Origin of the sequence: Streptomyces novaecaesareae (assembly GCF_000716875.1) — a bacterium.
Lineage (GTDB): Bacteria > Actinomycetota > Actinomycetes > Streptomycetales > Streptomycetaceae > Kitasatospora > Kitasatospora novaecaesareae.
Window position 1 is genome coordinate 1 of sequence record NZ_JNWQ01000027.1, and the last position, 56,853, is coordinate 56,853.

At 73.4% G+C, this 56,853-nt stretch carries 49 protein-coding genes (1 of these 49 only partly in view); 37 read left to right on the forward strand and 12 right to left on the reverse strand.

Annotation, left to right across the window (positions count from 1 at the left end; all coding sequences use genetic code 11):
• Positions 1 to 306: 306 nt before the first annotated feature.
• Positions 307 to 996: a dienelactone hydrolase family protein gene (locus OP86_RS12590; RefSeq protein WP_051830019.1), complete on the reverse strand. Its 690-nt coding sequence runs from the start codon at positions 994 to 996 to the stop codon at positions 307 to 309.
• A 324-nt stretch (positions 997 to 1,320) separates the two neighbouring features.
• Positions 1,321 to 2,403, reverse strand: a complete 1,083-nt coding sequence (locus OP86_RS12595; protein WP_078588844.1) for an aminoglycoside phosphotransferase family protein — start codon at positions 2,401 to 2,403, stop codon at positions 1,321 to 1,323.
• Between the two features lie 298 nt (positions 2,404 to 2,701).
• On the opposite strand from OP86_RS12595, the gene OP86_RS12600 reads away from it, so the two are divergent.
• A complete protein-coding gene (locus tag OP86_RS12600) occupies positions 2,702 to 4,204 on the forward strand; it encodes a PQQ-binding-like beta-propeller repeat protein (RefSeq protein ID WP_030055328.1) in 1,503 nt (500 codons plus the stop codon).
• Positions 4,205 to 4,276: 72 nt separating this feature from the next.
• Here the strand turns inward: OP86_RS12600 and OP86_RS12605 are convergent, their stop codons facing one another.
• Positions 4,277 to 4,795 (reverse strand): GNAT family N-acetyltransferase, encoded by a 519-nt coding sequence (locus OP86_RS12605; RefSeq protein ID WP_051830020.1) that lies wholly within the window; start codon positions 4,793 to 4,795, stop codon positions 4,277 to 4,279.
• A 167-nt stretch (positions 4,796 to 4,962) separates the two neighbouring features.
• Here OP86_RS12605 and OP86_RS12610 point away from each other — a divergent pair, with 167 nt between their 5' ends.
• Entirely contained in the window at positions 4,963 to 5,772 is an 810-nt protein-coding gene (locus OP86_RS12610; RefSeq protein WP_030055326.1) for an alpha/beta fold hydrolase, read from the forward strand.
• Between the two features lie 14 nt (positions 5,773 to 5,786).
• On the opposite strand, the gene OP86_RS12615 is transcribed toward OP86_RS12610, so the two are convergent.
• Entirely contained in the window at positions 5,787 to 6,776 is a 990-nt protein-coding gene (locus tag OP86_RS12615; protein ID WP_030055325.1) for an ArsR/SmtB family transcription factor, read from the reverse strand.
• Between the two features lie 232 nt (positions 6,777 to 7,008).
• On the opposite strand from OP86_RS12615, the gene OP86_RS12620 reads away from it, so the two are divergent.
• Entirely contained in the window at positions 7,009 to 8,397 is a 1,389-nt protein-coding gene (locus OP86_RS12620) for an alpha/beta hydrolase (protein ID WP_030055324.1), read from the forward strand.
• Between the two features lie 106 nt (positions 8,398 to 8,503).
• Here the strand turns inward: OP86_RS12620 and OP86_RS33540 are convergent, their stop codons facing one another.
• Together OP86_RS33540 and OP86_RS12630 are read right to left on the reverse strand one after the other, a co-directional pair.
• Positions 8,504 to 9,070: a hypothetical protein gene (locus OP86_RS33540; protein ID WP_157849730.1), complete on the reverse strand. Its 567-nt coding sequence runs from the start codon at positions 9,068 to 9,070 to the stop codon at positions 8,504 to 8,506.
• Positions 9,058 to 10,203, reverse strand: a complete 1,146-nt coding sequence (locus tag OP86_RS12630; RefSeq protein WP_030258007.1) for a serine hydrolase domain-containing protein — start codon at positions 10,201 to 10,203, stop codon at positions 9,058 to 9,060. The genes OP86_RS33540 and OP86_RS12630 overlap by 13 nt, the downstream gene beginning before the upstream one ends.
• 134 nt (positions 10,204 to 10,337) lie before the next feature.
• Here OP86_RS12630 and OP86_RS12635 point away from each other — a divergent pair, with 134 nt between their 5' ends.
• Positions 10,338 to 10,904, forward strand: coding sequence for a DUF3885 domain-containing protein (locus OP86_RS12635; RefSeq protein ID WP_030258010.1), 567 nt, complete (start codon positions 10,338 to 10,340; stop codon positions 10,902 to 10,904).
• Between the two features lie 7 nt (positions 10,905 to 10,911).
• Here the strand turns inward: OP86_RS12635 and OP86_RS12640 are convergent, their stop codons facing one another.
• The 3 genes from OP86_RS12640 to OP86_RS12650 form a co-directional block, all read right to left on the reverse strand.
• A complete protein-coding gene (locus tag OP86_RS12640; protein ID WP_157849731.1) occupies positions 10,912 to 11,397 on the reverse strand; it encodes a hypothetical protein in 486 nt (161 codons plus the stop codon).
• Positions 11,398 to 11,546: 149 nt separating this feature from the next.
• Positions 11,547 to 11,780 carry a DUF397 domain-containing protein gene (locus OP86_RS12645; RefSeq protein ID WP_051830022.1) on the reverse strand — a complete coding sequence of 78 codons (234 nt, stop codon included), beginning with the start codon at positions 11,778 to 11,780 and terminating at the stop codon, positions 11,547 to 11,549.
• Entirely contained in the window at positions 11,777 to 12,637 is an 861-nt protein-coding gene (locus OP86_RS12650; RefSeq protein ID WP_030055319.1) for a helix-turn-helix domain-containing protein, read from the reverse strand. The genes OP86_RS12645 and OP86_RS12650 overlap by 4 nt, the downstream gene beginning before the upstream one ends.
• Positions 12,638 to 12,807: 170 nt before the next feature.
• Between OP86_RS12650 and OP86_RS12655 the strand changes: the two genes are divergently transcribed.
• From OP86_RS12655 to OP86_RS12670, 4 genes are all read left to right on the forward strand, one after another.
• Positions 12,808 to 13,254, forward strand: a complete 447-nt coding sequence (locus tag OP86_RS12655; protein ID WP_051830023.1) for an ATP-binding protein — start codon at positions 12,808 to 12,810, stop codon at positions 13,252 to 13,254.
• Positions 13,251 to 13,445 carry a hypothetical protein gene (locus OP86_RS12660; RefSeq protein ID WP_030055317.1) on the forward strand — a complete coding sequence of 65 codons (195 nt, stop codon included), beginning with the start codon at positions 13,251 to 13,253 and terminating at the stop codon, positions 13,443 to 13,445. The genes OP86_RS12655 and OP86_RS12660 overlap by 4 nt, the downstream gene beginning before the upstream one ends.
• Before the next feature lie 13 nt (positions 13,446 to 13,458).
• Complete coding sequence (locus OP86_RS12665) at positions 13,459 to 14,190, forward strand: hypothetical protein (protein ID WP_030055316.1); 732 nt, start codon at positions 13,459 to 13,461, stop codon at positions 14,188 to 14,190.
• 211 nt (positions 14,191 to 14,401) lie between these two features.
• Positions 14,402 to 15,775: a pyridoxal-phosphate dependent enzyme gene (locus OP86_RS12670; protein WP_030055315.1), complete on the forward strand. Its 1,374-nt coding sequence runs from the start codon at positions 14,402 to 14,404 to the stop codon at positions 15,773 to 15,775.
• A gap of 9 nt (positions 15,776 to 15,784) precedes the next feature.
• On the opposite strand, the gene OP86_RS12675 is transcribed toward OP86_RS12670, so the two are convergent.
• Positions 15,785 to 16,519 (reverse strand): TetR/AcrR family transcriptional regulator, encoded by a 735-nt coding sequence (locus tag OP86_RS12675; RefSeq protein ID WP_051830024.1) that lies wholly within the window; start codon positions 16,517 to 16,519, stop codon positions 15,785 to 15,787.
• Between the two features lie 104 nt (positions 16,520 to 16,623).
• Between OP86_RS12675 and OP86_RS12680 the strand changes: the two genes are divergently transcribed.
• The 6 genes from OP86_RS12680 to OP86_RS12705 all read left to right on the forward strand — a co-directional run bounded on the left by OP86_RS12680 (position 16,624) and on the right by OP86_RS12705 (position 21,737).
• Entirely contained in the window at positions 16,624 to 17,622 is a 999-nt protein-coding gene (locus tag OP86_RS12680) for a daunorubicin resistance protein DrrA family ABC transporter ATP-binding protein (RefSeq protein ID WP_030055313.1), read from the forward strand.
• Positions 17,622 to 18,452 (forward strand): ABC transporter permease, encoded by an 831-nt coding sequence (locus tag OP86_RS12685; protein ID WP_051830025.1) that lies wholly within the window; start codon positions 17,622 to 17,624, stop codon positions 18,450 to 18,452. The genes OP86_RS12680 and OP86_RS12685 overlap by 1 nt, the downstream gene beginning before the upstream one ends.
• A gap of 151 nt (positions 18,453 to 18,603) precedes the next feature.
• Positions 18,604 to 19,590: an aldo/keto reductase gene (locus OP86_RS12690; protein WP_030055311.1), complete on the forward strand. Its 987-nt coding sequence runs from the start codon at positions 18,604 to 18,606 to the stop codon at positions 19,588 to 19,590.
• A gap of 105 nt (positions 19,591 to 19,695) precedes the next feature.
• The gene (locus OP86_RS12695) at positions 19,696 to 20,322 is read left to right on the forward strand and encodes a TetR/AcrR family transcriptional regulator (RefSeq protein WP_030055310.1); all 627 of its coding nucleotides are present in this window, start codon (positions 19,696 to 19,698) and stop codon (positions 20,320 to 20,322) included.
• 84 nt (positions 20,323 to 20,406) lie between these two features.
• Positions 20,407 to 21,012, forward strand: a complete 606-nt coding sequence (locus tag OP86_RS12700) for a DUF4188 domain-containing protein (RefSeq protein WP_418952609.1) — start codon at positions 20,407 to 20,409, stop codon at positions 21,010 to 21,012.
• Between the two features lie 104 nt (positions 21,013 to 21,116).
• The gene (locus tag OP86_RS12705) at positions 21,117 to 21,737 is read left to right on the forward strand and encodes a C39 family peptidase (RefSeq protein WP_030055308.1); all 621 of its coding nucleotides are present in this window, start codon (positions 21,117 to 21,119) and stop codon (positions 21,735 to 21,737) included.
• 64 nt (positions 21,738 to 21,801) lie between these two features.
• Here OP86_RS12705 and OP86_RS12710 read toward each other — a convergent pair whose 3' ends face one another.
• Positions 21,802 to 22,653 (reverse strand): SCO6745 family protein, encoded by an 852-nt coding sequence (locus OP86_RS12710; RefSeq protein ID WP_030055307.1) that lies wholly within the window; start codon positions 22,651 to 22,653, stop codon positions 21,802 to 21,804.
• Between the two features lie 281 nt (positions 22,654 to 22,934).
• On the opposite strand from OP86_RS12710, the gene rpe reads away from it, so the two are divergent.
• From rpe to OP86_RS12810, 20 genes are all read left to right on the forward strand, one after another.
• On the forward strand, positions 22,935 to 23,618 hold the full coding sequence (gene rpe / locus OP86_RS12715) for a ribulose-phosphate 3-epimerase (RefSeq protein WP_030055306.1): 684 nt from the start codon (positions 22,935 to 22,937) through the stop codon (positions 23,616 to 23,618).
• Between the two features lie 159 nt (positions 23,619 to 23,777).
• Positions 23,778 to 24,737: a pirin family protein gene (locus OP86_RS12720; protein WP_030055305.1), complete on the forward strand. Its 960-nt coding sequence runs from the start codon at positions 23,778 to 23,780 to the stop codon at positions 24,735 to 24,737.
• Positions 24,738 to 24,986: 249 nt separating this feature from the next.
• Complete coding sequence (locus tag OP86_RS12725) at positions 24,987 to 25,220, forward strand: hypothetical protein (protein ID WP_030055304.1); 234 nt, start codon at positions 24,987 to 24,989, stop codon at positions 25,218 to 25,220.
• A gap of 186 nt (positions 25,221 to 25,406) precedes the next feature.
• Entirely contained in the window at positions 25,407 to 28,043 is a 2,637-nt protein-coding gene (locus OP86_RS36565) for a tetratricopeptide repeat protein (protein WP_030055303.1), read from the forward strand.
• Positions 28,044 to 28,095: 52 nt separating this feature from the next.
• Positions 28,096 to 29,061 carry a Gfo/Idh/MocA family protein gene (locus OP86_RS12735; protein WP_030055302.1) on the forward strand — a complete coding sequence of 322 codons (966 nt, stop codon included), beginning with the start codon at positions 28,096 to 28,098 and terminating at the stop codon, positions 29,059 to 29,061.
• A 347-nt stretch (positions 29,062 to 29,408) separates the two neighbouring features.
• Positions 29,409 to 29,687 carry a hypothetical protein gene (locus OP86_RS12740; protein WP_030055301.1) on the forward strand — a complete coding sequence of 93 codons (279 nt, stop codon included), beginning with the start codon at positions 29,409 to 29,411 and terminating at the stop codon, positions 29,685 to 29,687.
• The gene (locus OP86_RS12745; RefSeq protein WP_030055300.1) at positions 29,684 to 29,884 is read left to right on the forward strand and encodes a hypothetical protein; all 201 of its coding nucleotides are present in this window, start codon (positions 29,684 to 29,686) and stop codon (positions 29,882 to 29,884) included. Before OP86_RS12740 ends, OP86_RS12745 begins: the two co-directional genes overlap by 4 nt.
• Before the next feature lie 675 nt (positions 29,885 to 30,559).
• Entirely contained in the window at positions 30,560 to 31,327 is a 768-nt protein-coding gene (locus OP86_RS12750; RefSeq protein ID WP_030055299.1) for a TauD/TfdA dioxygenase family protein, read from the forward strand.
• A 13-nt stretch (positions 31,328 to 31,340) separates the two neighbouring features.
• A complete protein-coding gene (locus OP86_RS12755) occupies positions 31,341 to 32,720 on the forward strand; it encodes an asparagine synthase C-terminal domain-containing protein (protein WP_030258024.1) in 1,380 nt (459 codons plus the stop codon).
• A 17-nt stretch (positions 32,721 to 32,737) separates the two neighbouring features.
• The gene (locus tag OP86_RS12760) at positions 32,738 to 33,520 is read left to right on the forward strand and encodes an enoyl-CoA hydratase/isomerase family protein (protein ID WP_157849732.1); all 783 of its coding nucleotides are present in this window, start codon (positions 32,738 to 32,740) and stop codon (positions 33,518 to 33,520) included.
• Positions 33,517 to 35,013, forward strand: coding sequence for a class I adenylate-forming enzyme family protein (locus OP86_RS12765; RefSeq protein ID WP_030258028.1), 1,497 nt, complete (start codon positions 33,517 to 33,519; stop codon positions 35,011 to 35,013). The genes OP86_RS12760 and OP86_RS12765 overlap by 4 nt, the downstream gene beginning before the upstream one ends.
• Positions 35,010 to 38,102, forward strand: a complete 3,093-nt coding sequence (locus OP86_RS12770; RefSeq protein WP_030258031.1) for an AMP-binding protein — start codon at positions 35,010 to 35,012, stop codon at positions 38,100 to 38,102. The genes OP86_RS12765 and OP86_RS12770 overlap by 4 nt, the downstream gene beginning before the upstream one ends.
• Positions 38,095 to 41,925: a non-ribosomal peptide synthetase gene (locus tag OP86_RS12775; protein WP_030258033.1), complete on the forward strand. Its 3,831-nt coding sequence runs from the start codon at positions 38,095 to 38,097 to the stop codon at positions 41,923 to 41,925. The genes OP86_RS12770 and OP86_RS12775 overlap by 8 nt, the downstream gene beginning before the upstream one ends.
• A complete protein-coding gene (locus OP86_RS12780; RefSeq protein ID WP_078588855.1) occupies positions 41,916 to 42,230 on the forward strand; it encodes an acyl carrier protein in 315 nt (104 codons plus the stop codon). Before OP86_RS12775 ends, OP86_RS12780 begins: the two co-directional genes overlap by 10 nt.
• Positions 42,227 to 43,381, forward strand: a complete 1,155-nt coding sequence (locus OP86_RS12785) for an acyl-CoA dehydrogenase family protein (protein WP_199815192.1) — start codon at positions 42,227 to 42,229, stop codon at positions 43,379 to 43,381. Before OP86_RS12780 ends, OP86_RS12785 begins: the two co-directional genes overlap by 4 nt.
• 88 nt (positions 43,382 to 43,469) lie before the next feature.
• Positions 43,470 to 44,246, forward strand: a complete 777-nt coding sequence (locus OP86_RS12790) for a TauD/TfdA dioxygenase family protein (RefSeq protein ID WP_030055286.1) — start codon at positions 43,470 to 43,472, stop codon at positions 44,244 to 44,246.
• 36 nt (positions 44,247 to 44,282) lie between these two features.
• Complete coding sequence (locus OP86_RS12795) at positions 44,283 to 45,800, forward strand: MFS transporter (protein WP_063832361.1); 1,518 nt, start codon at positions 44,283 to 44,285, stop codon at positions 45,798 to 45,800.
• Complete coding sequence (locus OP86_RS12800) at positions 45,793 to 47,013, forward strand: cytochrome P450 family protein (protein WP_030258039.1); 1,221 nt, start codon at positions 45,793 to 45,795, stop codon at positions 47,011 to 47,013. The genes OP86_RS12795 and OP86_RS12800 overlap by 8 nt, the downstream gene beginning before the upstream one ends.
• 70 nt (positions 47,014 to 47,083) lie before the next feature.
• Complete coding sequence (gene ccrA / locus OP86_RS12805) at positions 47,084 to 48,412, forward strand: crotonyl-CoA carboxylase/reductase (RefSeq protein WP_030258041.1); 1,329 nt, start codon at positions 47,084 to 47,086, stop codon at positions 48,410 to 48,412.
• Positions 48,413 to 48,516: 104 nt separating this feature from the next.
• Positions 48,517 to 50,571 (forward strand): transglycosylase domain-containing protein, encoded by a 2,055-nt coding sequence (locus tag OP86_RS12810; RefSeq protein WP_030055282.1) that lies wholly within the window; start codon positions 48,517 to 48,519, stop codon positions 50,569 to 50,571.
• A 27-nt stretch (positions 50,572 to 50,598) separates the two neighbouring features.
• Here the strand turns inward: OP86_RS12810 and OP86_RS12815 are convergent, their stop codons facing one another.
• Positions 50,599 to 50,985, reverse strand: a complete 387-nt coding sequence (locus OP86_RS12815; RefSeq protein WP_030055281.1) for a RidA family protein — start codon at positions 50,983 to 50,985, stop codon at positions 50,599 to 50,601.
• Between the two features lie 295 nt (positions 50,986 to 51,280).
• On the opposite strand from OP86_RS12815, the gene OP86_RS12820 reads away from it, so the two are divergent.
• From OP86_RS12820 to OP86_RS12830, 3 genes are all read left to right on the forward strand, one after another.
• Complete coding sequence (locus tag OP86_RS12820) at positions 51,281 to 52,288, forward strand: helix-turn-helix domain-containing protein (RefSeq protein WP_030055280.1); 1,008 nt, start codon at positions 51,281 to 51,283, stop codon at positions 52,286 to 52,288.
• A gap of 91 nt (positions 52,289 to 52,379) precedes the next feature.
• Entirely contained in the window at positions 52,380 to 55,430 is a 3,051-nt protein-coding gene (locus OP86_RS38770) for a helix-turn-helix transcriptional regulator (RefSeq protein WP_030258044.1), read from the forward strand.
• 147 nt (positions 55,431 to 55,577) lie between these two features.
• On the forward strand, positions 55,578 to 56,853 hold the 5' portion of the coding sequence (locus OP86_RS12830; RefSeq protein WP_051830028.1) for an MFS transporter. Its footprint extends 32 nt past the window's final position; 1,276 of the gene's 1,308 nt are visible here — the first part of the coding sequence; the start codon lies at positions 55,578 to 55,580; the stop codon falls past the right edge of the window.

A 56,853-nucleotide genomic window follows, 5' to 3' on the forward strand; every position in this document is an offset into this window, starting at 1 on the left:
ACTAGATCGCTCGTCGGCAGCGTCAGATGTGTATAAGAGACAGGGTTTGGTCCGGTCGGCCGGGTGGAGGGACGGGCGGCCAGGAGCCGGTGCTTCGGCCGGTGGTGGGTGGGCTTGCGAGCGGTGAGGGGGGTGGGCGTCATGGTGGGGCCTCCTTCTTCGGCGGCCCGGGTGGCTGCCGTTCGGTGGTCCCAAGGGTGGTGCTTCGGGGCCCGGTCGCACATGTGCCGATCGGCAGGAAATCCTGCGGAAATGCGGCGGGCCTCCCCTGCCGATCGGCAGGGGAGGCCCGTGAGCCGGCGTCCGCTACGCGCGGACCGGGAGCCGGGTGCAGACCGCGCCCGTCGCGAGCGGGGCGGGTTCGGCGCCCAGGGCGGCGAGGGTGAAGGCGGTGGTGAGCGCGCTGATGTCGCGGGCCTCGCGGAGCAGGTAGTGGTTGGCGCCCGGGGCCTCGTAGCGTGCGAGGTCCGGGACGACCTCGCGGGCGCGCAGCGCGTACTCCAGGGACTGGGTGGCGTTGGCCGCGCTGTGGTCGCCGGTGCCGTGGACGATCAGGACCCGCCGCCCGGCCAGCTGGTCGACCGCGTCGCCGCTGGGCAGCCAGGGGGCGATCCCGGCGACGCCGACGACGGACGGGTGCCCGGCGCACCAGAAGGCGGCGCGCCCGCCGAGCGAGTTGCCGATCAGGACCACCGGTGCGCCTTCGTACCGGCGGGCGAGTTCGTCGAGCGCCCAGCGGGTGTCGACGGCGGTGTCGGCGTCCGCGCCGTTCCAGCCGCTGTAGCGGTAGCGCAGCAGGTGCACGGCGATGTTGTGCGGCCGGCCGCGGTCGGTGAGTTCGACGGACAGGTCCCGCAGGCCCCGTTCGGCGACCTTCAGCGGTCCGCTTCGACTTCGGATGAACCCGCCCGGCAGCAGCAGGGCGACGCCGTTGACCGGCCCGTCCCCCGGTCGAGGGGTCAACTCTGCGGTGCGCGGACGCTGCGCTCGGAACACGCGAAATCCTCCCTGATGTGTACGGGCGGATTCTACGGTTCCGCTGGCGGGTCGCGGTGCGCCGGCAGGGACCCGGCCGATCACGGCCACGGGAGCCCCGGCGAGGCATGGTGTGCGGGTGGTGGCGGAGACGTGAGGAGCGGCGGACCCATGCACTGCAGAACGAGCCGGCCCGGTGTGTGCGTACTGTCGGGCGGGGAGGCTCACCCGGTCGGGTGAGCCGGGGGCGGTGAGCTGTCGGGCGCTGTCAGGCGGTGTCGGGGCAAGGGGTGTTCCGTTGCCAATTCGACGGTGTGGCGCGGTGGTTAGGGTGCGCGAGCGGGGTCAGGAGGCGGCCAGGACGCGCTCCAGCGCGGCCCGGCCGGCCGGGCCCCAGGTGGGCTGCCCGCCGGGCAGGCCGCGCTCCGCGGCCAGGCCGACCGAGATCAGCGAGAGGGCCCACAGCAGCGCCCGGCCGCGGGCCCGGCGGCCGGTCGGCCGGTCGACGGGGCCGTACGCGTCGAAGAGGTGGGCCGCCGAACCGGCCGGCAGGAGGAGCCAGGCGGCGGCCAGGTCGGTGGCCGGGTCGCCGGTGGAGAGGTCGCCGAAGTCGAGCACCCCGGAGAGGGTGCCGTCGGTGACGACGACGTTCGCGGGGTGGAGGTCGCCGTGCAGCCAGAGCGGCGGGCCCTGGTAGTGGGGGGCGGTGCTCGCGTCCGCCCAGATCGCCCGGACCGACGGTGTGTTGGCGGCGAGGCCGGTCGGTTCGAGGATCCGGATCCGGCGCTCGAACTGCTCCTGGAGTTCGGCGAGCGGTTCGCCGCGGGTGCCGGCGGGCGCGTCGGCCGGGGCGGGGCGGTGCAGGGACCGGAGGAAGCCGGCCAGGACGCCCGCGGCGTGCGCCGGGCGGGTGATGGCGGCGCGGTCGCTCGGCTCGCCCGGGACCCAGGCGGTGACGGACCACGGGCGCGGGAAGCGGTCGGACGGCGCACCCGCCCGGAGGGGGCGCGAGACCGGCAGCGGGAGCCCCGGGGCGAGCCGGGGGAGCCACTGCAACTCCTTGCGCAGCAGCTCCGACGCGCGCTCGGTGCACGGCACGCGGACGGCGAACTCGTCGCCGAGCCGCCAGAGTTGGTTGTCCCAGCCGCCGGCGACCGGGCGCAGCGGGAGGGCGGCGAGGTCCGGGTGCTGCTCCTGGAGGAGGGCGCGGACGGTCGGGGCGTCGAGGGTGGTCCGGGTGGGGGCGGGCTCCGGCTCGGCGTCGGGAGAAGCCTCGGGAGAAGCCTCGGGAGGAACCTCGGGAGGAACCTCGGGAGCTGCCTCGGGAGCTGCCTCGGGAGCTGCCTCGGGAGGGGCGTCGGGCGCGTCGGGTGCGGCGGTGTCGGTGGGGCGGGGTGCGCCGGCGTCGTGGTGGGCAGGGCGGCTCATCGCTGACTCCCCTCGGCTGCGGAGCGCGACAGTCTAGCCGTGGGCGGGGTGTGAAGGTGATGTCGGCCCGAAGGAGGGTGAGGGGCCAAGATTGGCCCGTGCTGCCCCGAGGAGCAAGCTCCGGCGCCGGGCCTGCCCGAGTGGGGATTCGTGCCGATCACCCCGTCATGGGCCTCTCATGTGCAGGTGATGGCCGGGGTTTTCCCTGCTCTTTGTTTCGGATCATGGCAGGCTCTGCAACGATCCGAAGATCGTCGCCTCGTTGCGGTGGGCGGCGCGTCGCAGGGGAGAGACGGGCATGGCCGGTGGGCCCGAGGACGGTGTCGTCCGGGCGGGGTGGAGGGCCAGGTTCGCCTGGGACAAGGAGACCTGGATGGTGGTCTCCGGCGGGGTGCTGGGGGCCATGTTCGTCAGCATGGGGCTGGCGGTGCTGTTCGGGCCGGCGAACGGGTTCGGCGGGGACAGCCTCGCGTTCATGGGCATCATCAGCATCCTCGGGCTGATGCCGTGCGGCGCGGGCTTCGTCTGGGCGCTGATCCACCCCCGCGTCGGCTTTCCGTCGGCCGCCGTGGGGGCGCTGCTCGGGCTGGGGATCTTCGTCTGCTTCGCCGGGGACGGCGTCAACAACACCTGGACGGCGCCGCTGGACCGGCCGTCCACGACCCGGGCACTGGGCAGCTGGACGTCCGGGGGCCTGGTCGTCAGGGTCCGGCCCGACCTGGTGGTGGCCTACCGGAGCGCCACCGGCGCCGTCGTGTGGCGGTGGACGCCGCCCGGGGAGGACTCGGTGTGCGCGATGAGCCGGGGGACCGGGCAGGGCGACACCGGCGGCCTCGGGCTGATCGGCCACTCGCCGCACGACAAGCCGTGCGCGGCGGTGACCGCACTCGGCCTCAGCGACGGCAGGGAGGGCTGGACCGCGGCCGTCGACGCGCCGGCCCGCGACGGGGACTCGGCGGCGCCGGACGTGGTCGCCGTCGCCGGGCCGCAGGCCGTCCTGCAGGAGAAGGGCGGCTGGCGGGCGGTTCGCCTGACGGACGGCGTGGACGTGTGGCGCGGCACGGCCGACCCCGGCTGCGCCCCGCTGCAGGTCACGGGCGGGGCGCAGGACGTGGTGACGGTCGCGCAGTGCGGCGCGGCGGCGCCCGTGCTGCGGTCGCTGGCGGCCGTCGACGGGCGGGAGCGGTCGCGGATCGTCCTGCCCGCGGCCGGCGGGCTGAAGAACCTCGCGGTGGTGTCGGTCGACCCGCTCGCCGTGTGGGTCGACGCCCAGAGCGAGCGCGGGACGCACGCGGTGCTCAGCTACGACCGGGACGGGCGGCAGCGGGCGTCGATCCCGGTCTCCGGGGACGAGTACGACCTGGACGTGATGCTGGGCGGGCTGCACGCCTTCGACGAGTTCGACGCCCGGCCGCTGTTCGGCGGGGTGATCGTCGGCGACCTGTTCATCGTGCCGGGCGAGAAGCCCGGCGACGTCACCATCAGCGGCGGCAAGCACCCGGGCCGCAGCGCGACCGGCCGCCTCGTGGCGTACTCGCTCGCCGACGGCGGGCAGCGGTGGACGGCGGGGCTGGACGACCAGGTGACCGGCCTGGTGGTGGACGGCACCTCGGTGTGGGCGATGACGCGCGGCCGGATCGCCCGGGTGGACGCGGCGACCGGGCGGCGCAGTGCGGAGCTGGACGTGAACGGCACGTCCTCGCTGTATCCGGTGGACCTGTCGGTCGCGGGGCCGGAGCGGTTCACGGTGGTCGCGGAGGACGGGACGCGGGACGAGCCGCCGGTGCGCGGGATGGGCTGAGGGCCCCTCGGGGGGGCCCTCAGCGGGTCGTCGCCAGGCTCCTCCGTGGGCCCTCGACACGGTGGGTGCCGGTCAGGCCCGGAAGTCCGGGTAGCCCAGGATGAGGACCTTCTCGGCCGGTTTCCGGACGTACGGGATCACCTTCCCGGTGTCCTCGAAGCCCAGCCGCCGGTAGAAGGCCAGCGCCCGCCCGTTGCTCTCGTTGACGCCGAGGGTCAGCCACCGTGCGTCGGTGTGGTCCCGCGCGTGGCGGATGGTCGCGTGCACGAGGTCCGCGGCGGGGCCGGCGGCGCCGCGGTGGGCCGGGGCGACGTAGACGGAGCGCACGCACACGGTGTCGGGCACGTCGGGGACGGGTTCGACGCCGGCCATCCCCACCCAGTTCCCGGCCTCGTCACGGACCGTGAGGGTGGCGCAGCCTCCGGCGGTGGCCTCGGCGGCGGCCTGCTGCTGCCAGTAGCCGTCGGGGCGGGCGGCCGTGTCGGCGTAGGAGAGGTTGAAGGCGCCGGGGGAGTCCCGCAGCGCCTCCAGGGTGATATCGCGGAGTTCCCGCCATTCCTCGGCGGCGATCCGGCGTACGACGTAGTGCATGCGCCGAGCCTGGCACGGCCGTGGCGCGGCGGGATCACGCGTGGGGATGATCTTCGTCCCGGGCCTCCCCGGTACGGGGGAGGAGTGCTCCCACCGGCGGGATCTGAGCCTTCCGGGCGGTTGTGTCAGGCTGGTGGGGGAGCACCGCCGAGATCGGGAGGCTCGTGATGGCCGAGATCAGCGTGAACGGGGTGGCGCTGCACTACGAGGCCCGCGGGGAGGGCCCCGGTGTCGTCCTGGTGCACGGTTCGTGGAGCGACGGGGACTCCTGGGCACGGGTGATGCCGGGCCTGGCGGAGTCCGCCACCGTCGTCGCCTACGACCGCCGGGGACACAGCCGCAGCGAGGACCCGCTCACCCAGGGTTCGGTGTACGAGGACGCGGCCGACCTGGCCGGGCTGATCCACGAGCTCGGCCTCGGGCCGGCCTTCGTCTACGGCGACTCCTACGGCGCGCTGGTCACGCTCCGGCTCGCCGCCGCCCGCCCGGACCTGCTCCGGGGCATCGCCGTGCACGAGCCGCCGGGCACCGGCATCCTGCTCGCCGACCCGGACCTGCGCCCGATCGGCACCGCCTTCGCCGACCGGATCGCCGCCGTCCGCGAGCTGCTGGAGCAGGCCGAATCGGCCGCGGCCGCCGAACTGTACGTGGACAGCCTCGCCTTCGGGCCCGGCGCGTGGGAGCAGCTGCCCGCGCCGATCCGGCACACCTTCATCCGCAACGCGCCGACCTACCTCGACGAGCTGCGCGACCCGGACGCGCTCGACCTCGACCTCACCGGACTGGCCCGCTTCACCGAACCGGCCCTGCTGACGCAGAGTGACGACAGTGCGCCGATGTTCGGCGAGGTGCTCGACCTCATCGACCTCACCCTGCCGAAGGCGGAGCGGCACCTGTACGTCGGCGCCGGGCACGCCCCGCACCTGTCGCAGCCGGAGGAGTGGGTGCAGGTGGTCCTCCCGCGCGCGCTGGCCTGAGACCTGTTGAGGCGCTACCGGGTCGCCAGCAGCTCCTCCCCGCGCGGCGTCCGCCGGTACAGCACCTCCCGCCCGCTGCGCATCCGGCTGACCAGGCCCGAGCGGTGCAGCACGCCCAGGTGGTACGAGACCGTGCCCGCGCTCAGGAAGTGCCGGGCGGCCAGGTCGACGGTGGTCGTCGGGTCGACCAGCGCGGCGAGCAGGTCGGCCCTGGTCGGCCCGAGCAGCTGGGCCAGTGCCGGGGTGGGGGTCCGCGGGACGGTCGGCGGCTTGGCGACCGGGTACATCAGGGTCGGCGCCCGGTGGCAGCCGTCGACCGGGTCCAGGATGACGTGGATCGTCCGGCTCACCAGCGTCGGCATCAGCAGGACCATCCGGGCCGGCATCGCCACCTCGAAGCGGCTCTCCAGGCGGATCAGCCCGTCCGCCCAGGAGAGTTGCGGGGAGAGGGAGTTGAACAGCGAGCCGGTGCCGTACCGGGCCAGGAAGCGGCCCCGCTGGTCGATCTCGGCGTCCAGCACCGCCCGGGCGTCCGGCCAGTACGGCGCGAGCGCCGACTCCCAGTACCGGCCCAGCTCGTCGGCGATCCGCTCGGCGAAGTAGCGCGGGCCGCGGTCCATCGTGCGCAGCACCGTGTCCGGCACCTGACGGCCGACCAGGTTGGCCGCGGGCAGGCCGTGTCGGACGGTCTCCAGCTCCGCCCGCACCCGCTCCGGGTCGGTCCGGCGGACGGCCTCCAACTGTTCCGCCACCGTCGGGTCCGGCCCGGACGGGTGCGGGGAGAGGAAGTCCGGAATGTAGCCGCCCGGCTGCTCCAGCGCCAGGCCTGACAGCAGCTCCAGCTTCTCCCGGCGCAGCACCCGGCGGGTGCGGCCCACCCAGGCGTACGGGCCGGTGCGGGAGTTGAGCGAGAAGGCCATCAGGGTGTTGACCGCCTCATGCAGGGGTGAGACCACGAAGCGGGTGCGGGCGAGCCCGGTCGAGTCGATGCTGAGCCGGATCACGCCGTCCCCTCGCTGTCGGAGTATCGAACTGTCGGTCCGTCAGGTCATTGGATCGCCCGGACGGTTGGACTGAAGGGCCCGTCGGAAATCACCGGGTTCGGTCGTCTTCCGGCCCCCGAGGTTTCGACCCTGGTCGAATCCTGACACGAATGCTCGCGTTCGAGGTCACCCCGGATCAAGCTGATTCCCGTGACCGCGTCAGCACGGACGCGGCGCGACCGGAAGGACGAACATGACGAGCACGCGCAGCCGCCTCGCCGCCCTGCTGGGCGCCGTCGCGGTGGTCGCCGGCACCACCCTGGCCGCCCCCGCCGTCGCGGCGCCGGCCGAACCGGCCCGGCACGGCGGCGGAATCACCGGGCAGGCGCCCTGCCAGGGCGCGCCCGAATTCACCTGCGGGACCATCACCGTGCCGCTCGACCACAGCGGCGCCACCCCCGGCACCCTCCAGCTCGACGTGGCGATGACCGGGAACGCCGACGCCCCCAAGGGCGACCTGCTGTTCCTCACCGGCGGCCCCGGCCAGCCCGGCGTGCCGCTGATCCAGCGGATCGCGAGCAAGCTCACGCCCGTCCTCAAGGACTACCGCCTGGTCATGTTCGACCAGCGCGGCACCGGCGAGCGCGCTCTGCAGTGCCCCGGACTGCAGGAGGACATGGGCTCCTCCGACCTCGCCCCGCCCCGCAAGCAGTCCATCGCCGACTGCGCCGCCACCCTCGGCCCGAACGCCCGCTTCTACAGCACCGCGGACACCGTCGGCGACATGGACCTCCTGCGCCAGGCCCTCGGCGACCGCCGGCTCAGCATCGACGGCGTCTCCTACGGCACCTACGTCGCCGAGCGCTACGCCCTCGCCCACCCGGCGCACGTGGCCCGGCTGGTGCTCGACTCGGTGGTGCCGCAACAGGGCTTCGACCCGCTCGACCTGGGCGCGCTGCCCGCCACCGCCCGCGTCCTGCACACCGCCTGCCAGGCCACCGGCTGCACCACGGACCCGGCCGCCGACCTCGCCAGCACCGTCCGGACGTACGGCAACGGGGTGCAGATCCTGGACGCGCTCACCAGCTACGAGTTCGCCGACCCCAACTACGGCGGGGTGCCGGAGGCCCTGCACGAGGCCGCCGCCGGGCAGCCGGCCAAGCTCCAGGCGTTCATCGACGAGGTGCACAAGAACGACGCCGTACCGGCCGAATGGCTCAGCCAGGGCCTGCACGCCGCCACCCTGTGCGCCGACTCGCACTTCCCCTGGGGCACCACCGACACCCCGGTCGCGGGTCGGGCGGCGGCGCTGGAGCGCACCAGGCAGCGGCTGACCGCCGAGCAGACCTGGCCGTACGACGCGGCGACCGCGACCGGGATCGGCAGCCTGCTGGTCTGCCTGGACTGGCCGCGCGAGCAGGTGCCGCCGACGCCGCCTGTGCACCGCAAGCTGCCGAACGTGCCGGTGCTGCTGATCGGCGGCGACCGGGACCTGTCCACGCCGTACGAATGGCTGTACCAGGAGGCCGCGTTCGCGCACGATCCGCAGATCGTGATCGTCCCCGGGGCGGCGCACTCGGTGCAGACCCGGGCGGCGAACCCGGCCGGGCGGCAGGCGGTCTACGACTTCCTGTCGAAGTAGGCCGGCTGAAGCAGGCCGGCTGAAGCAGGCCGGTTCCTCCTGAAGTAGGCCGGGCCGGGCGGTGGGCCGTTCCCCACGGGGGTGGGAACGGCCCGCCGCCGTCTGCTCAGCCCTCGGCCGCGCCCCAGCCGTCGTCGGGGAGGGTGCGGTCCGGCTCGGGACAGTCGGGGTGGTCGTAGCCCCAGAGGCCGGTCTTGTGCAACAGCCAGTCGTCCAGGGGCGGTTCGTCGTGGCTGATCCGGTCGACGAGGACGAAGGCGACCCGCAGCTGCTCGGCCGGCGCCACCTCCAGGGTGCGCTGGCCGGGGATGTTCTCGTACGTCACCGTCTCCCAGGTGCAGCCGGCCGCGGTGAGCGCGGCGATCAGGGCGGACTCGGTGACGTGGGTGTCCAGCGTGTCCAGCTCCCCGTAGGGTTGCGGGAGTTCGAGCTCGCCGTGCCAGGTGGGCAGGGAGAACGACCGGAGCCGGCGGCAGCGGCAGAACACCGTGTGGGCGTCGCCCCAGCCGAAGGCGTGGGGCCAGCGCGACTCCTTGTGGACGCGGCCGCCGTCCCACGGATCGCCGTAGCGGGCCGCGAGTTCGGGCAGCGAGGCGTCGTAGCGCAGATCGCCGAAGCCGCCGGTGACGGCGAGCGCGGTCAGCTGGCCGAGGAAGTCCATCAGGACAGGCATGCGCGCACCGCGTCGATCAGGCGGTTGGCCCGGGCGTCGCCGTGGCCGATCATCCGGTTGGCGACGTAGGCGAAGCCGACGCCGAACTCGTCGTCACCGAAGGCGAACTGGCCGCCCGCGCCGTCGTTGCCGAAGCTGCGCCCGCCGAGCAGCCGGCGGAAGGCGGGGGAGTCGAGCAGCACGCCGGAGCCCCAGCGGGCACCCATGTCGAAGCCCAGGAAGCCCGCACCGGCGGAGACTTCGCGCACCGCGTCGGTCACCGTGTCGTGCGAGAGCAGGCGGGGCGAGCCGTCCAGGCCGGTGACCGCCGCCGCGTACAGGCCGGCCAGCCCGGTGGCGGAGGCGACGGCGCCCGCACCGGGCAGCTCGATCGCGTGCAGGGCCGGGTCGTTCCAGCCGTACGGCACGTCCAGGCCGGGGAAGACCAGCGCGCCGTTCATCGTCACGATCCGGGTCAGCAGGTGCTCCGGGCCCGGCATTTGGCGGCGCCCATCGGCCTCCACCAGCCGCGCCACGCACGGGAGTTCGCTCTCCGGCAGGCCGATCCAGACCGGCAGGCCGCCGAGCGGCTCGGCGATCTCCTTGCGCAGGAACGCGCCCGGGGTGAGGCCGGTGATCCGGCGGATCACCTCGCCGACCGCGAAGCCGAGCACATGGCCGTGGTACTCGTAGCTGGTGCCCGGCTCCCAGAGCGGCTGCTGGGCCTCGATCGCCCGGACCACCGGGGTCCAGGCGGCGATCTCCTCGAAGGAGAGCTCCGCGTCCAGGGCCGGGATGCCCGCGCGGTGGCCGAGGATCATCCGGGTGGTGATCTCCTGCTTGCCGTGGCGCGCGAACTCGGGCCAGTAGCGGGCGATCGGGGCGTCCAGGTCGAGCCGGCCCTGCTGGGCGAGCAGGTGGGCGGAGATGCTCACCGGGCCCTTGGCGCAGGAGAACACCGGGACGAGGGTGTCCTGCGTCCAGGCCCGGCCGGTGCGCTCGTCGGCGGTGCCGCCCCACAGCTCGACCACCTTGCGGCCGCCGGCGTAGACGGTGACGGCGGCGCCCAGTTCGGGGAACTCGGCGAAGTTGCGCGCGAAGACGTCGGCGACGGCGCCGAAGCGTTCGTCGGCCCAGCCCTGGTACTGCTGCATGGTGTGGTGCCCCGTTCTGGCCTCAAGATCGACCGAACCACGCTACGGGAGCGGGGCGGCCGTGACGAGCGGATTTCGCCACGTCGGGGCTGGTGGGGCAGGTGTGACAGACTCTGCGGCGATCGGGAGGGGGGATGACGGTGGACATGGCGGCGTTGACCGCGCTCTGGGAGCGGCGGTGGCCGGGCAGTGCGCCCGTCGGGCACGAGATCGACGCGCGCGGGGGTGACCGCTGGGTGCGCTTCCACAGCCTGCCGGAGTCCAAGCGCTACCCGGACGACGAGCACGAGTACGCGATCGTGCTGGAGCGGTACAACACCGTCCTGGACGAGCTGTTCGCCGGTCGGGAGGTGTACGTGATCACGCCGAGGTGGACGGACAGGGCGAGCGCCCCCCGCATGCGCCGCGACGCGAAGCACTGGCGTAGTTGGCTTGAGGAGGACGACCCCGAGGTGGGGTTCCGCAGCTACTGCCACGTCTTCGTGGAACGGCGGCAGTGGCGGCCGGGCTGCCTGGACCGGCTGCTGCGCCGGATCGCCGACGACGCGGAGTGCGGGGTGATCATCACCGACACCGGCATGCGGCGGCTCCACCACCCGTACGACGGCGGCGCGGACGTCTGCCTGACCACGACGGAGGAACGCGACCGGCTGAAGGAGCGGCACGCGGACTGGCTCTCGCGGTATCCGGGCGGGTGGTGACCAGCCGTCAACTCTTGGCCGGGGTGCGGTGCGACCATGCGGCGATGCCCAGCGCCGTCCCGATGCCGACGAAGGCAGCCGCTCCGACCGGGGCCACCCAGCCGGTGAGCGGGCCGCCGTCGGGGCTGCTGTCGAACGGGGCCACGATGGCGGTGAGCAGCCCGTACGGGATCAGCAGGGTGCCGGCCCAGGCGGGGGCGAGCAGCAGGCGCCGGGGCAGGCGTCGGGCCGGCGGGCGTCGGGCCAGGGTGAGGGCGAGCGCGAGGCCGATCAGCGCGAGGACGGCGGTGAAGTCGAGGCCGTGGCGCTCCAGCCAGACCAGGGCGGTGGGCGCGCCGTTGCGCGCGAACTCGTCCGCCATGTCGAAGCCGTCGGCCACGCCTGCCTGGCCACCCGCCGCCCAGTACGTCTTCAGCGCGATGTAGGGGAGCGCGAGGGCGGCCGCCAGGGGGACGGCGCTGCGGACGGTCTTCGGTGCCAACTGGGGTGTCATGCCTGCCCACTTCGGTGTCGTCGGTGTCTTCGACTCCACTCTGCGGGAGCGGGGAGGGTGCGGGCGTCCTGCGTGGGGACCGAGCGGCTCCCCCTCGCGGGGGAGCGGGAAGTCGGCAGGTCCGACTTCCCACTCCTCGCGGGGGGCTGTTATGCGGTGAAGCGGGGGTCGCGGGCTTCGATGGCCTGGACGAAGGCGGTCCATTCGGCCTGGTCGAAGGCGAGGTGGGGGCGGCCGGGGTCCTTGTCGTCGCCGACCCAGACGTCACCGTTGGGGAAGCGGGCGACGATCACACAGCTGCCGTTGTCGTCGGCAGAGAACGGGGACTTGGCCCACTCAGCGTCGGCGGGGTTGTGGTCATAGGGGTTGTGCTGGTTGCTCACGTTAGCTCTTCCAACTTGCGTTCAAGGGCAGCGATGGTGTCCTCGGGCGACAGCGCGTAGCGTTCAACGCGGGCGATGGCCCGCTCGGCTCGTCGTACGTCGCGGCCCGTTCTACGCGGGAGCATACCGCCGACCGCTTCGATGAAGACGAAGCCTCCTTCTGGCTCTCCAGGGAAGCGCATCAGCACCACACCTGACGCCAGAATTCCAGGCCGTCCGGCACTGAGTGGCACCATGCGAACGCTGACATTGGGGTACTGAGCGACCTTGATGACATGCCGGATTTGGTCGGCCAGAACTTGCCGATCCCCGGCCACCAGCAGGGCGACCTCTCCGAAGTACGCCTCGAAGTTGACCGGGTGGCTGTCGGTAAGTCTGCGCTGTCGACGAATCCGGACCTCTGTCGCCGCCTCAATCTGCTCGTCATTGGGCGCGCTGAGGCTGGCCGCGATCATCTCGGTTGCATAGCCCTCGGTCTGAAGCAAACCAGGGAACGCTGCAGGGAAGTACTCAGAGATGTGTGAGGCATCGGCTTCGAGGTCGAGGTACTCCGCGAAGGCTGCGGTGATGCTGTCAGCAAAGTCCAGTCCACGCCACCAACGCTTGGTAGGACGATCATTGAGCAGGACCTCGAAGTCCTCGCGCTCTTGCCCTTCGAGGCCGTAGTGATCCAGCAGCGTCTTCAAGTCAGCCGCACTGATCTGCTGGTGGGCGCGCTCGATTCTGCTGAGGCGGGCGGGGTTCCAACCCTTCAGGCTCGCTGTGGCATCGGCGAGGGTCTTGTTGTTGTCGAGCCTCCAGTTTCGCAGCTCGTCGCCGAGGCGGATCTGCCTGATCGCTGACAGGTCCTTGCTCAAGTGGCGCCCCTCCCTCTGAGTGTGGGTTCAGTCTCGCCATGATGCGCAGGTGACTCAACTCCTTTCAAGATCCACGGATTTGTTGTTCCATTCGGGTTGCAGGTTCGAATTGAGGTGAGTCACACTCAGCGTGACCGACCAAACACGCCACTGAAGGTGTGGGGTGACCCATGTCCACCATGCGTAACCCGGTTCTCCAGACCTGGGAGACCGTCCTCACCGAGCACTCGACCTCGGTCCGTACCGCCCGCCGCCTGATCCGCGACCAGCTGACCTCCTGGGGCTGGACCGGTGACCCCGTGGACGACCTCGTCCTCATCGCCTCCGAGCTCGTCACCAACGCCGTCGTCCACGCCTGCCAGGGCCACGGCGAGGTCCGCCTCTACCTCCAGGAGTTCGACGGCGACTGTCGCCTCGAAGTCTGGGATCCGCGCGGCGACCTCGAACTCCGCCGGCCCCGGCCGCGCCGCTTCACCGAGGGTGGCCGTGGCGTCGAGCTCGTCCGTCAGCTCGCCTTCGACTTCGGCGTCATCGCCCGTCGTGGCGCGGGCAAGCGGGTGTGGGCACGTGTCCTGCGCGACGGCCCGATCGACGGCCTGCCCCTGCCCGGGAGTTGAACCCCATCAAGCTCGCCCCCACGGCCGCGATCACCGCTGCCAGCCTCGCCCTCGCCTGCTTCGCCTCGGGGCTCGTCCCCGCGCGCGAGCCGGCCACCGCCGACGTCGTCTGGTGGACCACCCTGGCCGCCGCCCTGATGACCGGCATCACCCGCAACAACGGCAACGACCCCACCGACGACGACGATTGACCGAGGACGACCCATGGCCTCCCTGCACCCCGCCGCGATCGCCTTCCGTGACCCCGCCGCCCTCCTGGACCGCTGCGAGACCGGCGGCGTCCGACGCCTCTACTTCGAGCCCGGCTACGAGACCGGTGCCGTGCTGCCCGCCGACGACTGGTCCCCGCTCCCCGAGGACCACCCCGAGCGGTACGCGCCGAGCATCTTCACCAAGGACAGCGGCCTGATCGAGTTCTTCCGCCTCCCCGACACCGTCACCGATCGCCACTCCCTCGCCGCCCTGGTCGGCGAACTCGGCGACCCGCACCCCATCTCCCTCGGTGAGACCGACGACCCGCCCGGCGAGCCCGTCACCCACCGCCTCCCCGAGTCCGGGCTGCGCCCCGGCCTGCACATCGACAACCACGAGAACCTGCCGTACCCCGAACGCGAAACCTCCCGCCGGCGCCTCTGCGTCAACCTCGGCCCCGGCACCCGGTACCTGCTCCTCTCGACCAGCAACATCCTGTCGATCTGCCGTACCGTGCGCGACCGTTACGAGACCCACCACCCGCACACCTACGACCTCCAGAAGTTCCTCGACCTGCGAAAGCCGGTCAGCCTGCTGCGCATCCGCATCGAGCCCCGCGAGGGCTGGTTCGTGCCGACCGCCGTGCTCCCCTACGACGAGTCCACGGAGGGTGAGGAGTTGCCGTCCGCCACGGCCTCCTGGCTCGGGCACTGGGAGCGCGGCGTCTTCGGTCCGTTGATCTGACGATCGGTCACTCTCCGCACACGCCCGGTCGGCGGGGCGGGCGCGGGTCGCAGCGTTGCACACCTTGGAGCGCGGCTGAGTTGTGGGGCGTGCACGGGCAGCCGCGCGCCCCACGGGGCGTGTGATCTCAGCCCGTTTCGGCGGCGTCGGCGGCTATCGACGCCCGGGCCTGGGCAGGCTGGGGCGGACGACTAGCGAAGGGGGCCGCCAGATGGCCGCAGTTCACCAATCCGTTCTCGATGCGATCGGCGGGACGCCCCTGTTCCGCCTCGCCCGGCTCGGCGCGGACATTGCCGCGCCGATCTATGCCAAGGCGGAGTTCCTCAACATCGGCGGCAGCGTCAAGGACCGCGCCGCGCTCTCCATGGTGCTGGCCGCTGAGCGGGACGGGCTGCTGAAGCCCGGCGGGACGATCATCGAGGCGACCTCCGGGAACACCGGCATCGGGCTGACCATCGTCGGGCGGCAGCGCGGGTACCGGGTGATCGTCGGGGTGTCCGACAAGTCGTCGGCGGAGAAGTCCGACATCCTGCGGGCGTACGGCGCGGAGGTGGTGCTCGCGACGACCTCCGTGGCGCGGGAGGATCCGAGGCACCTGTTCAACGTGGTCACGCGGCTCACCGAGGAGATCCCGGGCGCCTGGCTGGCCAACCAGTACGACAACCTTGCCAACCCGGATGCCCATGTGCGGACCACCGGCCCCGAGATCTGGGCGCAGACCGGCGGGAAGATCACCCACTTCGTCGCGGGCGTCGGCACCGGCGGCACCGTCACCGGCACCGGTGGGTACCTGAAGGAGGCCTCCGGCGGCTCGGTGACCGTCATTGGCGCCGACCCCGAGTCCTCGATGTACGGGGGCGGCGACGGCAGCCCGTGGTTCGTCGAGAGCATCGGGCACTTCCTGCACCCCGAGACGGTGGAGGACCGCTGGCCGCAGGCCTACCGGTCGGAGGTGGTCGACGTCTTCGAGCGGATCCCGGACCGCGAGTCGTTGCTGGCCGCGCGCTGGTTGGCGCGGGAGGAGGGCATCCTGGCGGGCCCGTCCTCGGGTACGGCGGTGGCGGCGGCACTGCGGGTGGCGCGTGAGCTCGGGCCGGACGACCTGGTCGTGGTGCTGCTGCCGGACTCGGGGCGCTCCTACCTGTCCAAGGTGCACAGCGACGCGTGGATGCGGCAGTGGGGGTTTCTGGAGGAGGGGGACGGCCTGCGGGAACTGCTCGACGGCGCCGCTCCGCTGGTGGCAGTTGACGCCGGTGCGACCGTCGGCGAGGCGCTGGAGGCGCTGCGTACCGCGCCGGGCGGGGTGGCTCCGGTGGCGCTCGCCCGGGCGGCGCGGCCGTTCGGGGTGACGGCGACGGAGGTGGTCGGCTCGGTGGAGCGGGAGGTGCTGGCGGCGGCGCTCGCGGACGGATTCGCCAAGCCGGGCGACCCGCTGGGCGCGCTGCTCGGGCCGGCGCTGCCGACGGTGGGTGTCGGGCAGTCGCCGGCCGAGGCGCGGGCGGCGCTGGGGGAGGCGCGGCCCGGGGTGTCGGTGCTGGTGGACGGGCGCGTCGCCGGGGTGCTGCCGCGGGCGGCTCTGGTCTAGTCCTCGGCTCTAGTCCTCCGTCGCCGGTGCCAGGACGGCGGCGATGACCCGGTCCAGGGTGCGGTCGAAGGCCTTCGCGGGGTCGGCGGGTGGGCCCGAGGCGGCGAATGCCTGGGCCAGGTGCGGGTATTCGCCGCTCATCGCGGCTTGGGCGAGGTAACCGACCAGCTCGGCCTGCCACTTGGCGCCGGCCGCCGCCGTCTGCTCGTACTGGGCGTACTGGCAGAGGAAGCCGTTGAACATGGCCATCGCCTCCATCCGCGCGCCGCCGCCGAGGCCGGTGGGGGCGGTGATGGCGAGGAAGTGGTCGGTGTAGCGCAGGGCGTTGGGGCCGATGCCGGGCCGGGCCAGCACCAGGGCGGGCAGCCAGGGGTGGCGGCGGAAGATCGCGAGCTGCTGGTGGGCGAGGTCGGCGAGGTCGGCGCGGACGTCGCCGGTGGGCGCGGCCGGCAGCACGTACTCGGCGGCGGTCGCGTCGAGCATCAGGTCGAGCAGGTGCTCCTTCTTCGGCACGTAGTTGTAGAGCGACATGGTGCCCGCGCCGAGCGCCGCCGCGACCCGGCGCATGGAGGCGGCGTCCAGGCCCTCGGCGTCGGCGATCGCGATCGCGGCGGCCGCGATCGATTCGCGGCTGTGGGCCGGGCGCGGGCCGCGGCCGGTGCGCTCGGGGCGCAGCCAGATCAGTTCGGGCGCGTCGGGGGTGGACGGGCGCTCGCTGCTGCGGGGGGTCTTGCTGGACGGCACTGGAAGATCACCTCGGTTTCCCATCTTAGATACGTACGGCGTACGTAGTAGGATGCGCTTGCGCGTGCTTCTACGTACGCTGTACCTAGAGAGAGGGGTCAGCCATGTCCGACGCCAGTCGACCCGCCATCGAGATGACGGGTGTGGAGAAACGGTTCGGCGCCACCGAGGCCCTGCGCGGCCTCGACCTCGCCGTGCCGGCCGGCACCGTCTGCGGCCTCCTCGGCCCCAACGGTGCCGGCAAGACCACCGCCGTTCGCGTTCTCGCGACCCTCGTCGCCCCCGACCGGGGCACCGTCCGGGTCGCCGGGCACGACGCCGTCCGCAACGCCGAGGAGGTCCGGCGGGCGATCGGCCTCGCCGGGCAGCACGCCGCCCTGGACGAGGGCATCACCGGCCGCGACAACCTCCACCTCTTCGGCCGGCTGCACCGCCTCGGCGCCCGCCGGGCCCGGGAGCGCGCCGACGAACTGCTCACCCGCTTCGGCCTCGCCGAGGCCGGCGACCGGCTCGTCCGCACCTACTCCGGCGGCATGCGCCGACGCCTCGACCTCATCGCCAGCCTCGTCACCAGCCCGCCCGTGCTGTTCCTGGACGAGCCCACCACCGGGCTCGACCCGCGCAGCCGGCTGGAGATCTGGGACACCGTCAAGGAGTTGGCCGACGGCGGCACCACCGTGCTGCTCACCACCCAGTACCTGGAGGAGGCCGACCGGCTCGCCGACGACATCGTGGTCGTCGACCACGGCGCCGCCATCGCCACCGGCCCGCCCGACCGGCTCAAGGAGGCGATCGGCAGCCAGGTCTCCGTCACCCTGGCCAACCCGGAGCAACTCGCCGCCACCGCTGTGGTGTTGTCCGCGCTGACCGGCGGCGACGCGCAGGTGGACGTCGCTGAGCGGACCGTCACGGTGCTGACGGTGCCCGGGGTGTCCGTCCTGCTGCCCTCGCTGGTGCGGGAGTTGGACGGCGCCGGGGTCCTCGCGGAGGACGTCGCGGTGCGGGCGCCCTCGTTGGACGACGTGTTCCTCGCGCTCACCGGAGCGGCCCGGGAGTCCGCTGCCGGATCCCAGGAGTCCGCCGACCTCGGGAGGGCCGCCTGATGGCCGCCGCCGTGCACACCGCCGCGGGCCCCTCGCGTCCCTCGGCCGGAGGCCGGCTGGCCTCCGACACCTGGACGTCGATGCTCCGCATTCTGCTCAACTACCGCCACTCGCCGGGCCTGTTGGCCGCCTCGCTGGGCGTCCCGGTGGTCATGGTGGTGGTCTTCGGGTACGTCTTCGGCAGCGCCATGCGGGTGCCGGGCGGCGGTGACTACCGGGAGTTCCTGATGCCCGGGCTGTTCGCCATGGTCGCCACCAACGGCGTCATGCCCACCATGGTCGGCGCCGCCCGGGACGTCGGGCGCGGGGTCACCGACCGGCTGCGCTCCATGCCGGTCTCCCGCACCGGGCTGCTGCTCGGGCAGACCCTCGCCGACCTGCTGGTCAGCGTGGTCGTCCTGGCCCTGCTCGCCCTGGTCGGACTCGCCGCCGGGTGGCGCGCCCGGCACGGACTCGCCGACGCGCTGGGGGCGTTCGCGCTGCTGCTGCTCTTCCGGTTCGTGATGACCTGGCTCGGCACGCTGCTCGGCCTGGCCGTCGGCAAGGAGGAGGCGGCCGGCCAACTCTCCGTCGTGGTCTTCCCGTTGGCGATGATCACCAACGCCTACGTGCCCACCGGCGGCATGCCCGGCTGGCTGCGGACGGTCGCCGACTGGAACCCGATCAGCTCCGTCGTCGAGGCCGCCCGCGGGCTCTTCGGAAACCCCTCCGCACCCGGCTCCGCCTGGCCGATGCAGCACGCCGTGCTGGCCACGCTGCTCTGGAGCGCCCTCCTGCTCGCGGTCTGCGGGCCGCTGGCCGTACGGAAGTTCGCCACCCACGGGCGGTGATCCGCCTCGTCCGGCTCATCCAGCACATCGCGCATCCGGCTCGCCCGGCCTGTCCGGCTCATCGGGCGCATCCGGCCCGTCCGGCTCGCCGGGCTCGTCCGGACGGGAAATGTGCTGGACACCGGGGCCGGTGCGGCCGAAGGTGGGCGCCATGGAGTACACCCACCTCGGCCGTACCGGCCTGACCGTCTCCCGCCTCTGCCTCGGCACCATGAACTTCGGCCCGCACACCGAAGAGGCCGACGCCCACCGCCTCATGGACACCGCCCACGAGCGCGGCATCAACTTCTTCGACACCGCCAACTCCTACGGCCGCGACAGCGAGGGCAACCTCCAGGGCCGTACCGAGGAGATCATCGGCCGTTGGTTCGCCCAGGGCGGCGGCCGCCGCGAGCGCACCGTCCTCGCCACCAAGGCCTACGCCACCATGAGCGACTGGCCGAACGACGGCAAGCTCTCCGCGCTCGCCATCCGCCGGGCCGTCGAGGCCAGCCTGCGCCGGCTGCAGACCGACCACATCGACCTGTACCAGATGCACCACATCGACCGGGCCACGCCCTGGGAGGAGATCTGGCAGGCGATGGAGGTCCTGGTCGCCCAGGGCAAGATCATCTACGTCGGCTCCAGCAACTTCGCCGGCTGGCACATCGCCCAGGCCCAGGAGGCCGCCCGCTCCCGGCACTTCCTCGGCCTGGTCAGCGAGCAGTCCCTCTACAACCTGCTCGACCGCGCGATCGAGCTGGAGGTCATCCCCGCCCTCCAGCACTACGGCCTCGGGCTCATCCCGTGGTCCCCGCTGCGCAGCGGCCTGCTCGGCGGCGTGCTGCGCAAGGAGCGCGAGGGTACCCGCGGCCGTAGCGCCATGGGCTACGCGAGCGAACTCCTCGCCAAGCACCGCGACCGGCTCCAGGCCTACGAGGACTTCGCCGACGAACTCGGCGTCGACCCGGCCGACCTCGCGCTCGCCTGGATCCTCTCCCGCCCCGCCGTGACCGCCCCGATCATCGGCCCCCGCACCCCGGCTCACCTCGACGCCGCCCTGGTGGCGCTCGACCTGAAGCTCGACCAGAAGACCCTCGACCGCCTCGACGAACTCTTCCCGGGCCACCGCCCCGCCCCGGAGGACTACGCCTGGTAGGCCCTTCTGGCAGGCCCTTCGTTTCTCGCGCCCGGCCCCGGCCCCGGCCCCGGCACCGCCTTCGGCAAGAAGGCGGTGCCGACCGGTTGTGGTAGCAAGACAGACATGAGGGAGATCAGGGAAGCTGCCGGAGAGCGGGGTGCCTACCACCACGGGGCGTTGCCGGAGGCGCTGGTGGCGGCGGCGTTCGAGGTGCTGGACGAGCAGGGGCAGGAGAAGGTGAGCGTCCGGGAGGTGGCGCGGCGGGCGGGGGTGTCGGCGGGGGCGCCGTTCCGTCACTTCGCCGACCGGAAGGCGCTGTTGACCGCGCTGGCGGACCGGGTGCTGGCGGACTTCACGCGCTGGCAGGAGGCGCAGGTGGCGGCGGCCGGCCCGGACGGCCGGTCGGTGATGCGGGCGATCGGGATGGGGTTCGTCCGGTACGCGGTGCGCCATCCGCGGCGGTTCGAGCTGGTGCGCTCGCGGGTGTTCACGGCCTCGCGGGACCCGGAGCTGCGGGAGCAACTGGACGGGATCGACCGGGCGTTCACGGACCTGATCGTCGCGGACCAGGAGGCGGGCCGGCTGCGCCCCGGGGATCCGGCGCTGGTCGCGCTGGCCGGGCAGGCGCTGGTGTACGGGCTGGCGCAGATGATCGTGGACGGCTACCTGCCGGCCGAGAAGGCGGAGGAGCTGGCCGCGCAGGTGCTCGACAGCTTCGGTCAGGGTGTCGCCAACAGGCCTGTCCCGTAGCCGAATTGTGCCCGTGGCGTGCCTTGACCGGGGTATCGCGCGCTGATGTAATCACCGATTACATCAGGTACGGGGAGGCACAGAATGCCGTTGTTCGTCAAGCCGCTGCCGGGCTACACCACCGCCGCCGCGACCGGCGACACCGTGGTGCTGCTCATCGGCATGCGGGTCAACCGGTTCTGGGCAGTGCACCACTGGGGCCCGGTGATGTTCGCGATGCTCCGGATGCTGTACGAGCTGCGCCGCAGCCCCGAACGCGGGCTCCTCGGCCGCATCCTGCTCACCGCCTCGCCGCGCACCTACTACGTCGTCCAGTACTGGGAGTCCAAGGAGAAGCTGTACGGCTACGCGACCGCGCCGGACGGCTTCCACCACAGGGCGTGGGGCATCGCCAACCGCAAGCTGGCGGAGGGCAAGGCCCGCGGGCACGTCGGCCTCTGGCACGAGACGTACATCGTGCCGGAGGGCGGGTACGAGTCGATCTACTTCGACATGCCGGCGTTCGGCCTGGCCGGCGCCACCGGTGCGATCCCGGTGGAGCAGCGCGGACGGCGCGCGGCGCAGCGCCTGGCCTACCGGTCGGGCGAGCCCGGCGCGGCGGGGGAGCCGGTCGGTGCGGGGGAGCCGGTCGCCGCCGGGCAGCAGGTCGGCGAGCCCGTGGGGGATGCGGGCACCCAGGGAGTGTCGTGAGTCGTTCGGCCGCCGCCGCGTGAGAGCGTCGGGGGATGGTGGATCAGGGCAGCGTGCGGGCGGGCCGGCCGGAGTGGCCGGCCCGAACCGCACAGGGGGCGCGAGTGGTGCACGAGGTGCCGTACCACGCGCAGTGGGAGTCCGCGGAACTCGTACGGGAGATCGTGGACGGGCGCCTGGACGCGGCGGCGGACCCGCGCTGGGGGCAGTCGGGGGCGGGCACCCCGGAGGAGTACGCGTGGTGGTCGTGGCGGCTGTGCGGGGTGGCCTGCCTGCGGATGGCGCTGGAGCACTGGTGGGGCGTGACGCCGACGGCGATGGCGCTCGCGGGCGAGTGCGTGGCGGCCGGCGCGTACGTGCGGGACGGCGACGGCCTGCGCGGACTGATCCACGCGCCGTTCGCCGGGTACGTCCGCCGCCGGTGGGGACTGGCGGCGCAGGAAAGGGAGTTGACGCCCGAGGCGGTGGCGGCCGAGGTGGCCGGCGGGCGGCTGGTGATGGTGTCGGTGCACCCCTCGATCCGGGAGCCGGGCGGGCCGGAGCCGGTGCGGCGCGGCGGGCACCTGGTGCTGGCGGTCGGCGCCACGGACACGGCGCTGCTGATCCACAACCCGTCCGGGTTCCCGGGGGAGTCGCAGGCCTTCGCGCGCGTGCCGTGGCGGTCGTTCGGGCAGTTCTACGCCGGGCGGGGGATCGTGCTCGGCCCGCCCGGCGGCGGCCGGTAGCAGAGGCCTGGGCGTTCGGTCACAAGCCGTCCGGTCACATGCCGTCCGGTCACACGCCGTCCGGTCACACCTTGTCCGGCAGCCCCGCCGGGTTGACCGGCAGCGCGCCGCGACAGAGTGCCGATATCGGCTTCAACGCGGCGGCCAGCTGGTCGAGTTCGGCCCGCGGGTAGTCCTCCCACACCCGGGCGGCGGCGAGGTCGGTGGCCGCCTCCAGGCTCTGGTGGCGGATCCGGCCGAGCTCGGTGACCGCGCCCTGCGCCGTCAGCCAGCCGCGCTCGACCAGGCGCTCGGTGGCGGCCTCCCACTCGGTGTCCGTCCACCCGCGCAGCGGCTGCAGCATCTCGCGCCGCATGTCCATCGCGCACCGGACCACCAGCGCCTCGCAGCCGTCCAGCCCGGCCGTCACCAGCGCGGCGACGTGGCCGTCCCCGCGGTGCTCCCGCATCACGGTGGCGGCCTGCCAGAGGCGCTCGTACAGGCCGGTCGGCCGGGGGAGCGCGGCGTTGGCGGCGGCCAGCACCCGGCCCACGCAGTCCAGCCGTTCCGCGGCCTGCTCCAGCGTCTGCGTGACCAGCTCGACCTGCTCCTGGTCCACGTGCTCCAGCAGCCGGGCCAGCGTCGCCGCCGCGCCCTTCAGCCGGGCGGCCAGCACCTCCTCCGGGCCGGCGTGCGTCCACGCCTCCGGCAGCACGCGCTCGACCAGCGACGGGGCGAAGTTGAAGAACGCGGCGATCACCGGCGGAGCGTCCACCGCGCCCAGCGGCGCCGACCGTCCGGCGAAGTAGCCGCGCCAGGCGCCGCGCAGCCCGGCCGCCTCGTAGGCCTCGCGGGTCTCGGGCTGGAAGCCGGAGACGGCGTGCACCGGCTCGAAGAGCCACCACAGGGCGCGGGCGGGGTGGACGAGATCGGTCATCGGGAGACCTTCCTCGGACGGAGCTCCCGGACGGAGCGGGAGCTCGGCTGGACGGGCGCGGCCGGACGGGCGCCGGGGCGGTCGGGGTTCGGGCCGTCCGGGCGGGTGCGAGGACCGCTCAAGTGCTGATGGCCACGGCGGGGGCCCCGGTAACCCCGGACGGGGTGTGATGACGGTCACGCGTGGGCCGGGCCGGGCGGTCGGCGCTCGCGCGGCGCGAGATGATGGGGCGAGGTGCCCGATCCCGGGGCGCCCCAGCCCTCGTGTGAAGGTAGTCGGTCATGGCCCAGATCAACCCCAGCATCCTGTCCGCGGACTTCGCCCGGCTCGCCGACGAGGCCGAGGCCGTCCGGGGTTCCGACTGGCTGCACGTGGACGTCATGGACAACCACTTCGTGCCCAACCTGACCCTGGGCGTCCCGGTGGTCGAGGCGCTGGCCCGCGCCACCGACACCCCGCTCGACTGCCACCTGATGATCGAGGACCCGGACCGCTGGGCCCCCCAGTACGTCGAGGCCGGCGCCGGCTCCGTCACCTTCCACGTCGAGGCCGCCGCCGCGCCCGTCCGGCTCGCCCGCGAGATCCGCGCCAAGGGCGCCCGGGCGTCCATGGCGCTCAAGCCGGGCACGCCGATCGAGCCGTACGAGGACCTGCTGCCCGAGCTCGACATGGTGCTGATCATGACCGTCGAACCCGGCTTCGGCGGCCAGGCGTTCCTGGACATCATGCTGCCGAAGATCCGCCGCACCCGGGAGCTGATCGCCAGGCACGACCTGGAGCTGTGGCTCCAGGTGGACGGCGGAGTCGCCGCCAGCACCATCGAGCGCTGCGCCGAGGCGGGCGCGGACGTGTTCGTGGCCGGCTCGGCGGTGTACGGGGCGCAGGACCCGGCGGAGGCGGTCCGCAACCTGCGGGACCTCGCCGACAAGGCGTCCGCGGACGCCTGGTGGGCCTGCCGGCACTGAGGACCGCGACGCGGGGCCCTGGGGCGTGTCCGGGGCAGGACCGCCGGATGGCCGGGCGCGGGTGGAGGAACCGTCGATCGTGACGGATGATCGGTGGCGAACCGATCGGCGACGACCTCCCTCGGCGCCCGGCCCTCCTCGTACGGTGGTGGAACCGCGATGAGCAACCTCGACCTCAAGCCCGCCCCGACCGTCTGCGGCCGCGAGGCCGGCGGCGGTCCGGCGAAGGATCTGCTGACGCCGCGTCAAGTCCGGCTCGGCGAAAGCACGGTGGTCCGCCGACTGCTCCCCAACCTCGGCCGCCGGATGGTCGGCGCCTGGTGCTTCGTCGACCACTACGGCCCGGACGACATCGCCGACGAGCCCGGCATGCAGGTCCCGCCGCACCCGCACATGGGCCTGCAGACGGTCAGCTGGCTGCACGAGGGCGAGGTGCTGCACCGCGACAGCCTCGGTAGCCTGCAGACCGTCCGGCCGTACGAACTGGGCCTGATGACCTCCGGCCGGGCGATCTCCCACTCCGAGGAGTCCCCACGCCCGCACGCCCGCTACCTGCACGGCGCCCAGCTCTGGGTCGCCCTCCCGGACGCCCACCGGCACACCGCCCCCGCCTTCGAGCACCACCCCGACCTGCCCGTGGTCACCGCCCCGGGCCTGCGCGCCACCGTCATCCTCGGCACCCTCGACACCGCCACGTCGCCCGGCACCACCCACACCCCGATCGTCGGCGCCGACCTCGCCCTCGCCGAGGGCACGGACCTCCGGCTCCCGCTCGTCCCCGACTTCGAGTACGCCGTCCTCGCCATGTCCGGCCGCGTCGACGTCGACGGCGTCCCCGTCGAGCCCGGCTCCATGCTCTACCTCGGCTGCGGCCGCCCCCACCTCCCCCTCCACGCCCACAGCGACGCGGCCGTCCTGCTGCTCGGCGGCGAGCCGTTCGACGAGAAGATCCTCATGTGGTGGAACTTCATCGGCCGTTCGACCGAGGAGATCGCGCAGGCGCGCGCCGACTGGATGACCGGCGCGCGCTTCGGCGAGGTGCACGGCTACGCGGGCGACCGGCTGGCGGCACCGGAGTTGCCCGACCTCCCGCTCAAGCCGCGCGGGCGAGAGCGCTGACCTGCGGAGACATTGCCGACGGGCGTAACGCCTGAGGTGGAGGCTGCTTTGCCCGCCGTTTGCCCTTCTGAGGGCGATGGTTCAGAGCGCCGGCTCGCCGACGGCGAAGACGGCCACCTGACACCCGCGCACTCCCCGTGAAACCAGCGCTACGGGGGGTGCGTAGGTGTGCTGACGGTGGCGGCTTGTACGGTCGTCATGCCGCAGAGGGAGAAGCCCCTTTGTTGCATGGGGAGGAGTGGCACACGCGTGGGTGGTAGCCCGCACTTCACCACGGGGCCCGACGGCGCGGCGATCGGCGCGCCACTCGCCGGGGCCGTCATCGACCACTCCGCACCGGCCTGGGGCTTCGCGGTCACCGGCCTGGTCGGGGCCTCCCTGTTGGCCGTCACGATCGCCTACCAGCACGTCGCCGCGCCGAAGCCCGCCGAGAAGTCCACCGAGAAGTCCACCGACCAGGCCGACGCCCCGGCGACGGCCTGATCCTTCCTCCCCCGGGACGAGGCCGCACCTGCCCCCGCAGGTGCGGCCTCGTCACGCCCGTTCGGACATGATCGACGGGGCGGGTCCTTGTGGCGCCGCACCGGAAGCTGACAGGATTTCAGGTCAAATGCTCCTCGCGAGATGCGAACCGGACACCTGCCCTGGCGGTGCGGAGAAGGAGGCGGGATGGCACGGGTGAACCTTCGGGCCGCGTTCATGAGCGGGCTGTCGTCCACCGTCACGGCGCAACAGGTCTTCACCAACCGGGTCGACGAAGTCGCCGCCTTCAACGGGTCGGTGGAGTGCCTGCGCCGGACGCTGGACGAAGCCGAGTCCTCGCCGGTGGTGGACCGGGCGCAGGGGCGCCGCAACGTCCTGACGCTCTACGGGGTCGGCGGCATAGGCAAGACGACGCTCTCGTACGAGCTGGAGCGCCGACTGCTCGCCGACGCGGCGGCCGAGGGCCGCGACGACGTCGTGGCCGTACGGGTCGACCTAGCCGAGGACGGCGCCTGTGACATCGAGGGCCTGCTGCTGCGCCTGCGGGCCGGCCTGGGCCAGTTGGGCAGCCGGTGGCAGGCATTCGACCTGGCGCTCGCCTCCTACTGGGCCCGCGCGCACCCGGGGGAGGCCCTACAGGACTTCCTGGACAGCTCGCCGGCCCTGCGCCGGGCCTCCCGGAGCGTCGGCCTCGGCGAGCAGATCGCGGAGACCGTGCGGGACGTCGACCCCGCCGGGCTCGGCGGTCTGACCGGGCTGGCGCACCGTGCGGCTCTGGCCACCTATCGCGCCGTTCGGGACCGGGTGCGGGAGGGGCGCCTGCTGGCCGACTGCGAGCTGTTCGCCGAACTGGTCGAGGCCGACGCCGACTACGAGACGCTCTCCTACTTCCCGTACCTGCTGGCCTGGGATCTCGACCGGCTGCCGCACCGGGGCCGGCCAGCCCGACGGCCCACGGTGTGCGTGTTCCTGGACACCTTCGAGGTGGTCAACGGTCGTGCCGACCGCACGGTGGAGCGTCTGATCCAACGGTGCGCCTACCTGATGCCCAACGTGCTCTTCGTGATCACCGGCCGCAACCGGGTCGACTGGGCCGACGCCGGTGCGGGCGGCGAGCTGGACTTCACCGGCCCGCAGTGCTGGCCCAACCTGCACTTCAGTAACGACACCGCCGAACCCCGCCAGCACCTCGTCGGCTACCTGTCGGACTCCGACGCCGACAGCTACCTCAGCGAGGCGCTCACCCGGGACGGCGAACCCGTCATGCCCGCCGAGGTCCGTCGGCGCATCATCGCCGGCGGCCAGGGGCTGCCCCTGTACCTGGACCTGTCGGTGTCACACTTCGCCGCACTCCTCGCCCGTGGCGGGCAGCCGTCGCCGGCGGACTTCGGCGGCTCGTTCACGGCGGTGGCCACCCGGTCGATCCGCGACCTGCCCCGGGACGAGCGGGATCTGGTCCGGACCGCGGCCCTCACCGACCGGGTCGGTGCCGATCTGCTGCGGGCCGGGCAGCCCGGCGTCTCCGACGGCAGCGTGGCCCGGTTCCTGCGGCGGCCGTTCCTGACCCACGACGACGCCTACGCGCTGCCGTACGCCTTGCACGCGGCGCTCCGCCACGCCATCGGCGAGGCGGACCGGACCCTCCCCGACGGCTGGTCCGACCGTGACCGCAGCGAGGTCGCGGCCCGGCTGCTCGCCTGGCTGGGCGGGCGCGTGGGGCCCTCCGCCGGACGGGTCGCCGTCGCCCAGGCCCTGGAGTCGGGGCTCAAGCTCTCGGCGGCGTACGGGGTCTTCGAGGACTGGATGGCCCGCGCCGCGCAGCGCCTGGTCGAGGCCGGGCAGTGGTCGGAGCTGGGCAGCGGGCTCGCCGCCGAACAGGCCGGGTCGCCGGAGTGCCGGGCCCTTCTCGCCGCGGTACGGGGCGTTCAGCTGCGTCGTACGGGCCGTGCTGCACAGGCGGTCGAACTGCTGGGCGGCGCGGGGGAGGGCGTACCCCAGGGCAGCCCCACGGCACAGCTGGTGCAGGTCCACCTCGCCCACGCGCTGCGCAACCACGGCGACTACACCGGGGCGGCGAAGATCTACCGCGCCCTGGTGGGCGGCGAGTTCGACGCGGTGGCCCGGTACTGGCTGTGCGACTTCGACTACCTCAACGGACGGTTCGGTACGGCCTTGGGTTCGCTGCGGGAGCAGCGCAGCCGCGGTCCGGAGGACGAGGGCGAGCGGCTCCGGCTGATCGGGCACATCTGGCGGGTGAACGCCCGCTTCGACGAGGCGAGCGCCGCGTACGACCGGGCGATCGTCCTGGCCCGGCGTGAGGGCCTGGCCGCCGCGGAGGCGAAGGCGTTGGCCAACCTGGCGCAGACGGTGTGCTGGGCGGGCGACACGGACGCGGTGTCGGACGCGGCGACCCGTGCGCGGGATCTGCTCGATCTGGTGCCGAACCCGGTCGAGCTGGTCAAGATCCGGTCCGCCGAGGCGGTCGCCCATGCGGTGGCCGGCGACGCCGGGGCCGCAACGGAGGCGGTCCGAGGCACCCGGAGGCTGGCGGACGACATCGGCTACCGGGGCGGCCACAACCTGGCCGACGTGGCCCAGATCCTGCTCGGGGTCCTCGGCGGCGACCACGACGGTGCCCGCCGTACCCGCGCAGAGCTCGACGCGCGCACCCGCAGGTCGGGTGGCAACACGTACTGGGTTCCGATCGCGACCAGCTGGATCGACGGTGTCCCGACGGCGGTGGAGCACGACCCGGGGGTCGAGTGGGTCGACGGCCCGGCCGTGTCGTTGGGCCGGTGGGCCGAGGTGGCCGCGCGACGATGAGAGCCCGGAGCCCCGGGATGCGGGGCCGCAGCGGACGAGGGGAACAGATCGGATGACCGACCCGGTACGCGTCGAGCCGGTCCGTGTCGGCCTGGTGGGGGTCGGCATCATCGCCGAGACCCACCTCGCCGTCCTGGCTGAACGGGACGATGTGGCCCTGGAGTTCACGGTGGACTCGAGACCAGTCGGGCCGGTCGAATTCCGGGGCGCCACGCGGCCCCACTACGGCGAACTGGCCAGGGCGCTCGACGCGCACCGGCCGGACCTGGTGGTCGTGGCCACCCCGACGGAGACGCACGCCGAGCTGACGGTCCAGGCCCTGCTCCACTCCGAGGCCACGGTCTTGGTGGAGAAGCCTCTCGTCCACGATCTCGCCTCGCTCGCGGAATTGCGCAACTTGGATGGAAAAGCTGACGTGCGGGGCAGGCTGTTCACCGCCCACCACTTCGCGTTCTCGCCCGAGGTCGACTGGGCGGCAGGGCTGATTGCCGCGAATCCGGACTGGGGGCCGGTCACGGCCATCACCTCGGCCTTCTACGACCCTTACGTCCTGCGGGGAGAGGCGGCCTTCGCCTCGTACGTCTCCAGCTGGACGGACTCGGGGGTGAACCAGCTGAGCATACTCACCCGCTTCGTCGACCTCACCGGGCTCACCTCACTCCGGCAGACGGACGGCGGTGCGAGCGCGTGGTGCGCCGTGGGCTTCCGCTCCCGGGGGGAGGCGGGCACGGCCCGGTTGCGCAGTAGCTGGCTGACCGGCTCCAGCAGCAAGGAGAGCAACCTGGTGCTCGGCCACTCCGGAGTGGAGGTTTGGATCGACCACACCGCCATGACCGGATTCGCCGCCCGGGCGGGCGAGTTGCTGGCATCCTTCGGCAACGACGGCCGGACCGATCGGAAGGTCGCCCACTACCGTCCGCTCTATGCCAGCCTCCTCTCCGGCCGGCCGGACCCGGTGCTCGGCTTCGATGCCGCGGCGACGGTCACCGCGATCCACCACTCGGTGCCTGAGGTGTGAATTCTCTGCGAATCCGTGGATCCACCCAGGTCAGCGACGTGAACATTTGCTAAACCGGATTAGTTGTTGACCCGGGTGTCGAGTTCATGTCGGGATCGGTCGAATTTTGGGGGAATGAGGCCGGGCGGCGCGACCGATTGGAATCCTCGTCGGAATATGCGGCCGGAATCCGGCAGGAGAATCCGATCCGAGGGGGCGAAGCATGAACGACGCGCACGACACCCTGGAACGCATCTGGCTCTCCGTCCGCATCCCGAGGAGACCTCCGCGACGGCGGACGCCCCGGAGATCGTGGTCGGGCGGCGGTTCGACCGGATCGCCGCCCTGGTCGCGGACCGCCGCGGCCGGTGAACGCCGCGAGGTCGGCTGAGGCCTTCGCCCACACCGAGATCACCGACTACCTCCTCGGCTGCATCCGGGACGACTGGCACTGCATCGTCTTCGTGGACGACCACCACCTCCGCGGGTGCGACGACCCGTTCGTCCGGGAGGTGCTGCTGTTCGGCCATGACGGCACCGAACGCGTCTTCCGCGCACTGGCCTTCGGCAAGCGGAAGGTCTTCGGCCGGGTGCGGATGGGCTGCGACGACCTCGCCAGACCTTCGCCCGCGCCCGTACCGAGATGACGCCGCCGAACCCGGCCGCGCACATCGCCTTCCCGATCCAGCTGCTGCGCCCCCGGGCGGCCCGGTACGTGCTCCGGATGAAGGCGCTGCAGTTCCTGCACGCGGACAGCCCCGGTGTTCCTCAACGCCGCGGCAGGCCGGGGACGGCGAACGGCGGGGCCCTGGAGGCGGTCTGTGCCGTGGCCGGGCGGCTGTGACTCGGCCGGCTTCTTGGGCTTCCTCAAGTGCGCTGTTGTGTACGTCACTTCGACCGATTCGGGTCGAATTGACGGTACGTCATGTCGTCCGTGAGTTCCTTGACGGTATGCGATCGGGGCGCTTACGGTGGTGATCGATCCGGCGGGCTCCGTCGCCCGGCGGGAGAGAGCACCCCAGTACGAAGGGTCGGGCCAACGCCCCGACTGCGGCGGGGCGTTACCGCCCCCCAGGGGATGTTTCGATGGATCCGTGAGGAGAGGCCGAGGGGAAGTCACGGATTCTGGTTGACGGTTCATCATCAATGACCATGGGGGGATCATGAGGCGAGCGTCGGTGCTGTGTCCGGGCGTGCGGTTCCGGCAGCCGTCCGAGAGAGCTTCCGCAGCCGACTAGCTGCCGCCTCCGCCGAGCCGCCTCCGCCGTGCCGCTCCCGTGGGCCGAGCCCCGGGTGCGCCCTCCGGCCTGCCCGGCCGCAGTGCGGTCGCACGCCGCCGGTGGGGCGCGAACTCCGGCGCGGATCAGCCACGTTGCCGATTTCTGCCGGCAGCACTGCCGGTTCGTTCGTTTCGTTTCGTTCACTCGCGCACTCGCTCACGGATCGCCGCTCCGGTGCCAGGGACATCCACCGGGTCGGCGCGCCGCGCATGCGTCGCATCGGATCGCTAGGAGTGGAAATGGCCAACGCGCTCGACATGCGGGACATCGCCCGCAGCGCGCTCTGTCCCGCCGGACAGCACCAGGACTTCCGCAAGAAGCTGGACGAGTACGGGTTCGTCGTCCTCCAGCCGGGCGGAGCCGACGACCGCAGCCTCGACGACATCATGTCCGAGCTGGGCGAACCCGTGGAGTACGGCTTCGGCCCCAAGCTCGACCTGCAGCCGAAGGAGGGTTCCGACAACCTGCAGTTCACCACCCGGGCGATGCCGCTGCACACCGACGGCAACTTCAACGCCGGGCCGGCCGTCCGGTACATCGGCATGCACTGCGTGACGGCGCCCGAAGTCGGCGGCGAGACGCTGATCGCGAGCAACGCCGCGTTCTTCGCCCAGGCGCCGGCCGATCTGCTCGACGCCATGCAGGGCATCACCATCGAGTACCGCAACCGGATCTCCGGCTACTACCGCGACCGGGCCGAGGGGGACCACCCCACGGTGGCCCCGATCCAGGACGACCCGGTCACCGGCCGGAAGCGGCTCGTCATCGGCCTCACCGACCCCGACGACCCGATGCGCACCCATGACGCGACGATCGTGGGCCACTCGGCCGAGGAGAGCGCCGAACTGCTGGAGCGGATCAAGGCCGTCCTGCACCAGCCGAGCGTGCTCTACGCGCACAAGTGGCAGGTCGGGGAGGTGATCGTCCAGGACAACCTGCAGGTCGTCCACGGTCGTGCCGCCTTCCCGGACCAGCCGCGCAAGCTGGTCCGGCTGTCGGTCGCCTGAGAGCGGCGGCCCGATGAACACCTATCCCTCGCTCCTCCTGGACGTCCGCGACCGGCGCACCGGCCTCGCGGTACAGCTCGACAGCGCGGCACAACCCGACGGCGCCGGCGAGCCCGGCGACACCGGGCGGCTCGTCGTGGAGGAATTCGGCCGCGGGCGGCCGCTGCCCTCCGGCGGCCTGAACGACTGCAACACCGTCGAGTGGACCGGTGAGCGCGTCACCGTCCGCACCAGCCGGCAGAACCCCACGATCCTGCGCTACTGGCGGCAGCCGGGCACGGGCCGCGTCCTGATCGGAACCGACCTGGCCGAGCTCACCGCGCGGGCCATCGCCTGCGTGGGCGCCGAATCCGACCGCGTCGCGCAGATCCGCGCCGTCCGCGCCTCGATCCGCGCGATCGGCGGCGGCCGCACCGTCGTCTTCTCCCGCTCCGCGGACGGCGGCGCGACGGAGGTCACCGAGACGGTGTCGCAGAGCTGGCAGGCCTCCCCGATCACCGGCGAGACCGCCGTCGAGGCCGGGGCCCGGCAGATCGAGGCGCTGCGCCGGGAGATCCTCTCCTCCGGCACGCCCGGCCCGGTGACCGCCGTCGTCTCCGGCGGCGTGGACTCCGGGCTCGTCGCCGCGCTGGCGAAGCAGGCCGGAATCCTCGACCACCTCGCCAGCCTGGGCACCCCGTGGGGCGACGAGTACGCCGCCGCCGACGAGCTCGGCACCCACCTGGGCATGCCCGTCCGCCACCTCGCGCTCTCCGAGGAGGACATCCTCCGGGCGATCCCGGAGACCGTCCGGATGCTCGGCGTCCCCAACCGGGAGATGGTCGCCGGCGGGGTCAACCTCGTCGCGGTCTACCGGCAGGGCGACATCCCGGCCGGCACCGTCCTGACCGGCGTCGGCGCCGACTTCATCAACTCCGGGCTGCGGACCGAGGCCGGTACCGTGCCCGACCTGCAGCGCGCCGTCGCCCAGTGCCTGGCCGACGCGGCCGCGGCCGGCGAACTGTCCGGCGTGGCGGCCGCGGCGTACGGCTACACCCTGCGCCACATGTACTGGAACACGCCCGTCATCCAGGCCGCCCTGGACACGGACCCCGAGGTCATGCGCCACCGCGACCGCGAGAAGGGCCACATGCGGGCCGCGGCGGAGGCGCTGCTGCCGCCGCAGATCGCCTGGCGGCCCAAGCAGGCGCTGCACCACGGCAGCGGCGTCCAGCGCAACCTGGACGGCGCGGTGGCCCGGCTGATCGGCCCGGCCGCCGTCGACGTGGAGCGCTTCTACGAACTCATCGCCACCGAACTGGCCGACGCGCTGGTCGATGCACCGCACGAGCCGATCGACTCGGACAAGTGCCTGGAGGCGGCGGTGGCCGCCTACGTCCGCGAGAACCACTGAGAACGGGGGAGAACGTCGTGGGATTGATCGACATCGAGGACGTCGAGGGAGTCCGGGTCCTGACCCTGGCGCACGAGAAGCCGACGAATCCGTTCGGCAAGGAGATGGCCGAGACCTTCATGGCCGCCGTCCGCGAGGCGGACGGCGACGACACCGTGGGGGCGATCGTCGTCCACGGCGGCCACGACCGGAGCTTCAGCGCGGGCGGGAACTTCAACGAGGCCCTGCAACTGGGCACGGACGACGCCGTCAACGAGACCATCGACTGGTGCACCGACCTCTACCTGTCGGTCCTGGACACCCGCAAGCCGACGGTCGCGGCGATCGACCGCTACGCCGTCGGCCTGGGCTTCCAACTGGCCATGATGTTCGACTGGAAGATCATGTCCACCCGGGCGAACCTGCTCATGCCGGAGCTGGAGCACGGCATCGGGGCCTCCATGGCGGCCACCATCCTCTCCACCACCACCGGCTACGACGTCGCCCGGCACGTCATCATGGGCTGCCGCCCGATCGCCGCCGACAGCGCGCTGCGCTGGGGCATGGCGGACGAGACCTGCGAGCCCGAGTTCCTGGTCGACCGGGCCCTGCAGCGGGCCCAGCGGATGGCCCGCTACCCCGGGGTCGCGTTCTCGGCCACCAAGCACGTCCTCACCGGCCGGATGCGGGCGGCCCTGGAGCAGACCCGGGAGGACTCGAAGGCCGTGCACCGACAGACCTTCGCGGCGAAGGCGATGCACCAGCACTTCCACAACGTGCTGGGCACGGACGGCAAGAACGGGGCGAGTGCCGTCTCATGACGCTGTATCAGGAACTGCTCGGCGTCGCCCGGCGCCGGCCCGAGGCGACGGCCGTGGTGTCCTACGACGGCACCGCGGTCTCCTACGGCCGGCTCGTCGAGACCGCCGACGCGATCGCCGACACGATCGCCGACGCCATCGCCGATCAGCTCGGTGCCGAGCAGCTCGACGGCGGCCGGCTCGGCTCCGTGCTCGGCCTGGCGCTGGACGATCCCGTCACCTTCGTCGCCGCCTACTTCGCCGCCGCCAAGGTGCGGTCGGTCATCGTGCTGCTGGACGGCAGGGCGACACCCGAGGAGACGGCGCGCCTCGCGGCCAAGTTCGACCTGGACGCGGTGCTGCGCGACGGCCCCGGCGGCATCGGCTCCGTCCTGGCGGAGCCGACCGTACGAGGCCGCGCCACGGCGCCCGCCGCGAGGCCGCCCCACGCGTACCTGCCCACCGACTTCGTCGTGCACTGCACCTCGGGCTCGACCGGTGAGCCCAAGGGGATCGTGATGAGCCAGGCGGCCGTCCTGGAGCGGGTCGACTCCTGGGCGGGCAAGGGCGGCCTGGGGCCCTCGGACGTGGTGCTGTGCGCGCTGCCGCTCTGGCACGGCCACGGCATCGACGTGCTGACGCTGCCCAGCCTGCTGCGCGGGGCCACGGTCGTCTTCACCCGCGGCTCGCACCTGACCGGCCGCGGCCTGGCCCGCGCCGTCGCCGACCACGCGGTGACCGTCGTCAGCGGCCTGCCGGTGATGTACCAGATGCTCGTCGCGGCCGACGGGGTCGACCCGTCGATGCTGCGCTCCCTGCGGCTCGCCCTCACCGGCAGCGCCCCCATCGCCGCCGACACCCAGGCGCGCTTCGGCGAACGGTTCGGCCTGCCGCTGCGCCAGGGCTACGGGCTGGGCGAGATCGGCACCATCACCTACGACGCCGACGACGCGGGACCGGGCACGATCGGGCTGCCGCTGCCGGGGATCGAGTGGCAGCTGGAGCCGGTGGACGCCTTCGACGCGCCCGACGGCGAGGAGCAGGTCTGCGAACTCCTGGTGCGCGGACCGGCGATGGCCCGCGGGTACTACCGGGACCCGGAGGCGGAGTCGGCGATGTTCGTGGACGGCTGGCTGCGCACCCACGACCTCGTCGTGGCGCGGCCGGAGGGCTGGTACATCCGCGGGCGCAAGTCCACCTTCATCAACGTCACCGGCAACAAGGTCGCGCCGATCGAGGTCGAGACGGCGCTGCGCAGGTGCGAGGGCGTCATCGACTGCGGGGTCGTCGGGCTGCCCGACGGGGAGGGCGGCGAACTCGTCGCCGCGCTGGTCGTGGCCGAGCCGTGGTGCGATCCGGAGTCGGTCCGCCGGCAGGCGGGCGCGCACCTGCTCCCGTACCAGCTGCCCCAGCGGTACGGGTTCGCCGCCGCGCTGCCGCGCACCCCGGTCGGGAAGATCGACTACGAGGCGGTCAAGCGCGCCCTCCAAGGCGAGGGGGTGCTCGCGGTATGACGACCGTGGAAGCCGCCGGCCTTCGACGTCCGGCCACCGGGAGCGAACGGGCCGCGCGGGTCGCCGTCGAGTGGTGCGGCCGGTCGATGACGTACGCGCAGCTGGAGGCCGCCGTCGCCGCCCTGGCCGAACGGCTCGCCGCGGCCGGCGTGGCCGGGGCGAGCGTCCTGGTGATGGGCCCGCTGTCGCCCGCCTACCTGGTCGGGCTGCAGGCCGCCTGGCGGGCCGGCGCGGTGCCCGTACCGGTGGACGCCGGACTGACCGCGCAGCAGTACGGCTGGCTCGAAGAGCGCAGCTGCCCCGCCGCGGTGGTCAGCCACGACGCCACCCCGGCCGACCAGTACCGGGGGGCGAGCGCGGGAGTGACCGAGATCGTCCTCGACTCCGCCACCGGCGCGGTCCTCCTCGAATCCGCCCCGCACACCGCAGGGCGGGCCCGGCGGTTCCAGGACCCGGACGCCGGCTATGTGATCCCCACCTCCGGCTCGACCGGGGAACCGAAGGCCATCGTCGGCAGCCGCCGCGGCCTGGACCTCTTCCTCCACTGGTTCCGCGAGGAGTTCGGGCTCACCGAGGCGGACCGGTGCGCCGCCGTCACCCGGGTGAACTTCGACCCCTCGCTGCGGGAACTGCTCGGCGTGCTCGGCGCTGGCGGCGTGCTGTCGCTGCCGCCCGTCGACGCGCAGCTCGACCTGCCGGCCCTGGCCGACCACCTCGCCGACAGCGACCCGACGGTGGCCTTCCTCGTCCCGTCCATCGCGACCCGGCTGGCCGAGGAACCGCGGCTCGGGACGGGCGCACTGCCCCGCCTGCGGCTGATCTTCTTCGCCGGCGAGGTCCTCGGCCGGCGGGTGGTGGAGCAGTGGACCGCCATCGCGCCCGGCGCCGAGACCGTCAACCTGTACGGCCAGACCGAGGCGACGCTCGCGCAGCTCTACCGGCGCGACGTCCAGCAACTCGACCACGACGACTCGCAGTCGATACCCGTCGGGGTGCCGCGCCCCGGCATCGAGGTCGCCCTGCGCGACCCCGACGACACCGGGGTCGGCGAGGTGCTCGTCACCTCGCCGGCGCCCGCGCTCGGCCTGCTGGACGCCGGCACCGGCGACCGGCACCGCACGACCGCGTTCCCCGTCCCGCTGCCGACCGGCGACCTCGGCCGCCGCACCGAGGACGGCGCCCTGGTGATCGTCGGCCGGAGCGGCAACGACCTCAAGTTCGGCGGCCGGAGGGTCTCCTTCCAGCCCCTGATCGACGACGTCGAGGCGCTGCCCGGGGTCCGGCAGTGCGTGGTCGTCGACCACGGGGGCCCGCAGCTCTTCGTCACCACCGTGCCGGGCGCGGCTCCCGCCGAGGACCTGCTGCGCGCCACCGTCCACGGGCTCGGCCGCGGCCGGCGGCTGCCGCGGTTCACCCTGCAGCTGCGGGCGGACCTGCCGATGCTGCGCAGCGGCAAGGTGGACCGGCGGGCCCTGCTGGCCTCCCTGGACCGGCTCGCCGCCGCGCCGGCCGACGAACCCGCCGACGCCGCCGGGCACGAGGTCGAGCGGCACCTGCACGCCCTGCTGGGCACCGACGAGGGCACCGCCGGCCTGGTCGACGCCGGGGTCTCCTCGCTGGACATGCTCGCCGCCGTGTCGAGCGTCAACCGCGTCTACGGGGTGCGCCTGACCGTCGCGGAGTCCTTCGGCCTGCGCGACGTCCCCGCCCTGGCCCGCGAGATCGAGCGCAGGCGCCGTCCGACCGGCCCCGGCGTCGATGCCGCCGCGGCCGCGGCCCCTCGCCGGGCTACGACGACGGCGCCCGACCGCTACCCGCTGTCCTCCCGTCAACTGGCCTACATGTGGGTCTGCATGGCGGGCGGCAACGCGAACTGGTGCAACATCTCCCGGGAGATCCCCGTCGCCCGCCGGCTCGCCGGGGCGGAGCTCGGCGAGGCGCTCGGGCGGCTGCTCGCCCGGCACGACGCGCTGGGGCTGGCGCTCGCCCCGGACTGGCAGGAACAGACCTGGACGGCTCCGGAGGAACTGTCCTGCGCCGTCCGCGAGGTGGACACCGACGCCGGGACGGACACCCCGGCCTTCCGCGAATGCGTGCAGGCCACCCGGACCGAGCTGGTCGCCGAGCCGATCGACCCCGAGGCCGCGCCGGCGATCCGGGTCGCGCTCGTCCGGGGGAGCACCGGCAGTTCGGTCGTCCTGGTGGCGCACCACCTGTTCGTGGACGGGCTGGGTCTGGACGTGCTGGCCGGCGAGCTGCGGGCCGCGCTGTCCGGCGGCCCGGACCCGGACGACGGCCGGGACACCGGCGAGGACCGGGACCGCGGCGACGGCCGGGACACCGGCGGCTACCGGGCGTTCTGCCTGGCGACGGCCCGGGAGGAGGAGCCGGGCCCGGCCGCCGCGTACTGGCGCAGCCTGCTGGACGGCGCCACCCAGGTCGAACTGCCCGAGGCCACCGGGCCCGGCGGGGAACAGGGCGAACTGCTCTCCCTCCCGCTCGGCGCCGTGTGCACCCGCCGGATCCACACGATCGCGCAGGAGTCGGGCGTCTCCGCGTTCACCGTCGTCCTGGCGGCCTTCGAGCGGGCCGTCGCCGACACCTTCGGCCTCGACCGCCCCTCCGTCATCGTGGTGAGCCAGAACCGCGGCGAGAGCGATGCCGCCGTCGTCGGGAACTTCACCACCAGCCTGATCGTGCGCGGACCGGGCGCACCCTCGCTGCGGGAGAACATCGACGCCATGGCGAGCCAGCTCGCCGACGGGACGCGGTACGGCGACTGGGAGTTCGACCAGCGCATCGCCGACCTGGGGCTGGGCGGGACGAACCGCTTCCCGCTGTCCACGGTCCTGTTCAACCAGCGGCCGATGCCGCGGGACCTGCGGGCCCGCGACCTGGGGGCCTGGAGCCCGCGGGCACTCGGCCGTGCACTGCGCTACCAGCTGCAGGGGGAACTCCAGATGTCCGGGCCCGAGATGGTCATGACGTACTACTACCGCAGGGGAATCTCCGGCGCCGACGAGATCGGACGGGTGCACCGCGGACTGCTGCGGGCGATCCGCGCCGGCCAGGAGGCGAGCCGTGACTGAACACGTCGGGACCACCGCCGGGACGACCGCCGAGACGGCGGCGGCGTCGGACCACGGGCTCGGACCGCTCCAGCGCGCCTACCTGGTCGGCGACCAGGACGGGCTCGAACTGCGCGGCCCGGCCCGCTACTACCTCGCCTGCGAGCTGCCGGTGTCCGCCGTGGACTCCCTCCAGCAGCGCCTGGACCGGCTGGTGCGGGAGGCCCCGATCCTGCGCACCCGCGTCGGGGCCGACCTGACCCGGACACCGGTCGCCGGGGACCCCGTCGTCCCGGTCACCGTGCTGGACGCGACGGAGGCCGCCTTCGACACCGTCGACGGCGGCGTCCGGGACGAATTCCGCTCGGACACCCTGGAGTTCGACGCCTGGCCCCAGCTGCGGGTCACCGTGGTGCGTTCGGACCGGCGGGCCCGGATCCACCTCGTCTACGCGCTCTGGCTGATGGACGCCGCCTCCCTCGCCCGGTTCCTGCGGGCGCTGGCCGGCGACACCGACGGCGAGCCGGCCGCCCCCGTGCCCGCCCCGCCGACCGGCCGACGGCGGGAGCGGGACGAACGCTACTGGCGCAAGGTGGCGCCGACGCTGCCGGAGACCGTCGAGGCACCGCTGCGCCCCGACTGGCGGCACGCGGGCCGGGCCGTGACGCACCGGATGCTGCACCTCGACCGCCCCACCGCGGAGGCGGTCACCCGGCAGGCCAAGGAGCACGGCCTGACCGTCCCGATGGTCCTCCTCACCGTGTACGGGGCGCTCCTCGGCGCCGTCGGCGGCGGCCGGCCGCACACCGTCACCCTGGTGCGCTCCCAGCAGGACCCGGACGCGGGCGACGGGCAGCTCGGCAACCACGGGACCCCGCTCCCGGTGGCGGTGCCGGCGGCCGAGGGGCGCGACTTCGTCTCGCTCGCACGGGAGGTGCAGGGCCGCGTCCTGGAACAGTCGCTGCACTCCTCGCTCAGCGGCCCCGAGATCGCCCGCCTGGCCGACCCGGCCGGCGACCGCCGCCGGCTGCTGTACCCGTTCGCGTTCACCGCGACCGAACTGGACACGCCGCGGGAGGCGGAGCTCGGCCTGCTGCGGGACTGGGACACCCTGCACCTGCGGGTCCCGCAGGTCCTGTTGGACCACCAGGTCGGCGTGGACCGCGACGGCACCATCCGCCTCGGCTTCGACTGGCGCACCGACGCGTTCGACGAGGGCTTCCTCGACGACTTCGTCGAGCAGTACGCCCGGGCGGTCGACCGGCTGGCGGCCGAGGGCGCCGACTGGACCGACCCGGCGCTCACGCAGGCGCCCGCGCCCCCGGCGGCCGAGCCCGCCCGCCCCGCGCAGCACCGCGGCGCGACGCTGCAGCAACGCGTGCTGGAGACCGTCGACCGGATGCCCGAGGCTCCGGCGGTCCGGGACGGCGACGGGGTGCTGACCTACGCCGAACTGGCCGACGCCGCCGCCGAGGTCGCGCGGCGGCTGACGACCGCGGGCGCCACCGTCGGCGACCACGTCGCGATCCACCTGCCGCGCGGCCGCGGCCAGGTCGTGGCGATCCTCGGCGCGCTGCTCGCCGGCTGCGTGTACATCCCGCTGGACTGGAGCCTGCCCCCGGGCCGGCTCGACCGGATCACCCGCCAGGCCCGGCTGCGCTTCGCGGTGACCGCGGACGAAGGGTCCGTCGCGGACGGCTGGCAGCAGCGTGGAGTACGGACGATCGCCGTGCCCACGGCGGCTGCCACGGCGGCCCCGACGGCGGCCCCGGCGGCGCCAGGGGAGCGCCGACTGCCGGACCGCGGCGCGCCGGACGTCGCCTACGTCATCTTCACCTCCGGGTCCACCGGGGAGCCGAAGGGCGTGGTCATCCGCCACCACGCCGTGCTCAACACCGTCGACGCGGTCAACGACCTGATCAAGCTCGGGCCGTCCGACAGCGTGCTCTCGGTGTCCTCGATCGGCTTCGACCTGTCGGTGTACGACATCTTCGGCCCGCTGCTCGTCGGCGCCGCGGTGGTCATGCTGCCGGAGGACACCGCGCGTACCCCGTCGGCCTGGACGAGGACCGTCACGGAGCACGCGGTGACGGTCTGGAACTCGGCCCCGGCGCTGGCCGCGCTGCTCGCGGAGGAGGGCGGCGCCCTGCCGTCGATCCGCTCCTACCTGCTGAGCGGGGACTGGATCCCGCTGAACCTCCCCGCCGGGCTGGAGCGGCTGTCCGCCGGGGCGGAGGTGATCAGCCTGGGCGGCGCGACCGAGGGCTCGATCTGGTCGATCCACCACCGGATCGCGCCGGCCGACCGCACCGGCCGGTCGATCCCCTACGGGAAGCCGCTGGCCGGCCAGGACATCCTGGTGCTGGACGCCCGGCGAGGGGTGTGCCAGGACTGGCACATCGGCGAGATCCACATCGCGGGCGACGGCGTCGCCGACGGGTACCTGAACGACCCGCAGCGCACCGCGGAGGCGTTCGTCGACGACCCGCGGCACGGCTGGATCTACCGCACCGGCGACCGCGGCCGCCGCGGCCCGGACGGCGTGGTGGAGTTCCTCGGCCGGGCCGACACCCAGGTCAAGGTCAACGGCTACCGGGTCGAGCTGGGCGAGATCGAGGCACAGCTCAACGCCATGGACCACGTGGGCCGCAGCGCCGCGTGCGTCCCGCAGGACGGCGGCGGCGTCCTCGCCTACGTCACCCTCGCCGCCGACGCCCCCGCCGACTGGCGCGAGCGCAGCATCGCCGCGCTGCGCGACCAACTGCCGTCCTACATGGTCCCGTTCGCGCTCGTCGACCTGGACGAGATCCCGCTGACCGCCAACGGCAAGGTCGACCACCGCCGGCTGCGCACGGCGGCGCCGCCGCCCGGGGCACCGGCCGCGGCCGCCGCGCCGCTCGACCGGGGGCCGCACACCCAGGAGGTGGCGGCCTGCTGGACGGAGCTGCTGGGCCGGCCGCCCGGAACGGAGGGGTTCTTCGAGTCCGGCGGCTCCTCCCTCGACGCGATCCGGCTGCTGTCGATGCTGCGCGGCAGGTTCGGCTACGACATCGCGTTCGGACGCTTCCTCGCGGACCCGACGGTGACCGGCCTGGCCCGGCTGTGCCGGACCGGACACGGCTCTTCGAGCGAGGCGGTGTGGAGCTTCACCCCGCGCCCGGTGGCCCGGCCGCGCGGCCGGGTGATCGTCTTCCCGCCGGTCGGCGGGGGCGTCGCCTGCTACGCCGGGCTGGTCCGGAGCCTGCCGGGCGACCTCGACGTCCACCTGCTCGGATTCGACCGGCCCTTCGACGCGGCCGCGGCCCCGACGCTGGCGGCAGCCGCGGAGCTCTGCCTGCGCCACCTGGAGGCACGGATCGACGACCCGGGCGTCCCGTGCGTCTTGGTCGGCTGGTCGTTCGGCGGTGCGCTCGCCGTCGAGGCCGCGCGGGCGTCCTCGTTCCCGGTCAGCCGGGTCGTCGTGCTCGACACCCCGGTGTCGGCGGCGGCGCGCCACTGCGCGGACTCCGACGGGGCGATGGTGTCCGCGTTCGTCGAGGACATCCGTCGGGCGGGCGGAGTGGTGGCGTCGGAGCGGGACGTGGACACCGACCCGGCCCTGCACCGGAGGTTCGAGGTGTACCGGCAGAACATGCTGCTGCTGCGCGACTGGCAGCCGGGCCGGGTGCCGGCCCCGCTGGTCCAGTTCCGGGCCGGCGAACGGCCCGCCGAGCCGGACCCGCAGGCCTGGCGGGAGTGGGCGCCGACGGTGCGCACCGTCGCGCTGACGGGCGGGCACTTCGACGTGTTCGAGCCGGAGAACGTACGGCGGGTCCAGGACGAGATCGAGGGCGGATGGCAGTGAACGAACCGAACGTGATCAGCACGATCATCGGTCAACTGGCGGGACAGGGCTACGGGATAGGTCCCGAGGAGTATGAGGCGGACCTCGTCGGCGCCGGGGTCAACTCCGTGAACCTGGTCCGGCTGCTGTCCGTCCTGGAGGAGCAGTTCGACGTCGAGTTCGCCGTGGCCGAGCTCTTCCGCGAGCCGGTGACCGTCGCCCGCCTCGCCGCGGAGATCAACGCGCAGATCAACGCGCAGATCAACGCGCAGATCAACGCGCAGATCGACTCGCAGGTCGACGCACAGCGGGCGGTGGGCAGGTGAGCGCCGCCGTGCCGCCGGCCCGGCCGCTGCCGCTGGTCGAACAGGCGGGGGACATCGCCGAGTTGGCGGGCCGCCGGGCCGAGAAGGCCGAGGCCGCCCGCACTCCGGACCTCGACGTCGTGACCGCGCTCCTCACGGCCGGGGCCGCACGCCACTTCGTACCGGCCTCGTTCGGCGGCCCCGGCGGGACGTTCGCGGAACTGAAGCGGGCGGCCGTCGTCATCGGCGCGCAGTGCCCGGCGACGGCCTGGTGCGCGGTGGTGGCCGGGCTGATGACCCGTACCGCGGCCCACCTGCCGCCGGCCGGGCAGCAGCGGCTGTGGGCCGGCGGGCCGGACACCCTCATCGCGGGCGGGGTGACGCCCCGGGGCACCGCCGTCCCGGTGGCGGGCGGCCGACTGCTCTCGGGCGCCTGGCCGTTGGTGTCCTCCTCGGAGCGGGCCGACTGGATCCTGCTGTTCGCCGCATCGGCGGGCAGCGCTGTGGAGGACGCCGCCGGGCCGCTGGTGTGCCTGGTACCGAGCTCCGAGGTCCGCATCGAGCGGACCTGGGACGACGTCGGGATGCAGGCGACCGGCAGCCACACGGTGGTCGTCGAGGAGGTCTTCGTCCCGGAGGAGCTGACCTTCCCGGTCGCCGTGCTCGCCGAGCTGGACGCCCCGCCGCCGGGCCCGGACGGTCGCGCGGTGCCACTGCAGGCCGTGAACACCTTCCTGTTCTGCCTGCCGATGCTCGGCGCCGCCCGCGGCGCACTGCGGCGGTGGAAGGAGCTCAGCGGGGCGAAGCTCCAGGGCCGCCCGGCCGGCTACGACCCGGTGGTCGCCCACCACGCGGACGTGTTCGCGCGCAGCTCCGCCGAGATCGACGCGGCCGAACTGCTGCTGGACCGCATCGCCGGGCTCGTCGACACCGCGCCGGCCGTCACCCGCGCCGAGGTGGCGCGCCACCAGCGGGACTGCGCCTTCGCGGCCGAGCTGCTGGTCCGCGCGGTGGACCGGCTCATGCGGGCTTCCGGCTCCGCCGGGCACAGCACCGGCTCCGTCCTGCAGCGACTGTGGCGCGACATCCACACCGCGGGCTCCCACGCGACGCTCCAGTTCGGCACGGCCGCGGCCGGCTACGCCCGGGCGGAGCTCACCGGCGGCAGCTGAGCACGGCACGCCCAGGGCCCGACACCCCGACATCACGTCACCCGACATCACGTCACCGCACCGCACCGCACCGCGAAGAAGGGAAACCATGGACTCCACCACCGACATGCGGCTCGCCGCCGCCGACGCACACTGCGGCCGGGGGGCGCCCTCCCCGTACCTGGAGAAGCTGGAGCGCCACGGCTTCGTCGTCCTGGAGCCCGAGGGCCCGGACCAGGGCCCGGACCAGATGTCCCTGGAGGACATCATGGCGCCGCTCGGCGCGGGGGCGGCGTACGGCTTCGGGAGCCATCTCATCCAGGAGCAGCGGCCCGGCACGGACAACTCCCAGTTCCGCACCGGCGCGATCCCGATGCACGTCGACGGGCACCTGAACGCGAACAAGGTCAGCTACATCGGGCTGGAGTGCCTGGAGGCCCCGTACGAGGGCGGCGAGACGCTGATCGCCGGCAGTGCCGCGTTCTTCGCGACGGCCCCCGCCGACCTGGTGGAGACCCTGCGCGGCCTGGAGATCGAGTACTGGTCCAGGGTCTCGGGCTTCTACGTGGAGCGCCCCGACGGCAACCCGGTCGTGGCGCCGGTGCAGGTGGACCCGGTCACCGGCGGGGACGCCCTGTGGGTCGGGCTGGACTACCCACCGGACCCGGAACGCAACTTCGGCGCGGCCGTCCGCGGCTACACCCCGGAGCAGAGCACCGCGCTCTTCGAGGTGCTGGACCGCTGGCTGACCGCGCCCGAGGTGATGTACACGCACCGGTGGCGGGCCGGGCAGGTGCTGGTCATGGACAACCGGCGGGTCGTGCACGCGCGCGCGTCCTACCCCGCGGACTCCCCGAGAAGGCTGCGGCGCATCTCGGTCGGTTGACGCCCGCTGGTTCCACCCCCCTCTCGGAGTTTCCCCATGTCTGATGTCGCAGCGCTCCCGGCCACCGGAGCCGGCCGGGATGCCCGCCCGCTCCGCCCCGGCATCGTGCTGGCCACCCTGCTCAGCTGCCAGTTGCTGATCGTCCTCGACGTGACGGTCATGAACGTGGTGCTGCCCCGCATCCGCACCGACCTGAACTTCGGTGCCACCACGCTGCCCTGGGTCCTCGACGCCTACACCCTGGCGTTCGGCGGGCTGCTGCTGGTCAGCGGCCGGGCGGGCGACCTCTTCGGCCGGCGGCGGCTGTTCACCGCGGGCGTCGCCCTGTTCACCGCGGCGTCGCTGGCCGGGGGCCTGGCGCAGTCGCCCGGCTGGCTGCTGGGCGCCCGGGTCGCCCAGGGCGTCGGTGCCGCCATGGCCGGGCCGAACGCGCTGGCGCTGCTGAACACCGTCTTCACCGAGCCGAAGGCCCGGGTGCGCGCCCTGGCGCTGTACTCGGGGATGGCCAGCGCCGGGTTCGCCGTCGGACTGATCCTCGGCGGTCTGCTGGCGCAGTGGCTCGGCTGGCGGGCGGTGCTGTTCATCAACGTCCCCCTGGGCGTCCCGGCGGTCGTGCTGGCCCGGCGGTACCTGCCGGTGGTGCCACGGCGGGAGGGCCGGCTGGACCTGCTGGGCGCGTTGACCGCGACGGGCGGGGTCGCCGCCCTGGTGTACGGCTTCATCCAGGCCGCGACGCACGGCTGGGGCGGCGTGACGATCGGCCTCTCGCTGCTCGCGGGTGCGGCCCTGCTGGTGGCCTTCGTCCTCGTGGAGCGGCGGGCGGCGCAGCCCCTGCTGCCGCTGGTGCTGTTCGCCGACCGCGACCGCGCGACCGCCTACACCAACGTGTTCGTCGGCTACATGGCGAGCATGTCGATGTTCTTCGTCCTCTCCCTGTACATGCAGGACGTGCGGGAGGCGGGCCCGCTGGCGACCGGGTTCGCGTTCCTCCCGACGGCCGTGCTGATGTTCGCGATGATCCGGCTGGCGCCGTCCCTGCTGCGGCGGTTCGGGCCGAAGCCGGTGACCATGACCGGCACCGCGCTGCTGGTCGCCGGGCTGCTCCTGCTGACCCGACTGACCGTCGACACCGGCTACTTCCCCCTGGTGTTCGTGGCGACGGTGCTGATGGGCTGCGGGACGGGGCTGGGGCTGATGCCGCTGGCCGTGATCATCATGGCGAAGGTGCCGTCCAGCGCGGCCGGGTCCGCCGGCGGCGCGCTGCAGACCGTCCAGCAGACCGGCGTCACGCTCGGCGTGGCCATCCTGACCACGGTGTTCGGGGCGTACTCCCGGGGCACGACCGGGACGCCGAAGGACGCCGTGGTCAGCGGCGCCACCGCCGCGTTCGCCGCCGCCGCCGTGATGGCCGCGCTGGCCTTCGCGGGGACCTTCGCCTTCCGTTCCGCGAAGGCGTCCGCGGACACATCAGCGAACGTATCCGCGAACGCATCCGCGGACGCAGGAAACCCCTCGAAAGCAGCCGACCCTTCGAAAGCGGGAGACCATGAGTAGCACCGTGAACGCGGACTCCGTGCACCGGCTGACGGAGGACTTCTTCCAGGACCCGCACGCCGCCTACCGGTTGCTGAACGAGCGGGGCCCGGTCCACCGGGTGGAGTTCCCCAGCGGCGTCCGCGCGTGGCTCGTCACCGGCTACGACGCCGCCCGGCAGGCCCTGGCGGACCCCACCGTCAGCAAGGACCTCTACGGCCCGGCGGGTGAGGTCGCGCAGGCCAACGGCAACGCCGTGCTCCGGCTCGACCCGCCGGTCAACGACCACATGCTCTACGCCGATCCGCCGCGGCACGCCCGCCTGCGGAAGATCGCCATGAAGGCGTTGTCCAGCCGGGTGGTGCGCGACTTCACGCCCAGGATCGAGCAGATCGCGCAGTCGCTGCTCGACGGCATCGACGGCAAGGAGACCGTCGACCTGCTGGCGGACTACGCGTACCCGTTCTCCTGCACCGTGATCTGCGAGCTGATCGGCATCGACGCCGCCGACCGCGGCGAGTTCGAGAAGGCCCTGACCACGCAGGTGTCCACCGCGGACGTCGCCGAACGGGCCGCCGCGGCCGCGGCGTTCGGCGACTACGTGAACCGCCTCATCGACGCCCGCGAGACGGCGGTCGGCGACGACCTGATGTCGGAGCTGCTGGCACCGGCCGACGACGGCGACCGGCTCGACCGGCGCGAGCTCGTGGCCATGGTGAACGTCATCCTGCTCGGCAGCCAGGAGACCACCTCCGGCCTCATCGGCAACGCCGTCCTGATGCTGCAGAGCCGGCCGGACCTGCGCGCCGAACTGCTGCGGGAGCCGGGCCTGACGCCGGCCTTCCTGGAGGAGGTGCTGCGGTACGAGAGTTCGGGGAACATCTCCAGCTACCGCTTCACCACGGCGCCGGTCCGGATCGGCGGGCAGACCATCGAGGGCGGGCAGATCCTGCTGGTGGCCGTGGCCTCCGCCAACCGCGACCCCGGGCAGTTCGAGCGGCCCGACGAACTGGACCCGCACCGCGCGGACAACCGGCACCTCGCCTTCGGTCACGGCATCCACCGCTGCCCCGGCGCCGCCCTGGCCCGGGTGGACACCCGGATCGGACTCTCCGCCCTGCTGAGCCGCTTCCCCGACCTCTCGCTCGCCGTGCCCGCCGAGGAACTGCGCTGGCAGCCGAGCCTGATCGCCCGCTCGCTGGTGTCCCTGCCCGTCCGGCTGGGCGCCGCGTGACCATCGCACGGCGAAATGCACCAACGCCGCACGCACCACACATCGACCGGGAACCGAAAGGACGGACATGATGGACGAACTCGCCCGCGCCGTGGTGGCAGGAGCCTCTCCCGAGGTCATCGAGCGCACGCCGCTCCCCGCCGAGTACCTGGCCGCCCACCTGAGAATCGAGGACGTCGGCCTGTTCTCCGGGGAGGACGACAAGGACGTCCGCAAGTCGATCCGGGTGGGCCCGGTCCCGATGCCGGAGCTCGCCCCCGACGAGGTGCTCATCGCGGTGATGGCTTCCGCGCTGAACTACAACACCATCTGGTCGGCGACCTTCGAACCGCTGCCCAGCTTCAACTTCCTGCAGTACTACGGCAAGCAGGGCGGTTGGGCGGCCCGGCACGACCAGCCGTACCACGTCATCGGCTCGGACGCCGCCGGCGTGGTCGTGCGGGCCGGCACCGGCGTGCGCAACGTGAAGATCGGCGACCACGTGGTGGTGGCGACCGCGCACGTCGACGACCAGGACCCGGTCACCCACAGCGACGGCATGCTCGGCGCGGAACAGCGGGCATGGGGGTTCGAGACCAACTTCGGCGGGCTCGCCCACTACGCGGTGGCGCGGGCCAGCCAGCTGCTGCCCAAGGCCGCCCACCTGAGCTGGGAGGAGGCGGCCGTCAACCCGCTGTGTGCCGGGACGGCCTACCGGATGCTGGTCAGCGAGCGCGGCGCCAACATGCGGCAGGGCGACGTCGTGCTGATCTGGGGCGCGGCCGGCGGACTGGGCGGGTACGCCGCCCAGTTCGTGCGCAACGGCGGCGGCATCCCGGTGGGGATCGTCAGCTCGGACGAGAAGGCCGACATCGCGCGGCGCCTCGGCTGCGAGCTGGTCATCGACCGGCGCGAGATCGGGGAGATCTCCGCCGATCCGGAGGTCACCCTGAAGGCGGGCAAGCGCCTGGGGCGGATCATCCGGGAGAAGATCGGCGAGGACCCCAACATCGTCTTCGAGCACGTCGGCCGGGACACCTTCGGCGTCTCGGTGTTCGTGGCCCGGCGCGGCGGCACCATCGTGACCTGCGGGTCGAGCACCGGCTACCAGCACACCTTCGACAACCGCTACCTGTGGATGCGGCTGAAGAAGATCGTCGGCAGCCACGGCGCGAACCTGCACGAGCAGTGGCAGACCAACCGCCTGATCCAGCAGGGCCGCGTCTGCCCGATCATCTCCGGGGCGTACCCGCTGGAGGCGGTCGCCGAGGCGGCCCGCGCGATCCAGCAGAACCGGCACACCGGCAAGGTCGGCATCCTCTGCCTGGCACCGGAGGCGGGCCTCGGCGTGACGGACGGCGGCCTGCGGGCGCGGATCGGCGAGGAGCGGGTGGCGCCGCTGATGACGGGCGGCCGGTGACCGAAGCCCGGTGAGCGGACGGCCGGACACGCTGTTGCACGGCCGTGACGGAGCGGCGCCGAATCCTTACGAGTTCCTCATGACGTGCACGTAGGGTCCGGCCCATGGCAGAGACGCGGGCGGGAACGGGTGTACGGAAGATCGGGCACGGGGCGCGGCTGGTCGGCATCAGTGTGATCGCCGGTGTGGTGGCGGCGGGCATCGCCCTGCCCGCCGTGGCGGCGGCCGGGCTGGGTGCCCGGTCGGCGGCCGACGACTTCCAGAGCCTGCCCGACGACTTCAGGACGCCGCCGCTGTCGCAGGCCTCGACCGTCCTCGACGCCCAGGGCGGCACGATCGCCACCGTGTACGACCGGGACCGCACCGTCGTCCCGGGGGACCAGATGTCCCCGCTGGTGAAGACCGCGCTCGTGGACGTCGAGGACAACCGCTTCTACGAGCACGGCGCGATCGACCTCAAGGGCGTGCTGCGCGCCCTGGACAAGAACGCCTCCTCGGGCACCACCGCCCAGGGCGCGTCCACGCTGACCCAGCAGTACGTCAAGAACGTCTTCGTCGACGAGGCGGGGGACGACCCGCAGAAGGTCGCGGAGGCGCAGCGGCAGACGGTCGGCCGCAAGATCCAGGAACTGAAGTACGCGATCAAGGTCGAGGAGACCCTGAGCAAGGACCAGATCCTCACCAACTACCTGAACATCACCTTCTTCGGGGAGAAGGCCTACGGTATCGAGGCGGCCGCCCACCGCTACTTCGGCGTGCACGCCAAGGACCTCACCCTGCCGCAGGCCGCGATGCTGGCCGGCCTGGTGCAGTCGCCCAGCGCCTACGACCCGGCCGTCAACCCGACCGCGGCCAAGGACCGGCGCGACACCGTGCTGCGCAAGATGGCCGAGTACGGGCACATCACCAAGGAGCAGGCCCAGCAGGCCATCGCGACCCCGCTGGGGCTCAACATCCAGGCGCCGCAGCAGGGTTGCATCCTCGCCAAGCAGGGGGAGGGCTTCTTCTGCGACTACGTGCGCAACGTGGTGCTCGACGACCCGGCGTTCGGGAAGTCCGCGGCCGAGCGGCAGGCCCTGTGGAAGCGCGGCGGGCTGCGGATCCGCACCACGCTCGACCCCAAGGCGCAGGCCGCCCTCAACACCTCCGTCACCGGCCACGTGAACGCCGGCGACCAGGCGGCGACCGCGATGAGCATCGTCGAGCCCGGCACCGGCAGGATCCTCGCGATGGGCCAGAGCCGCCCGTACGGCGTCGACGACAAGCAGCACCAGACCCAGATCAACTACAACGTCACCAAGGCCATGGGCGGCGGACTCGGCTTCCCGACCGGCTCGACCTTCAAGCCGATCGTCGCGGCGGCGGCCCTGGAGAGCGGCATCACGCCGAGCCAGAGCTACACCACCGACTACAGCATCCCGTGGCCGGCGATGAAGGACTGCTCCGGCGGGCGGTTCCCCTCGGCCGGGCAGGTGCACAACGACAGCACCACCCTCACCGGGCAGTTCGACATGAAGACGGCCATGGCGCAGTCCGTCAACACCTACTTCGCCAAGCTGGAGGCGGACACCGGGCTCTGCAACGTCGCGCAGATGACCAACAAGCTCGGCATCACCGAGCAGGCCGGCGGCGAGAAGCTCCAGGTGGTGCCGTCGATGACGCTCGGCAGCAACGACCTGACGCCGCTCGCGATGGCGAGCATCTACGCGGCCTTCGCCGCCCACGGCACCTACTGCGCGCCGACCGCCATCGCCTCGGTGACCGGCCCCGACGGCAAGCAGCTCGCGGTGCCGCAGGCGAACTGCTCCGCCGTGATGTCCGCCGACACCGCCGACACCGTCACCGCGATGCTCAAGGGCGTCGTGGAGGACGGCACCGGGACGACGGCCGGCCTCACCGGCCGCGACAGCGCGGGCAAGACCGGCACCACCAACGAGAGCCGCCAGGTCTGGTTCGTCGGCTACACCCCCGAGATGGCCGGCGCGACCGTCGTCAGCGACACGGACAACCCGAAGCCCCTGGACGGCCAGCGGATCGGCGGCAGGATCGTCCCGCAGGCCTTCGGCGGCACCCTGGCCGGCCCGATCTGGCGCGACGCACTGGACGGCGCCCTCGCCGACACGCCGCCCGGCACCTTCGCCCCGGTCCAGCTTCCTTAGTCGTTCGCCGGGTGGGGGAATACGGGGTCAGTGGTCGGGGAGGGCGGCGAGAGCGTCGATCTCGACGAGCATTCCGGAGAGGAGTCCGACGATCACCGTGGTGCGGGCGGGAAAGGGGTGGCCGAGGAATGCGGCGTAGGCGGCGTCCATGGCGGGGAAATCGTCCGCTCGTGCGAGATGGACGCGGACCATGATGACGTCGGCGAAGCTCGCGCCCTCGGACCGGAGAATGGCCTCGATGTTCCGGAGGGTCCGGGTGGTCTGTTCGGCGACTCCGCCGGGGACGAGTTTTCCGGTCGCCGGGTCGGTGCCGCCCTGGCCGGCGACCTGGAGGAGCGTGCCGCGGCGGGCGCCCTGGGAGTAGCTGCCGACCGGGGTGGGGGCGGAGGGGGTCTGGACGGCAATTCTGGACATATTCCCGTTTGTAGCCGTGGGGCGGCGGTGGCGGCAAGGAAGCGGAGGCTTCCGGATCCGGACATGGCTTGATGTAGACACTACAAGTCGGGGTACGAATGGATGATTATCGGGTTATTGCGGGAATAGCATCCGGATCCGGACGGATCGGCCGACGGCCCGGGCGCCGGGCCCGGAATTCGACGATCAAGGTGCGGGTATTGCGGAGGTCTCGACTCCGATGTTAGGCATAGAGAAGATCGCCGCACTCGGTGTTCCTTCGGGTTTATCAGGGATGTGTCACGGGGGTTTCCTGATGCTTGAACCGTTCGGCCTCGGGCCGGAAAGCGAAAACCTCTACCTGACGATGCTCCGCAATCCCGCCACGGACATCGCGAGGATCGCGGGCAGCCTCGGGTGGGACCAGCGCCGGACGGCGGCCGAGATCGCCAAGCTCGCCGGCCTGGGCCTGCTGCGGCCCTCCTGCGACGCGCCGGACACGCTGTACGCGGTCAGCCCGGAGGTGGGGCTACAGGACCTGCTGAGCCGCCAGCGGGTCGAGCTGGCGCGCAGCCGCAGCCGGATCGAGGAGGGCAACGCGGCGCTCCAGGTGCTCCGCAGCGAGTTCGCCGACCGGCGGCTGACCACGATGGACGTGGAGGAGTTCACCGGCGCCGACACGGTGTGCGACCAGGTGCGGCGGCTCTCCCGCGAGGCCCGGCACGAGATCCTGGCCTTCGTGCCGGGCGGGCCGCAGCCCCCGGAGGCCCTGGCGGCCAGCCGGGCGGCCCACCAGGACCTGTGCTCCCGCGGCGTCGAAGCCCGGTCGATCTACCTGAACACCGCCCGCAACGACCCGGCCACCCGCGCGCACCTGCGGTGGCTCCAGGAGCGCGGGGTCGAAGTCCGGACGATCGCGCTGCTGCCGCCGTGGATGATCCTCTTCGACCAGGAGCACGCGCTGCTCTCGGTGGACCCGGACGACGCGCAGGGCAAGGCCGCGATCCTGCTGTCCGGCCCGGGGACGGCCGCGATCGTGGCGCTGGCCTCGCTGTTCGACCAGTCCTGGCAGCAGGCGGCGCCGTTCGGGGCACCGGCCCGGGAGCGGGACGCCGGCGACACCCGGGTCGAACTGGCCGGGGACACCAAGGCCGTGCTGCAACTGCTGCAGGAGGGCTACACGGACGAACAGGCCGGCCGCAAACTGGGCATCTCCAGCCGGACGGTCGGCCGGATAGCGGGCAAGCTGATGACCCAACTCGGCGCCCGGAGCCGGTTCCAGGCGGGAGCACTGGCCTCGCGCGAGGGCTGGCTCGACCAGTGACGGACAGGCCGGTGAGGGGCAGGCCAGGGGCGGGCATGGGCCCGGGCGCGGCGCGTTGATGACCCCCGGCGCCCGTGCCATGCTCGACGGCATGCTGCGACGCCGGGCCGGGGCCGAACTCGTCGGACGGGACGGCGAACTCCGCGCCCTGCTCACCGCGATGGCCCGCGCCCGGGCCGGAGAGCCCGGGGCGGTCGTGGTCTCCGGCGAGGCGGGCATCGGCAAGACCAGGCTCATCACGGAGTTCGCGGCCGCCACCGAACGCGAGGGCACGCTCGTCCTGACCGGACGCTGCGTCGACACCCGCTCCGCGCTGCCGTACCTGCCGTTCGCCGAACTGGTGCAGCAGGCCACGGCGGCCGGCCGGCTGCCCGAACGGGACGGCGCCCTCGGGCTGTTGGCCGCCGGGCCGACGCCCGAGGACGACCGCTCGCCGACCGGCCCCGGCCGGGTCCGGATGTTCTCGGCGGTGTCGGCGGCCGTCCGGGAGCTGGCGCGGGAGACCCCGGTGGTGCTGGTGGTCGAGGACCTGCACTGGGCCGACCGGTCCAGCCTCGACCTGCTGGCCTTCCTGCTGTCCCGGCCGGGCACCGGGCCCGCGCTGATCGTCGTGAGCCACCGCAGCGACGACCTGGGCCGGCACCACCCGCTGCGCCGGGTGCTGGCCGAGCTGTACCGGCTCCCGCGCGTGCACCGGCTCGAACTCGCCCCGCTGGCAGGGGAGAAGGCCCTCGATCTGGTCCGCGCCCTGGCTGCTCCGGCGGACCGGACGACGGCCTCCCCGGGCGACGGACGGCCCCCGCCGACCGCCGCCGAGCTCGAAGGCATGGCCCGGCGCAGCGACGGAAACCCCTTCTTCGCCGAGGAGTTGGTCGCCGCCGGGACGAGCGCCCTGACCGGCGGCCTGTCCGGCGGTCTGTCCGGCGGTCTGTCCGAGGTGCTGATCGCCCGGGTCGAGCCCCTCGCGGACCCGACCCGGCTCCTGCTCCGGGCCGCCGCCGTGATCGGCCACCCGGCGCCCGCCGACACCCTCGGGGCGCTCGCCGACCTGGACGGCGTGGACCTCGACGACGCACTCCAACAGGCCCTGGACCACGGCGTGCTGATCCCGGAGCCGCCCCCCGCGCCCGCACCGGCGGCCGCCGCCCTCGCGCACTTCGGCTTCCGCCACGCGCTCCTGCGCGAATCGGTGTACGACCGCCTCCTCCCCGGCCCGCGCGCCCGCCTGCACGCCCGCTGCGCCGCCCTCCTGGAGCACGCCGGGGGCAGCGCAGCGGAAGTGGCCTTCCATGCGCTGGCCGCGCACGACGTCCCGCTGGCGCTGAACGCCAGCGTGCGCGCCGCCCGGGAGGCCGCGCACCGGGGAGCGTTCCGCGAGGTGCTCGCACACAGCGAACGCGCCCTCGACCTGTGGCCGGTCGTACCCGACGCGGCCGCCGTCGCGGGCGCGAGCGCCGTCGGCATGACCAGGCTCGCCGCGATGGGGGCGGGCGACAGCGGCGAGCCCGAACGGGCCCTGGCACTCCAGGAGAAGGCCGTCGAACTCGCCGAGGCGGACGGCGATCCAGCCGTCGCGGCGGCGACCCGACTGCGGTACGGGCTGCGCCTGCTGGAGTTCCCCGGATGGGCCGAACGCGCCGCCCGCCAGGCCGAGATCGCGCTGCGCCTGCTCGCCGCCGCACCGCCGTCCGCCGACCGGGCCTGGAGCCACGCGCTGCTCGCCCGCGCACTGAACCGGCTGGGCCGGCCCGACGAGGCGGCCGACCAGGCCGCGAGCGCCGTCCGGGACGCCCGGGCGGCGGACTCGCAGGAGGCGTTCGCGCCCGGCACGGACCCGTACGGGCCGGAGTGCGACGCCCTGGGTGCGGAGGCCGACGCGCGCATCACGCTGGCCTTCGCCGGGCTGCGCCGGCCCGGCGCCGCCGCCGTACTGGCCGAAATGCGCCAACACGGCGGTGTGTCCGGGCACTTCGGGGTCGAGCTGCGGGCGCACTACGGCCTGGGGCTGACCAGGCTGCTGGCCGGCGACCCGGCCGGGGCGGTGGCCGAGTTCACGGCCGGCGAGGAGCGGGCCGACCGGACCGGGACGACCTGGAGCGAGTACGGCCTGCGGCTGCGGACGGCCCGCGCGCTCGCGCTGTTCCGGGCCGGGGACTGGGCCGGGGCCGACCGCGCGCTGCGACCCGAGCGCATTCCCGGATCAGAGTTGATCATCCGTCAACTCGCCGCTGCTTCCACGGTACTGGCGGCGGCGAGGGGCGAGGAGGTGGCCGAGCTCGGCGCCGATGCGCTGCCCCCGCACCTCGCCCTGCTCACCGCCCAGGCCCAGGCCGAGGCGGCGCTGTGGCAGGACCGGCCGGAGGTGGCCGCCGACCTGGTCCGCCGGGCCCTCGACCGCGACCGCGGCGAGGACTCGGCGGCCCGGCGGGCCGAGGAACTGCCGCTGTGCGCGCTGGGGGCGACCGCCCACGGCAGGCTCGGCGACGCCTCCGGAGTGGCCGCGTTGGCGCAGCGCGCCCGCTCCCGCGCCGGGGATGCGTCGGCCCGGGCCTGGCTGGCCTGGATCGACGCCGAACACCGGACGGCGCTCGGCGAGGCCACGGCCGGGCAGTGGGCCGAGGTCGCGGCCGCGTTCGCCCCCGCCGCGCTGCCCTCCTCGGACGGGACCGGGGGCGACCGCTACCGCCGGGCGCAGGCGCTCTGGCGGCGGGCGGAGGTGCTGGTCCGCACCCGCTCGGCGGGCGCCGGCCGCCGTGCCGGGCACGCGCTGCGGGCGCAGTCCGCCGCCGACCTGGAGCAGGCCGCCCGGATCGCCCGCCGCCTCGGCGCGGCGCCGCTGCTGGCGGCCGTCGAGGACCTCGCCGGACGGATCGGGGTCCGGCCGGCGGGCACCGGCCCGGCCACCGGGCCGGCCGCGCCGCGAGCAGCGGACGGCCCGCTCACCGGCCGGGAACGGTCGGTGCTCGCCCTGGTGGCCCAGGGCCTGACCAACCGGGAGGTCGGCGAGCGGCTGTTCATCAGCGAGAAGACCGTCAGCGTCCACCTGACCCGGGTGATGGCCAAGCTCGACGCCGGCAGCCGGACCGAGGCGGTCGACGCCGCCCACCGCCGCCGCCTGCTCGGCCTGCCACCGCACGACTGAGCGCACGTGCGAGGGCCCGCCTTACCCGCCCCTTACCTCGCCCCACCGGCGCCCGCCCGACACGACGTGATCTCCCGATGTGCCGCCCCGCCGCGCGGCCGAAGACTGGTCCGCGCCCACGCCCGCTCTCGACAGAGGGAAAGTCACATGAAGGAACTGCTCGCCGACGTCACACCGCTGCGGCGGTCCCCAGCGTTCCGGAGACTGTTCGTCGGCCAGTGCCTGACCATGGTGGGCAGCCAGGTGACCCAGGTCGCGGTGCCCTGGCAGGTGTACTCGGCCTCGCACTCCTCCGTCGCGCTCGGACTTGTCGGCCTCGCCGCCCTGCTGCCGATCGTCGTCTTCGGCATCTACGGCGGGGCGATCGCCGACTCGATGGACCGGCGCCGGCTGATCCTGATCACCTCCACCGGCTCGGCGGCGGTGAGCGTGGCCCTGACCGTCCAGGCGTTCGCGCACGCCGACAGCCTCTGGGTCCTGTACGCCTGCGTCACCGTGCAGGCGGCGTTCTTCGCGATCGACCTCCCCACCCGGCGGGCACTGCTGCCCCGGCTGGTCGCACCCGAGGACCTGCCCGCCGCCAACGCCCTGCTGCTGCTGGTCTTCACCGTCGGCATCGTCGGCGGCCCGCTGGCGGCCAGCGCGGCCGTCTCGCTCGGCGGGTACGGCGCCGCGTACGCGGTGGACGTGGTGTGCTTCCTGCTCGCCATCACCTTCATCTTCGGGCTGCCGTCGGTGCTGCCCGAGGGCGGCGGTCGGCGCGCCGACCTGTCCTCGGTGGTCGAGGGCATCCGGTACCTCAAGTCCCGCCCGGTGCTGTGGATGTGCTACGTCCTGGACCTCAACTCGACGGTCTTCGCGATGCCCACGGCGCTGTTCCCGATCCTCGCGGTGGAGCGCTTCCACGGCGGCCCCGAACTGGCCGGGTACCTCTCGGCGGCGCTGGCCGCCGGGGCCTTCCTGGGCTCGATGTTCGGCGGCTGGATGCCGAAGGTCCGCCGGCTCGGCCGGGCCGCGCTGCTGGCCGTGTTCGCGTGGGGCGTCTCGCTCGGGGCGCTCGGGCTGGCCGGCTCGCTGTGGCTCGCCATGCTGCTGCTGGCGATCGCCGGCTACGCCGACACCGTGAGCGCGGTCGAGCGGTCCTCGATCCTGCAGCACGAGACGCCCGACGAACTGCGCGGCCGGACCTCCGGGGTGCTCACCGTGGTCGGCGCCGGCGGGCCCCGGCTCGGCGACGTCCGGGCGGGCCTGGTGTCGGCGGCCGTCGGGCCCGCGGTCGCGGCGGTGTCCGGCGGGGTGGCCTGCGTGATCGGGGCGCTGGCGCTGGCCAAGGCGGCGCCGGAGTTCACCCGCTACCGGATGGCCGATCCGAAGCCCGCCGAGCAGGGCACGGCCGTCGAGCAGGGCGCCGTCGTACAGGACT

What these genes read in the sequence shown, in the direction of transcription:
- OP86_RS12595 (WP_078588844.1), bottom strand. Translation starts at nt 2,403, where the DNA reads ATGAGCCGCCCTGCCCACCACGACGCCGGCGCACCCCGCCCCACCGAC.
- OP86_RS12600 (WP_030055328.1), top strand. Translation starts at nt 2,702, where the DNA reads ATGGCCGGTGGGCCCGAGGACGGTGTCGTCCGGGCGGGGTGGAGGGCC.
- OP86_RS12605 (WP_051830020.1), bottom strand. Translation starts at nt 4,795, where the DNA reads ATGCACTACGTCGTACGCCGGATCGCCGCCGAGGAATGGCGGGAACTC.
- OP86_RS12610 (WP_030055326.1), top strand. Translation starts at nt 4,963, where the DNA reads ATGGCCGAGATCAGCGTGAACGGGGTGGCGCTGCACTACGAGGCCCGC.
- OP86_RS12620 (WP_030055324.1), top strand. Translation starts at nt 7,009, where the DNA reads ATGACGAGCACGCGCAGCCGCCTCGCCGCCCTGCTGGGCGCCGTCGCG.
- OP86_RS33540 (WP_157849730.1), bottom strand. Translation starts at nt 9,070, where the DNA reads ATGCCTGTCCTGATGGACTTCCTCGGCCAGCTGACCGCGCTCGCCGTC.
- OP86_RS12630 (WP_030258007.1), bottom strand. Translation starts at nt 10,203, where the DNA reads ATGCAGCAGTACCAGGGCTGGGCCGACGAACGCTTCGGCGCCGTCGCC.
- OP86_RS12635 (WP_030258010.1), top strand. Translation starts at nt 10,338, where the DNA reads ATGACGGTGGACATGGCGGCGTTGACCGCGCTCTGGGAGCGGCGGTGG.
- OP86_RS12640 (WP_157849731.1), bottom strand. Translation starts at nt 11,397, where the DNA reads ATGACACCCCAGTTGGCACCGAAGACCGTCCGCAGCGCCGTCCCCCTG.
- OP86_RS12655 (WP_051830023.1), top strand. Translation starts at nt 12,808, where the DNA reads ATGTCCACCATGCGTAACCCGGTTCTCCAGACCTGGGAGACCGTCCTC.
- OP86_RS12665 (WP_030055316.1), top strand. Translation starts at nt 13,459, where the DNA reads ATGGCCTCCCTGCACCCCGCCGCGATCGCCTTCCGTGACCCCGCCGCC.
- OP86_RS12670 (WP_030055315.1), top strand. Translation starts at nt 14,402, where the DNA reads ATGGCCGCAGTTCACCAATCCGTTCTCGATGCGATCGGCGGGACGCCC.
- OP86_RS12680 (WP_030055313.1), top strand. Translation starts at nt 16,624, where the DNA reads ATGTCCGACGCCAGTCGACCCGCCATCGAGATGACGGGTGTGGAGAAA.
- OP86_RS12685 (WP_051830025.1), top strand. Translation starts at nt 17,622, where the DNA reads ATGGCCGCCGCCGTGCACACCGCCGCGGGCCCCTCGCGTCCCTCGGCC.
- OP86_RS12690 (WP_030055311.1), top strand. Translation starts at nt 18,604, where the DNA reads ATGGAGTACACCCACCTCGGCCGTACCGGCCTGACCGTCTCCCGCCTC.
- OP86_RS12695 (WP_030055310.1), top strand. Translation starts at nt 19,696, where the DNA reads ATGAGGGAGATCAGGGAAGCTGCCGGAGAGCGGGGTGCCTACCACCAC.
- OP86_RS12700 (WP_418952609.1), top strand. Translation starts at nt 20,407, where the DNA reads ATGCCGTTGTTCGTCAAGCCGCTGCCGGGCTACACCACCGCCGCCGCG.
- OP86_RS12710 (WP_030055307.1), bottom strand. Translation starts at nt 22,653, where the DNA reads ATGACCGATCTCGTCCACCCCGCCCGCGCCCTGTGGTGGCTCTTCGAG.
- rpe (WP_030055306.1), top strand. Translation starts at nt 22,935, where the DNA reads ATGGCCCAGATCAACCCCAGCATCCTGTCCGCGGACTTCGCCCGGCTC.
- OP86_RS12720 (WP_030055305.1), top strand. Translation starts at nt 23,778, where the DNA reads ATGAGCAACCTCGACCTCAAGCCCGCCCCGACCGTCTGCGGCCGCGAG.
- OP86_RS36565 (WP_030055303.1), top strand. Translation starts at nt 25,407, where the DNA reads ATGGCACGGGTGAACCTTCGGGCCGCGTTCATGAGCGGGCTGTCGTCC.
- OP86_RS12735 (WP_030055302.1), top strand. Translation starts at nt 28,096, where the DNA reads ATGACCGACCCGGTACGCGTCGAGCCGGTCCGTGTCGGCCTGGTGGGG.
- OP86_RS12745 (WP_030055300.1), top strand. Translation starts at nt 29,684, where the DNA reads ATGACGCCGCCGAACCCGGCCGCGCACATCGCCTTCCCGATCCAGCTG.
- OP86_RS12750 (WP_030055299.1), top strand. Translation starts at nt 30,560, where the DNA reads ATGGCCAACGCGCTCGACATGCGGGACATCGCCCGCAGCGCGCTCTGT.
- OP86_RS12755 (WP_030258024.1), top strand. Translation starts at nt 31,341, where the DNA reads ATGAACACCTATCCCTCGCTCCTCCTGGACGTCCGCGACCGGCGCACC.
- OP86_RS12765 (WP_030258028.1), top strand. Translation starts at nt 33,517, where the DNA reads ATGACGCTGTATCAGGAACTGCTCGGCGTCGCCCGGCGCCGGCCCGAG.
- OP86_RS12770 (WP_030258031.1), top strand. Translation starts at nt 35,010, where the DNA reads ATGACGACCGTGGAAGCCGCCGGCCTTCGACGTCCGGCCACCGGGAGC.
- OP86_RS12780 (WP_078588855.1), top strand. Translation starts at nt 41,916, where the DNA reads ATGGCAGTGAACGAACCGAACGTGATCAGCACGATCATCGGTCAACTG.
- OP86_RS12790 (WP_030055286.1), top strand. Translation starts at nt 43,470, where the DNA reads ATGGACTCCACCACCGACATGCGGCTCGCCGCCGCCGACGCACACTGC.
- OP86_RS12795 (WP_063832361.1), top strand. Translation starts at nt 44,283, where the DNA reads ATGTCTGATGTCGCAGCGCTCCCGGCCACCGGAGCCGGCCGGGATGCC.
- OP86_RS12800 (WP_030258039.1), top strand. Translation starts at nt 45,793, where the DNA reads ATGAGTAGCACCGTGAACGCGGACTCCGTGCACCGGCTGACGGAGGAC.
- ccrA (WP_030258041.1), top strand. Translation starts at nt 47,084, where the DNA reads ATGGACGAACTCGCCCGCGCCGTGGTGGCAGGAGCCTCTCCCGAGGTC.
- OP86_RS12810 (WP_030055282.1), top strand. Translation starts at nt 48,517, where the DNA reads ATGGCAGAGACGCGGGCGGGAACGGGTGTACGGAAGATCGGGCACGGG.
- OP86_RS12815 (WP_030055281.1), bottom strand. Translation starts at nt 50,985, where the DNA reads ATGTCCAGAATTGCCGTCCAGACCCCCTCCGCCCCCACCCCGGTCGGC.
- OP86_RS12820 (WP_030055280.1), top strand. Translation starts at nt 51,281, where the DNA reads ATGCTTGAACCGTTCGGCCTCGGGCCGGAAAGCGAAAACCTCTACCTG.
- OP86_RS38770 (WP_030258044.1), top strand. Translation starts at nt 52,380, where the DNA reads ATGCTGCGACGCCGGGCCGGGGCCGAACTCGTCGGACGGGACGGCGAA.